Genomic DNA, 57,671 nt, shown 5'->3' with positions numbered 1-57,671 from the left:
AAGTAGTAGTTACTGCGTTTGATTAAGCTCATACGTCCATTATATTACATAAGGTTCGTGTTAAGCAGATTCAATTTCGTTTATTTCTGCTGCGGGATGTAATTGATCCAGTGCTCCAGCTTGACTGCCAGGGTAAGACCTGCGGCTTCAGCCAGCTGTATTGAAGGCGTATTATTATCCTGCACCTGATATCTCGGTATGTAACCGCGCGCCAAGGTATGATGCAGCGCCGTCTTGACTACACGCGCAGCCAGCCCCTGCCTGCGGCCGGGTTCCGCTGTATGTACTGCCCCGATCTCCCAGATCTGCTCCTCGTTGCGGAAAACGATACAGGTACTAAGCGGAGTTGTATCCTTGTAAATAGCTACCGAGAAAGCGCCGTCCTCAAAATACTGCCGGATCTCCTCCGGTGTATAGCCGTTCTCCATCCACAGCGGCAGCAGGCGCTCATCCATCTGTCCGCTGAACACTGCAGCTTCGTCCGGTAGGTAGTGATGTCCGGGCAGACTGCTGTAGGAATAGAAGCTGCGGACATGTGTAAGCGGAAAATGCGGAGAGACAGCCCGTCTCGTATCCTCCTGGAGCTTGAACACCAGGCTGGTATCAGCAGGAATCCGGCTTATGAGCCCAGGAAGCATCTCGGGACTGCTGTAGTCCATAAGCACAATGTAATCTGCTTCAGGGTATGCCAGCCGGTCATAATAATAGGCGTCTGCCGGCAATAGCAGCAGAATTCCCCAGTGCTCTGCCTGCTCGGCCAGATAACAGTCCATTACCTGCGGATAGGCAGTCAACATCTTTAGCGGGGTTACATTTTTTAACGGATTACGGCGCAGGTAACGCATAATCGCATTGAAGCGGTTCACTTTTCAATCACCTCCGTTTAGCGTCAAGCGCTGCTTCCCTATATTTCACATAGTTTACTATAAAACAGCCCGGCTGGCTTTATTTATATCTGCGGATTTGCTTAAGCGTTAACACTGCTGCAGTTCCGAACAGGCTCAGCAGAACTCCTGCAGCTGCCATTACCTGAGATACACCAAATACGTCCGCCCCTGCCGAGAAAGCTGCAAGTCCGAGCGGAGGTGCGACACTCATAAGCGAGCCGAGGACGCCGAACATCCGGCCCTGCAGCTCTTCCGGCACCTCGAGCCTGAGGATGATATTGATTAGCAGCGTACTGAAGGAGAAGGTGAAGCCGATCAGCAGAATAACCGGAAGTGCCGCATTCATAGAGGTAGTGAGGGAGAGGAGCAGGTAGAGCGGTCCGAGCAGCAGCAGACTTGCCGACACAATGATTCCCCGGTGCTTTAGCCTTTTAGCCGCCAGAATAATCATCCCAGACCCCAGCATGTAGCCAAGCGGTATGCTGCTCTCCAGCAGTCCGAACTGAAAGGGCGCTGCCTTCCAGACCTGAACCGCCATCACCTGGGTAAGCATCAGGCAGGACAGAAAGAACATGGTGAGCACCGGCAGCAGAATGATAACTGACCGGGCAAAGGCATGGCTCCAGATGTAGCGGAAGCCGCCGGCCACATCCTGCTTGAAGGAACGATCCGTAAGCACAGCACCCGTATTTCCTGCAAAAGCGCCGGCAGCCGCAACCAGCAGCAACGCCAGCATGAACGTCATCCCTTCCACAAATACCGCCCAGGCTCCCCCGAAGGCTGTGACGAAAATGCCGCCCAGAGCGTAGCCTAGTGTACGGGAAATATTCTCGGACAGGGTCATCCAGCCGGCTGCCTGCTGTATATTATCTTTTCCGACGACAGGGAGCAGCGAAGCCTGGAACGCCGGAGCCTGGAACTGGCCGGCAGCGGTCACGATTCCAGTCAGGCAGATGATAAGAATGTAGGACGGGGAATGCAGAGTGAGCGTGAAGGCAATGGCCAGCACAGTAAGGCTCTGGACGAGATAGGAGCACAGAATCAGCGTCCTGCGGTTCATCCGGTCAGCCAGCGTACCTGTCACACTGCCCAGCAGCGAGCAGAGGAGGAGATTGCTGATCGTAAGGATGCTCATCATCCTCGCGCTGCCTGTTTCCTGCAGTACCCACAGGCTTAGCGCCAGCGCATGAAAGGCGTTACCCAGAACCGACAAGGTGCTTGCAGAGAAAAGCAAAAGAAAGGTCCTGTTCTTGTGCAGAACCGGATATTTACCGGACGCTTCAGGTAACGCCTGGCCGGAACCGGCAGCAGATGGAATCATGGCATAGCCCCCTAATTGAACTTGGCATAAGAAGCAGTCCAGATTTTGCCTGACTGCTTAACTTAAACGTTTAAGTTATTATAAAGAAATCAGGGAGCAACATCAACTAAAAATTGGTTGCCCGCAGCAATTGCCGGATCATCCGGAGCGGAATTCAGCTTCACCATCAGTTCAAAGGCAGTCTGGGCCCGGTCATTCTGAAACCGGATAATGCGTGTGTCCGGCTGTACAATTTCCGGAAATCCGCATGTACATAGCGCTGTAACCGAGGCGGCGAGCCCGGTGCGTTCAACCGCTTTTGCCAAAAACTCATTAATGACAATAACCTGCTTGCCGCGGCTGCGCAGCAAAAAAGCCTCCAGCTCTTCCGAAGCCCCGTCTTTGCCTTCCATAACAAACAGATCTTCCGCGGCAAGTCCGGAGCTGCCCATAATCCAGCCGGCAAGCGCCGCGTTGTGAAAGCTCTCCATGATCAGGCAGGAGGAAGTCGGCGCAGCAGAAACAGCCGCCTTGAGCGCCTGGGGGAAGTTATAATTAACCTGATTAAACATCCGGTCATCAATCAGACTGCTGATCAGAATCAGGGGCACACCGTCCGTGAAGTTTGCAGAAATCCGGTAAAACATTTCATCCGGGACATCCACAACGAAGACGGCATCGAGCTTGCGTTCCCGGATGACATCCATCGCCGGGTTCAGCGGATCAAGACTGATCACCAGCGTATGATAGCCGGCAGCGGTAAGCCTGGACTCCAGACTGTCTGTCAGGGACATATAGCTTTGGCGCTTCCAGTAGGGAAGGCCGGGAGATTTGTTGATGAGGATGCCGACCATTCCGGTCCGCTGAACCACAAGCGAGCGTGCAGCCAGATTGGGAACATAATTCAGCTCTTTGGCAATGGCAAGAATGCTCTGGCGGGTAGGGTCGGGGATCGTCTGGTTTTTCACATTATTCAGCACATAGCTGACTGTAGCGACAGATACATTAGCCAGCCGGGCGATATCCTTCATCGTTGCTTTCTTCATCCTGCATTCTCCTTTATGTATGACAGTCTTAGAACAAAAGACTATCACCCTGCGCCTTGAAAAGTCAACGTATGCAGGTGCTTTCATGCCGGTTATGAGTCCGCAAAAAAAGCCGCCCAAGTCATGTCGTGACATTGGGCAGCCTGCGGAACAGGTATACTAGGTTTCGTTTTTGGTTACTCCGTTTAAGCTCGGCACATAATCGGACTGTTTGTCCGGATCAGTCATCTGCGGAATCTCCGTGATAGAAGCGTGATTCTGCTGGTTGTCTTTGCTGTCGGCCTTATTATTGGCACGGCTGTATTTGGCATCGGCATTGTTTTTAGGCATGAATGTCACCTCCGTTTGCTAAGGAATAGTATGGGTCGGCGGCTGGTATTTTATCCTGGATTCACCAGAAGCCGGCTCCTGAAGGTTCATCCGGCAGCCTGGCAGTATATTCGCTGATTCCCGGTGGGCTGCTGCAGCCGAAGGTGCTCCATGGATTCAGCTGCGGTGAACCAAAGCATACATGCAGCTCACGGGCTGCATTATCACAGATCGTGGACCACAGCGTTCCAAAGCCCTCACTGTAGTGATGGCAGCTGATGCCTTTCGGATAAGACCTTGCGGTTAGTTGCTTCATGACGGAAAGTGTCTCGTGCGGGTCAGCAGCTTTGTTGAGAGCGGTCTGCATAATCTGCGCTCTGGTGCGGGAGTTTGGCATAATCTGCAGGTTGTGAGGCTGCATGGCTTCAAGATTATAATGATTGGCAGATACGGTCTGCCGGCGGAAGGCTGCTTCTGACGGGTCCAGAAATTCAAATGCTTTATGTGCTCCGGCCACCTCGGCCAGTGCAATACAGCCGTGCCTGTCGGAAATGAGGAAATTCCGGAAGTCGGAGACGGGCATGCTGTGCAGCAGAGAAACAGCTTCCTTGGCTGTGGCACAGCTGTCGAGCACCGTACGTACGACCCCCGGAAATGCAAAACCTGCTTCTGACAGGGCTGGTCTTATCCGGCCGGAGGTTGTTGTTATACATAATCCTTCTTCATTCATTCCGTCATACCGGCCAAATAATTGAAGCGCAAAGCCGATATGCGCAGGTTTTCCCGTAACTCTGGTTGTACAGAGCAGTAATTGATTATAGGGAGCCTCTTCCCAGCCAAAATCATAGTTACGCATATGGTAAGTGCGGCTGTCTGTTCCTGTCCCGGCGCTGACGGCCGCCTGGCTGCAATATCCGGTAGGCTGGATATAGGAATAGTAGAACACAATGTTCGCAGCCGGGACGCCAGCTTCATCAGCAAAGCCCAGAATCTCCTGATTTAGGCCCGGACAATACTGTTCGAATTGCTCCATCGCTATTTCTGCAGCATCTGGCAGCAGCGGATCGGCTTCCATAAAAGGGGAGGACAGAAAGTCCATAAGCTCCCGGTTATGTCTGAAATAAGCCCCGAGAGCGCGCCCGACCTCATAGTGAGACCCTTCGGTAACAATGTGCCGGTATACAGCTGTTTTAATTGACATGTCTGGCTCCTTTTGATTCTTAATTCTCTGCGCAGAGTAGACCCATTATAGAATGGGCTTCGCTCCGGCCGCAAAGCGCGCCTGAGGCAGAATCGGGACTTGTTAAGCTAGGGCAGCAGCAGGCGCTCTGCGGATTACTTTATTCAGCCTATATTTCCATTTTTCTTGTCAAACGGCTGTTTTTAAGGTAAATTATGGGTATGGATTTGGGATTAAATCGGCGGGGCATCTTATGATGCTCCGCTTTTTTGTTACCCGCAGCAGCGGATGTCCATACCGGGGCCGCCAGACAGCATACATTATAGGGAGTTATCCTCATCCTAGCACGCAGTCCGCTGAATAAGCTGCATATCTGAGCTTACGTAATATCCCTATAGAGGAGGAGCTGCCCGGTGACCGCTACAAAGCATATCCTTGCGCCAGATACGTCCTATGCAACCCCATATTATGTGATTAACAGCCATCGGCCGGGTCCTGTGTTCATGGTGGTATCGGGCATCCACGGCAATGAACCGGCGAGCATTCGTGCGGCGCAGACGCTGGCAGGCAAATTCCGGCGCGGCGAACTGCTGCTTGCCCGCGGCAGACTGATCCTTGTTCCGCTCGTGAATCAGCGCGCATTCCGCCGGAAGAGCCGGGGGGTGCCGGATTTGAACCGGAGTTTCCCTCATTTCTCATCTTCCCGGGCCTCTCATCCGCTGTCTGCTGCGCTGTTCCGTCTTGCCCGGCAGCACCGGCCGTCCTGGTATCTTGATCTGCATGAGGCTAACGGACTGTCCCAGCTCAACCGCAAGCGCGTAGGCCAGACGCTGCTGGTCAGCAAGGGCACGAGAGCAGCAGCTGCAGCCCGCCAGATCGTTAATGCGATGAACCGCAATGTAGGGGTAGCCGCTTACCGCTTCAATATCAAGCACCGGGAGCGGTCCGGTACGTCAAGGATGGCTGTGCAGCTGCTGGGTGCCCGGGCTGTTACGGTAGAAACCTGCTGGAGCCTTGATTTTGCTCTGAGGGTGAAGTATCAGCAGCAGATCGTATCGCTTTTTTTAGAAAAGGCAGGGTTGATGGGATAGAGGCTGCTGAGACCCTTCCATCCTGTGGAATGCTCAATGTCATAGGAGACCCGTCCCGGAATATGATATTTTTAGGCAAATTTCATGCCGAGGGGGAAGAGGGATGATTACTCAGGATAATCTAGAAACGTACTATGTCCGGATAGGCAGGCTGAAGCAGCGTTATCTGCCCGAAAGGTTTGAACAAGACCTGCCGGTGTTTCGTTCCCGCAGCGAGGCTGCAGAGTGGTTCAGCTCGCTGTTCAATGAAAATTTCGTTTTTGTAGAAGTTATGGAAGCCGCGGGTACAGAGCAGTATTATCAGTATGATATTATACATGACCGGGAAATCTGGGAGCGGAGACAGCGGGATATCCGTGAAAAGGGGACCGCCAGCGGGCCGGGAATGCTGCTGTGCGCCCAGCGGGTTGACATCCATGAGGACGGCTCAGTGCATCTGGCAGTGTAAAACAAAGGCCGTCCGGAACGAAATACATTCCGGACGGCCTTTAATCAACAGTAGTTAAACCTTGAATCTGGCGGATAATTCCTGCAGCTCTTCAGCCATATCAGATAGCGATTTGACTGCTCCTTCCACATCCTTCATGGTGGCCAGCTGCTGCTCTGAGGCAGCGGCGACGCTCTGGGTTTTGTTGAAGGAGGTGTCAGCTATTTCTTCGGTAACCGCCAGCGAAGCGCTGACCTCCTCGGAGCTGGCCGAGATCTGCTGGGCAGCGGCAGAGACATCCTCCAGCTGCAGATTCACTTCCTGAATGAAGCTGACAATCTGATCAAACGTATCCTTTGCTTCCTGCATGCCGGTAAGCCCGAGGCTGATCTCGCCGCTCTCTTTATCCATCATCTCAACGGCTTCCATTGTCAGATTTTGAACCTCGGAGAGGATCGAGGCGATCTGGCCGGAGGACTGGTTGGACTGCTCGGCAAGCTTACGCACTTCTTCAGCAACAACTGCGAAGCCCCGCCCGTGCTCCCCGGCCCGTGCTGCTTCGATGGAAGCATTAAGTGCCAGGAGATTAGTCTGCTGTGCAATCCCTCTGATCAGCCCAACGATGGTTCCGATCTCCTGTGAATGATTATCCAGCTTGCGGATTACGGCGGCAGATGCCTGGGAGGTAGTGAGAATCATATCCAGCTGCCCGCTGACAGTAGAGATTTTGGCACTTCCGTGAACAGCCTGCTCCGTTGTGTAGCTGGTAACACCGGAAATGTCGGTAACGGACTCCGCGACCTTCTGAATCCCGGTGGACACCTCATCCATTGCCCGGCTGCATTCACGCGAGCCGCTGAGCTGGGTGGCTGAGCCGTCAGCTACAGCTTGTATCTCTTCGGCGATATGGCTGCTGGCTTCAGCGGTCTGCACGGAGCTGGCCAGCAGCTCCTCAGAGCTTGCCGACAGCATCTGGGAATGCTCGCCGATCTTGGAGATTATCGCCCGCAGGCTGGCAATCATTTCGTTAAAGCCTGTTGTCAGCACGCCAATCTCATCCTTGGAGGCGTAGCTCCCGTTAACGGAGAGATCGCCGTTGCGGGCTTCGTGCATAAGCGACTTCAGGTTATCCAATGGCTTGGTAATCATACGGGAGATGAAGATGCTTATTGCGCCGCACACGAGCAGGGAAGCTACAAGCAGCAGGAACAGCTCAATCCGGCTGGCAGCGGCCTCCTGTTTGTTATTTTCATTTAGTCCGGAGGCTGATTCCTGATTCAGCTTCAGGATGGAATTAAGGAGGTTCATGATTTCAGTACGGACCGGAGTCAGCTGGTTCTCATATATAGTGTAAGCCTCCGCCGCCTGATTGGCTTCAAGGCTGCCGAGCATCAGATCACGAGCTTCGTTGCTGCCAGGTATCAGGCTCTTAAAGGATTCATACAGCTGCTTCACATCATCCGTCATCCCGATGGCTTCAATCTGCTTCTGGGCAGCGATGTTGCCTGTAATGATTCCGGCGATGGAATCATTGATTTCTGTCTGCTTCGCTGCAGAACGGTTAGTCGGGATCATCAGCTGCAGCTGCAGGTTGTCGATCTGGGCGTTGCCGATGATAATCTGGTTAATCAGCTCGCTCGGAACCATGTACTGCTGGTACATCTGCTTGGCATTTGCATTGATTTTGTTCAGATAATTGTATCCTGTTAGCCCGATAAGCAGCATGAACACAATAGATAACCCGACTAGCCCCATTATTTTTACCGATACCTTCTGATTGACCAAAAACCTCATCACTACAACAACTCTCTCTCTTTTTTCTAAATGTAATGAACTATTAAAATCTACGTAATTTATATCGTAAAAAACCTCCCTAATCTAAAGAGGAGGGATCACATTTAAAGCCGTTTTTTCTTGAATCCGCTTTCATTATGAAGTTTCTGCATAAAGACAAGTCCGGAGATTTATTGCAAAAGAGCGTGGAAATGCATACCTTTCCCGTAGAATTGCCTCTTATTGCCAGACTGGCAGGGTCCCTATAATGAGGGTGTATACCACCATTCTTTGCTGAGGAGGATTATCATGCGTAACAAGTATGTCATCTGGTCACTTGTAGCAGCGATGCTGGTCTCGACCCTGTATCTGGCCGCCGGCTCGTTCGGAATCGCGGCTGCTGCAGGAGGACAGAATCTGACACCGGGCAAAACGGTCACCGCAAGCGGCCAATCTCAGACGTACGCTCCGGACAATGTAAAAGACAGCAATCAAGGCACCTACTGGGAGAGCACGAACAGCTCATTTCCGCAATGGCTTCAGGTTGATCTCGGAGCAAGTACAAGCATTGATCAGATCGTTCTGAAGCTGCCGCCGGCCTGGGAGACGCGTACCCAGACGCTGTCGATTCAGGGGAGTACGGACGGAGCGTCCTTTAACACCCTTGCGGGCAGCGCTGATTATGTATTCAATCCTGCATCCGGGAACACAGTAACCGTTAACTTTAGCGCTGCCAGCACACGTTATGTACGGCTCAGCGTAACAGCCAATACGGGCTGGCCTGCAGCACAGTTCTCTGAGGTTGAGATTTACGGTTCAGCCGGGCCGACACCGACTCCTGTACCGACTCCCGTACCGACTCCCGTACCGACTCTTGTGCCGACAGCAACACCGGCGGTAACGCCAACGACAGTGCCGACAGCTACGCCGGCCCCAACCGCAACCCCTTCACCAACCGCAGCACCAACCTCACCTCCGGGCAGCAATATCGCCGCCGGGAAATCCATTACAGCCTCTTCATCTACCCAAAGCTATGCTGCAGCCAACGCAAACGACAATAATACCGCAACCTATTGGGAAGGCGGCGGTAACCCGAGCAATCTGATCCTGGACCTGGGGGCCAACCACAGCATAACCTCGATCGTCCTGAAGCTGAATCCGGCCACGGAATGGGGAACCCGGTCACAGACCATTCAGGTTCTCGGACATAATCAGACAACAGAAATCTTCAGCAATCTGGTATCTGCCCAGAGCTATACGTTTAACCCGGCTACAGGCAATACCGTTACTATTCCGGTCACAGCGACGGTCAAGCGGCTGCAGCTTAATATTACAGCCAACAGCGGAGCACCGGCCGGGCAGATTGCCGAATTCCAGGTGTTCGGTGTGCCGGCTGCCAATCCGGATCTGACCGTTTCCGCCATGTCCTGGACACCCGCAGCTCCGGATGAGGCAAGTGCGGTTACACTGAATGCCGTGGTGAAAAATGCCGGAACGGCTGCTTCCGCAGCGGCGGCCGTAAACTTCTACCTGGGCAATGAGCTGGCCGGATCAGCGTCAGCCGGTACACTCGCCGCCGGGGCTTCAGCTACAGTATCACTTAATGCCGGAATCAAGCCTGCGGGCAGCTATGCTGTAAGCGCCAAGGTCGATGAGAGCAACCTGATCATTGAGCAGAATGAGGCGAACAACAGCTACAGCCATCCGTCTCTACTTGCGGTCAGCCCGATTTCAAGCTCGGATCTTACCGGGACTGTCTCCTGGATTCCGGCCACACCAGTTGCGGGCAGCAGCGTCGGCTTTACCGCAAGTATTAAGAATCAGGGCAGCATTGCTTCGGCAGGCGGAGCCCATGCGGTTACGGTAGTCCTCAAAAACGCTGCCGGGGCCACTGTGCAGTCATTTAACGGCTCTTACAACGGAGTGATTGCTGCCGGACAGACCGTTCAAATCTCCATCCCCGGGACCTGGACTGCTGTGAACGGCAATTATAATGTGACGGTTACTGTAGCTGCTGACGGCAATGAAGCGGCTTCCAAGCAGACGAATAACAGCAGTACTGCGGGGCTTGTTGTCTATGCGCTGCGTGGAGCAAGTATGCCCTACAGCAAATATGATACTGAGGATGCCGTTAGGGGCGGGGCAGCGGCGCTGAGAACGACACCGACCTTTGACCAGGCGCTGACCGCCTCGGAGGCTTCGGGCCAGAAGTATATTGCCCTTCCGTCGAACGGCTCCTATGCCGAATGGACCGTCAGATCCGGCCAGGGCGGGGCAGGAGTAACCATGCGCTTCACGATGCCGGATTCCTCAGACGGTATGGGTCTGAACGGCTCGCTGGATGTGTATGTCAACGGCAGCAAAGCCAAGACAGTCGCGTTAACCTCTTACTATAACTGGCAGTACTTCTCGGGTGATATGCCTTCTGATTCACCGGGGGGCGGACGTCCGCTGTTCCGTTTTGATGAAGTGCACTGGAAGCTGGATACGCCGCTTCAGGCAGGGGACAAGATCCGCATCCAGAAGAATAACGGCGATGCCTACGAATACGGTGTGGACTTCCTGGAGATTGAGCCGGTTCCTGCCGTCATCGCCCGTCCGGTGAATGCGGTATCCGTTACCGACCACGGAGCTATAGCCAACGACGGTAAGGATGATCTCCCTGCTTTTAAGGCCGCAGTCACTGCAGCTGTTGCCGCTAACAAAACACTATATATTCCCGAGGGAACGTTCCATTTAGGCGGAATGTGGGAAATCGGCTCGGTCAGCAGCAAAATCAACAACATTACCGTCACCGGCGCCGGCATTTGGCATACGAATATCCAGTTCACCAATCCGAATGCGGCAGGCGGGGGCATCTCGCTGCGTGTCACCGGGAAGCTGGATTTCAGCAATGTCTATATGAACTCCAATCTGCGCTCGCGTTACGGACAGAATGCCATTTATAAAGGCTTCATGGACAATTTCGGGACTAATTCCATCATCCGCGATGTGTGGGTGGAGCATTTTGAATGCGGGATGTGGGTAGGGGATTATGCGCACACACCGGCTATTTATGCCACGGGACTGGTAGTAGAAAATAGCCGGATCCGAAACAATCTCGCCGACGGGGTCAATTTCGCGCAGGGCACCAGTCATTCAACCGTACGCAACAGCAGCATCCGCAATAACGGGGACGACGGGCTTGCCGTATGGACCAGCAATACAAATGGAGCCCCGGCCGGCGTGAATAATACGTTCTCGTACAACACGATTGAGAATAACTGGCGGGCTGCCGCGATAGCCTTCTTCGGAGGAAGCGGGCATAAAGCGGATCATAACTACATCATTGATACGGTTGGCGGCTCCGGTATCCGGATGAATACGGTGTTCCCGGGCTATCATTTCCAGAATAATACAGGCATTGTGTTCTCGGATACAACGATCATTAACAGCGGCACCAGCCAGGATCTTTACAACGGTGAAAGGGGGGCCATCGACCTGGAAGCCTCCAATGATGCGATCAGGAATGTAACCTTTACCAATATTGACATCATCAACACCCAGCGTGATGCGATCCAGTTCGGCTATGGCGGCGGGTTCCAGAACATCGTATTTAACAGCATTAATATTAACGGTACAGGACTCGACGGGATTACAGCCTCACGCTTCTCCGGACCGCATAAAGGTGCTGCCATCTATACGTATACCGGCAACGGATCAGCGACCTTCAACAATCTTACAACAAATAATATTGCCAATCCGGATTTGAACTACATCCAGTCCGGCTTTAATCTGACCATCAATAATTGACGGTTGCGGCCGGACAGCAGGGAGGAGGGGGCCATCAGGCCCTCTCTTTTTTGGCAAAAAAACAGGAAACCGGTTTCTGCAGGCCTAATCAGCAGTATGAGTGAGCATTACTCAGGTATTCTCATGGATTTTAGCTCAAAAGATCCATTGACCGCGCTCCGTCCCGGATACTATAATCAGAATCAGGAAAAATTCATTGGAGCAAAGGCGGCAGAAGCCGCTTTATTTCACACTAATCTTGCAAGCGCATACAATGAAGCTTTTCCGTCAGTCCGCGGGGGTGATGGATGGTTTAGTGCAGGTAGCTATAGCCGATTGCCGGGTAATCTCGTATTCTTATTTTTGCAAACGTTTGCGCGGTTAGCTTTGTTTTCAACCATTTGAGCAGGAGGTAGTCTATTTGGTAAAACATAAAACGAGGCGTTTTCTTTCCTGGTTAGTCATTTTTGCGCTCTGCTTCAGCTTGTTCGGTGTATCAGGCGGAGCATCCGCCAGCAATACCAACTATACCGTTACTTACACCAACAGTACCGCAACAGCTGTTACCCTGCACTGGACGGCCAACAACTGGTCAAGTATTACAGACACTGCAATGACAAGAAACGGAACGACCTTCACGGCTAACCTATCAGTTGCTGAAGGAGCTACCCTGACGTACTGCTATCACATCACCGCACCAACCGACAGCTGGGACAATAACGGCGGCAAAAACTGGACCGTAACCATCCCCTCTGCCGGCAGATATGAAGCGGAGAATGCAGCATTAACTGGCGGGGCAAAAGTAAACACCAATCATACCGGCTACTCGGGAGCGGGCTTTGTGGACGGGTATACGGCCAGCGGGGCAGCTACAGCTTTTACAGTGCAGGCTTCTGCCGCAGGCACCTACAACACGACCCTGCGTTATGCGAACGCGACAGGCAGCAGCAAGACGGTATCTGTCTATGTGAACGGGACCCGAATTAAGCAATCCACATTCCCGAGTCTGAGCAGCTGGGATACCTGGGCCGACCAGACAGAGTCCCTTAATCTGCAGGCGGGCAGCAACACCATCACCTACAAATACGATTCAGCGGACAGCGGAAATATTAATATCGATTATGTAACGGTGCTGCCGGGAACAACACCAACACCAACACCAACGGCAACTCCGGTGCCTACAGCCCAGCCTACAGCCCAGCCTACAGCAACTCCATCTGCTACTCCTTCACCAACTCCAGTGGTTACACCATCACCAACGCCTGTACCCACAGCAACTCCCACACCTACGAATACACCAACAGCAACTCCTACACCTGCAGTAACCCCTACACCTAGCCCTACAGTCAGCCCGACACCTGCAGCAGGCATTACAGTCCATGTGAAAAAGCCGTCCGGCTGGAATTCGGCAATGCGCATCCATTACTGGAACCTGAGTCCAGCATCGGTACCTGTCAGCGGAGCCTGGCCCGGCATTCTGATGAAATCCGACGGGAACGACTGGTACAGCTATACCATTCCCGGTGCAGCAAGCACCAGCCTGATTTTTAACGACAGCAACGGCAAACAGACAGGCGATTTAACCCGCAATGTAAAAGAAAGCTGGTATTATACAGACAACGTCTGGTATACCGCGAATCCGGAGGCGCTGAAGACACCGGTCATCACGGTCTCACCGGCTCCAAAAACATACGATGCTGCACAAACGGTTGCACTTACCAGCAGCAATACCGGCGACAAAATCTACTATACAACCAACGGCTCCACACCGACGGCAGCCTCGTCCTTATATACAGCTCCTATTCAGGTTTCGTCCTCAATGACGATCAAAGCGTTTGGTGTTAATGCGGACGGCGTGGCCGGCACTGTGGTCTCTTTTGCCTATGTGATTGATCTGAATGCCGATCTTCAGCCGCCGGTCATTACGCCGAACCTGCCGGTAGGACAGAACGCTGCCGCGGTCAATGTCTCTTTTAACATCAAAGACAACAAAGCTGGAACGGTAACCGCCTACTATACGGAGGACGGCACAGAGCCTACGACCGGCTCCAAAGTGTATCTTACAGGTAACGTGTTTGCCGGGCTGACCGGCCCGCAGATCCTGATCGCCAAGACGACAACCCTGAAATTCCTCGTTATTGACGCCGCCGGCAACCGGACGGTCCAAAGCTTCGTCTACAGCATCGGCAGCAAGGGGGATTTCCGCGAGGATTCGATTTACTTTGTGATCACTTCACGTTTCTATGACGGCGATACCAGCAACAACGCCCACTCCTGGGACGATGCCAAGGCCGGCAACCCGGATTCCGATCCGGCCTGGAGAGGGGATTTCAAGGGGCTGATCCAAAAGCTTGACTACATCAAAGCGCTCGGCTTCAGTGCCATTTGGATTACACCTGTCGTGCAGAACGCCAGCGGCTATGATTATCACGGCTATCACGCGATTAATTTTGCCAAAATCGATCCGCGGTACGAGTCCGCAGGCGCGTCCTACCAGGAGCTGATCAACGCCGCACATGCCAAGGGCATTAAGGTCATTCAGGATATCGTCGTCAATCATACCGGCAACTTCGGCGAGGAGAACCTGTTCCCGATGTTCAAGAAGGATGAGACCAAGCCGGACACGATTGCGAATCTGCTCAAAATAACCAACAAGCTGCCGGCCAACTACGATTCCATGACCCCGGACCAGCAATATCAGGCCAGACTGGCCCTGATGAAGACTGCTGAGACCAACAACAATATCTATCACACTGAAAAAAGCCTCTCCTGGGAGTCGTACACCGTCCAGACCGGACAAATCGCCGGGGATTGTGTGGACCTCAATACGGAGAATCCTGTGGTCAACCAGTATCTGATCGACAGCTACAACCAGTATATCGATATGGGCGTTGACGCTTTCCGGGTGGATACGGTGAAGCATGTCAGCCGGTATATTTTTAACAAATACTTTGTTCCGGCGTGGAAGGAAAGAGGGGGCTCCAACTTCTTTATCTTCGGCGAGGTCGCTACCCGTTACAGAGATGTCTGGAACAGCGGCATCCCGGCAATCTCCACACCGTTCTACACCTGGAAATCGGCAAAGGCCTACCCTGGTGATGGTCAAAATGACTACGCTTCCAACAAGCTGTCCGTTGAACAGGAATGGGCGGATAACGCTACAACGGCGGGCCAGCCGACGTCGAACAATGCTTTTCTGATCGGCAACACTTATCATGCTCCGGACTATTCGATGAAATCAGGGATGGATGTAATCGACTTCCCGATGCACTGGGCGTTCAAAACAGCGCAGGAAGCGTTCAGCATGCGCAGCGGCGACCAGTTCTATAATGATGCTACCTGGAACGTGACCTATATCGATTCACATGACTATGCCCCTGACCAGGCACCGGAAAATCAGCGGTTTGCGGGAACACAGGACACCTGGGCTGAGAATCTCGCGCTGATGTTCACCTTCCGCGGCATCCCGGCTATCTACTATGGCTCTGAGATCGAGTTCCAGAAGGGGAAAGTAATCGACGTCGGCCCGAATGCGCCGCTCAGTACGACAGGACGCGCGTATTTCGGCGATCACATTGAAGGCAGCGTCACCGTACAGGATTTTGGAAGATATACGAACGCTACAGGTACACTCGCTGAATCTCTGGATCATCCGCTGGCTAAGCACATCCGTCAGCTTAATCTGATCAGAAGAGCTGTGCCTGCCCTGCAAAAGGGACAATACTCCACAGAGAATGTCAGCGGCAATCTGGCATTCAAAAGAAGATACACTGACGCGTCCAAAGGCATCGACAGCTTCGCGCTCGTGACGATTTCCGGCAATGCCACCTTTACAGGTATTCCGAACGGGACTTATGTTGATGCAGTAACAGGGGACAGCAAAAATGTAACGAACGGAACCATTACGCTGAACTGCTCCGGCAAAGGCAATGCAAGAGTCTACGTGCTGAACGGAAGCGGCGGAATCGGTGTGAGCGGAACGTATCTGAAATAGACACCTGGTATGTAGAACATATTACGCAAATTCGCATAAATTATGGGGCAGCCGAATACGGCTGTCTTTTTTCAAATATACAAAGGCGCATGTGGTAAAATAGATAAGCAATTATCAAGCACGAAAAGAGTGAAATTATGCGGATTGGTTTTTTTGACTCCGGAATCGGCGGAATTACGGTGCTGCACCAGGCCTTGAAGCTTCTGCCGAATGAAGATTACCTGTTCTATGCAGATACGCAAAATGTCCCCTACGGAGAGAAAACAAAGGAAGAAGTGAAACAATATATATTTGAGGCTGTGCAGTTCATTGCCGGCCAGCAGGTAAAAGCACTCGTCATTGCTTGCAACACGGCAACCAGCGTGGCAATTGAGGAGCTGCGTGAGCGGTATGCTTTTCCGATCCTCGGGATTGAACCGGCTGTGAAGCCGGCTGTGCAGAAATGGGAGGTTCACCGCAAAAAGGTGCTCGTCCTGGCCACTAATCTGACGCTAAAAGAAGAAAAGTTCAACAACCTGGTCAAGCGGCTGGACCATCAGGATATTGTCAACTGTCTGGCGCTGCCGGGTCTGGTAGAGTTTGCCGAGCGCCATCAGTTTAATGAAGAGCTGGTCGGCAGCTATCTGCGGCAGGAGTTGTCACAGTTTGATCTATGCCAGTATGGTACGGTTGTGCTCGGCTGCACCCATTTTCCTTATTTCACTGATGTGCTCCGGGACTTGTTCCCGGAAGGCACCGATCTGATCTCGGGCAGCCTGGGCACGGCGAAGAACCTGAAGCGGATACTGGACAAAAATGAACTGCTGGAGAGCGGCAGCGGGGATATTGTCTTTTATCAGTCGGGGGTAAGGGTAGAGGATACAGGTACCTTGGAGCGCTACGGGCAGCTGCTGGCAATGATGGATGAGCGGTAGACATGTTTGCTGTGATTGAGCAAAGGCCGCTTTCCTGCTATACTTTGGGCATGTGAACGGAATAGGGGGTTAACCCGATGGCATTGAATAACTGCTCATTAGCTAGGCTGTCCTCATGCAAAGCCTGATCAGGGGCGATACTTTGCGTGGGGTGCGATAAAAGACAATAATTCAGTCGCCCAAACTAGATTTTATCGTTTCTAATAGTAGGCTTTGCACCGGTATGAGAGTAACTATCATATCTAAGGGGCGAAAACCTATGAATACACCATTTATTAGAAACCATCAATTTAACGTGATTAAGAAGCAGGCGGATTTCCTGCAGAACACGCTGCGGACGGTTGCAGACCGGAGAGTGCTGGAGACGGTGAGGTACACTGCGGCTGACACGGTGGTTAATGCTTTTACTGAACTGACTGCGGACCAGCGGGAGCTGCTTGAGCAGATTTCGGCCTTTGAGTCAGGTTATGACTTTCAGCGCTTTCTTGACAGTATGGAGCCGCTCATGGTCCCTTATCCGGACGTTACGCTGAAGCAGATCCAGAAGCTTTTTCCCAAGACCAAGAAGCTGAAGGTACCTGATCTGAGTACAATTGATTTCCGGTACATCACCTATCTGAGCTGGGTAGACATCGCTGCCAACAAGCTGTTCATTGTCTATCCGTATGAAGGCCAGTTCATTGGAATTGAAGGAAGGCTTCTACCCGTGAACAAGAAGGGATACTGCCTGTTCTGCAACCGGCATCAGGAGCTTGCCTTTCTCTCGGTGTCAACCAAGCCTGTGCATGCCTCGCAGGACAACATCGCCTCTGTGGGGCAGTATGTCTGCATGGACAATCTTGCCTGTAATCATAGCATTACGAGCACAGAAGCATTGGAGCGGTTCGTGCGGTCTGTGCGCAAGCCATAATCAGATTAAGAGACGGCTGCCCTTAGCGGGCAACCGTCTTTTTTGCATTTGTGTGACCATAGCGGTGCAGGATAAGGGTAATGATGTCTGGAAAGCTGATTTCCCATGAAGGATCGATTAAAGGAGCGATAATCCATGATCGTAACATTAACTGTGAACCCTAGCGTAGATGCCAGTACCGGAATTGATAACGTTGTAGCGGAGCATAAAATGAAGTGCAGGCAAGCGACCTATAAACCGGGCGGTGGCGGTGTAAATGTTGCAAGAGCGGTGCGACGTCTAGGCGGCGAATCTCTGGCGGTTTATGCTTCAGGCGGCCTGCACGGGCAGCTGATCGGCAGCATGCTGGATGAAGAAGGCGTGTCTTGGCAGACCGTACCGATCACAGGACAGACCCGCGAGAATCTGATTGTGCTGGAGGAATCGACAGGGAAGCAGTTCCGTTTTGATATGCCCGGTCCGTCCTTTATTGAAAAGGACTGGGAAGCCTGCCTGCAGGCACTTAAGGAGCTCGAAGCCGTACCGGACATGATTGTGGCCAGCGGGAGTCTTCCGCCGGGATGCCCGAAGGATTTTTACGGGAAGGTCGCGGAGATTGCTAAAGCCCGGAAGGTCCGGATCGTCGTTGACACGTCGGGTGAAGCGCTCCAGAAGGCCGCTGACGCCGGTGTCTATCTGCTGAAGCCCAATCTGCGGGAGCTCGAGGACCTTAGCGGAAGATCCATCAGTAACCACCAGGAGGCCGAAGCCGCCGCGCTAAGCCTGATCGATGAAGGGCGTACGGAGGTCGTGGTGATTTCCCTGGGAAGTGAAGGGGCTCTGCTGGTGACAAAAGAGGGCTCAGAGCATATCCAGTCACCAAAGGTAAAGGTAGCCAGCGTTGTCGGTGCCGGGGACAGCCTCGTGGGCGGGCTGGTGTACAGCTTATCCCAGGGGCATCCGCTCAGGGAAGCGGTCAGATATGGCGTGGCTGCAGGTGCTGCGGCAGTGATGAATCCGGAGCGCGAGCTCTGCAGACGGGAAGATACGGAACGATTGTACAGGGAAATGAAATAACAAATAACACGTGTGGTAATGCGTTGAGAGGAGTCCGGAATCCGGGCTTCTCTTTTTTTGGTGAGGAAGCATACATCCGCCGGCTGCTAATACAGCAATCTTGCAAAAGTACAGTAACATTTCAGTGTGCGGCGTGCTATCTTTGGGCTGTTGGATCTCAATATTCAGTTAAGAGGAGGAGGTTGCCGGATTGTTGTGAATACGTTTACATTGGGCGGGGTTGTGCAGGATCTGCCAGCATGGTTTGCTAACATTTAAATGAGGGAGGCGGAAGTTTTGAACAGACTGAAAAAATGGAAGCTGGCGGCCGTTATAATGGCCATGCTGACTCTGGTACCGGCGGGAGCGGGTAGTGCGGCACCGGTGCTGGAGGCAGTTCCTTTTCCGATGGATTCGAGCAATGTGGCCGGATGGTGGTCACCGCTTGCTACGTACGGGCTGGGGTTTGAGTATGCTTACATAGCTTATAATGCTCCGGGATCTATTCCGGGAAAACATACGGTTGCTATTGCACGACGGGACAATGACGGGAATTGGAGCAAGCTTCCGCTTATGGACGGGAATGTACCTGCAGAATATCTTGACGATCTTGGTCATAATCAGCCATCGGTGGCCAGAGACGGAAGCGGCAGGTTTCATGTGTTTGCTTCCATGCACAGTAATCCCTGGCGGTATTACCGCTCAGATACGGTGGGCGGCATTCCCCAGAATCACTCGGATGAACTGCCTCAGGGCATGACAGTAACCTATCCGGTGGTGACTACGGCTCCAAACGGGGATTTGTATTTAATGGTGCGTGCAGATAAAGATCCGGCCGGCAAAAGAGATGCAGTGCTTTTCCGCTGGAACAATGCCGATTCGGTGTGGACTCAGGTCAAAGTGATTGCTACCCACCTGAACCGGTCTGTCTATCCGGATGATCTGGTGTTTGATTCCAATGGGGATCTGCACATTCTGTTTGAATGGGCGCATTTTGCCGCCAGTCCGCTGCGTCATCAGCTGTCCTATTTAAAATACAGCCCGGCTGCGAACGAATTTACCAAAGCGGATGGAACAGTGGTAACAACGCCGGTGACTCTGACTACAGCAGACATTGTGCAGCCTTTGGCTCCTGGTGAAGCCTATGTACAGAGCGGGAGCGATCCGGGCGGACCAGGCGTTCAAAGCGCAAAAATGACTATCGATTCTGCCAATCGGCCAGTGATCGCTTACCGTTACCGTGAAGCAGGCAGTACAAGCTTTGCGGTCAAAATGGCTACTTACGATGCTTCAGGCTGGAACCTGCAGACCGTTTTTGACGCAGCACCGACTAATGCAGCTATAGATGTAACTTGGGCAAGTAATGCGGCAAGAATCTATTATGTAAAAAGCAGCGGAACGGACCGCGCCTTCATGGCAGTTCATACAGGCGGCAGCTGGGCTGAAACCTCGCTTGCTCCGGGCATCCCGATTGAGCGGCTTGCAGTGGACCGCAGCCCCAAGGGCATTGATATCCTGTATCTGGTGGATGTGACGAATCTGAAGCTTTATTATGGGCGGAATAACTAAGGCCGTGCAACGGATGGAAATGGATGATGCAATATAACTGTACGGATGAGCAGGGTGAGGCTAGTGAATTAACGGTGCTCATATGATGAAGGGCAGCTGATGCATTTAAGCACTGGCTGCCTTTACATTTTATATAGATCAGAACGGGATAGGGTATATTAGGAAAAACATATTTATCCATACGAAATGGAAGATTTTCCGGGTGCTATAATTTAATATAGTCATATTTATCCATGTTGATGAGGGCTTAGTACAAAGCTTAGGCTGCAGTCTTGGAGATTCACAAATCTGCCAACAGCCGTGTAAAGTGCAGGCAGGGATTGGATTCCGAAGTCTAGAATATAGTCGTAATCCCATAAGTTGGATATACTGATCATGGTAGAACCGTAATTAGCTTTTTTATAAAAGGAGTGCTGCTGATCATGAATTTTGAATTTGACAGTGAAATTAAGATGCTGGAAGGTAAAATGAAATGGAAAGTGATTTATTTCCCATACTCCGTTCAGGAATTATTCAACACCAGCGGTAAGATACCCGTACAAATCTCAGTGGATGGTCACAAGTTCGAGCATACCTTGCTGCCGTCAAAAAACGGGCATTATTTAGTTTACAATGAATTTATCCGCAGAGAAGTGCGTAAAGAGTTGGGCGACCAGCTTCATGTTGTTTTAACCAAATGTGAGGAAAAGCGTGAAGTAACCGTACCGGATAACATATTACAGACCCTGGAGGATCACCAGCTTCTGGACCAGTTCCTGGGTCAGCCTGATTATATCAAGCGGGAGCAGCTTAATCACATCGAATTGGCCAAAAAGGATGAGACGAAAAACAACCGGATTCTGGCTCTAATGAAGAAGCTTAAGGAGAAATGATAAAACAATCAAGAATAATATAATATAAGGATAATATATGGTAAAAATGTGCAAATTGATATTGAAGGGTTAGTTGAAATTGTGCGAATCAGCGGTTAGTTAAACCGGTAAGCCGGAACTGGATTAGAATTGAATTTCAATATAAGTAAAAGCATTAGTAGCAACATAAAACACCAAAAAATAAACAACAACAATCAAACAACTAAAGAAAATAAAATCAAAACTAAATCAGAAATAAAAAACAATACTCAGAAAAAAAATAATACAAAGAAGAAAGACATAGAGCACTTAAATTACATAATATTCACATTACTGAAACATTCGGATTCAGCCATAAAATAGCCTAAATCAGCCTGGTCCGGATTGTTTACTTACTACTTCTTCACAAAACCCGTATTTTGTACATATGTAGTTGGGTTAGATTTGGGGCTCTTCAACCAGCTTATATCTTTGTCATTACGACTGATGATTGACACAAAGTCCCCTGGTTGCAAACGCAAAAACTCCTCCCAAGTTATCTACCTATTTTACGACTGGGAACAACACTCTTAATGGTCTTTAATTTGACCCATATTATGGCCAAGTGCCTACATTGTCTACAAAAAAACAACTCATTAGGAGTTGTTTTAATAATCATGCTTCTTTAAATAAGAACTTATGTAAATTATCAATTCATATTTTGGACATTCAATGTATATCAGTGCCAGTACGTAGGATTTCTTTTTATGTTATCGCCTTATTCTATCTCCCCCTGCTAATTCGCTAACGATCTGCCCAATCGGTTTTGTCAGTAAAGAATACAGGATAGCCGCATTCTCCTTATTGCTCAGTATTTCTTTGGATTTGAAATCGACAGAGCCGTCGGCCTCTTTCTTTATGTCTGGTCCATGCCATCCCAGCGCCACAGCCATTCTTACGGCTGGTAATGCCCATTCGTCCGTTTGTCCAGCCAACTGCACATCCTGGAAGAGCTCATCCGGATATAATTGTCTTATCAATCTCCACTGGATTACCGCTGCCTCCTGACGTGATATGACCCGATCCGGTTGAAACTTGCCGTCAGCGGTTCCTGTGATCATACCCAGCTCAATGGCTGCCTGAATATATGCGGCATTAGGATGTCCTTCTATATCAGCAAATGCCATCTTAACAGTCTTACTTCCGCTTAATCCGCTACACTCCAGCGTAAGCCTTACATATTCTGAACGGGTTATCCCTGCATCAGGCTTGAAGCTAAGAGATGGATCATTCGGATAATAGCCTAAGGATTGCAGCATCATAATTGGTTCTGCATACGGATGAGCTTTGGTCACATCCAAATAGCCTGCTGTGTCCAGTCCCTTTTGCTCATATGCCAAAGGATTTAGGTTAGCCTCTTTTAGATAAGTGACTTTTCCGGTATCATCCCGCTCAAATCCAGTAAAATATCCGGTCAATTCATCTACAAAAAGATTGTCGTCTATCTGCTTTAATTCACGCATACCCAGATATGCATCATTGATAGTAAGCGTATTTTCTTTTACAGTAACGGTAGAAACAAAATTTTTCAAACGCAGATCAGTATAATAACCAGTGAATGGCTCGAGATCTGCGCCATTCTGAGGTTCAAAGGGATTAAACGCTGCAGGTGTGGCATATTGCGGAAAGAAGGTCTGGATAAATGCAGGATAGAACATGTTCCGCAACCCGCTGGTCTGATTGTAAGCAATAAACACACCTGTTTTCTGTTCAGGCATTAAGAACATATATGAGCTGAAACCCATTAAGTCCCCTGCCTTGGTTAGTATTTCAGGACTGCTGCCTGCACCAGGAAATTGAAACGGCGCTTCGAATCCATATGTAGTATCAGGAATATTCGGATGGATAGCTGAACGGTATTCCTGCATAGCCTCGACGGAGCTTTCGGCCAAGATACGAGCATTTCCGGTCCCGCCGTTAAGAAAAGCATTCATAAACATACCGATATCATTGGCAGTAGATAACATTCCACCATGCGGCATTACGGTTGGTTGTACTGTATACAAGTCTAAAGGGTCTCCTGCAGCATTATAGGCTGTTGCAAGGTCTTTCTTCAATGGTCCTTCCAACATAAACCCGCTTTTATTCATGTTCAGCGGATTAAAAATATGTTTATTCATATAATCCTCAAAGCGCTCCCCGCTGACCTTCTCTACTACCAGACCCAATAGTAAAGATGCGAAATTGTCATACATGTATGATGTGCCGGGTTCACGGACTACAGAAGGCATATGCTGATGCACATAATCCTCTATGGTCATTTTGTTCTCAAAATCGTAGCTAATCATTTCCAGACGGGAATCACTGGTCAGGAACCCCGAGGTATGAGTGAGCAGATGCTCTACCGTTACCGGCGTATTAAATGGATTCTCGAAGTTCATTGGACCTGTATAGATTTGAAAATCTGCATTCAGATCGACTTTCCCCTGCTCGACTAACTGCATTACAGCTACTGCAGTAAAAGTTTTGGTTACTGAAGCCATCCGGAAGACCGTTTGGACAGGATCTGCCTCTGTTTCGAGTGATTTGTCTGCATAGCCGAAGCCTTCTTTCGCGACTATCTTTCCATCCTTGACGATAGAGACAACGGCACCCGAGAGCTGCGCCTGTACCTCTTCGCTGTTGAAAAATTGTTGCAGAAATGCCTCTGCATTCTCTGCCGTTAGTTGTTTAGCCTGCCCGGAAGCAGAAACAGAAGAAAGCGCAGATGCCTGCACAGCAGGATTGATAATAGTCAGGGTTAAAACAGCGGCAAGACAGGTTAATATGCATATCCTGGTGAGCCTGCGAAAAGATAATAAATTCAATAGAATCACTCCTTTTTATATAAGGAATTATTTACACTGTCTGCTTACTTCCCGGTAATACGCCATATGCTGTACCAGCCAAATGATACCCAAAACGATAATAGGTAACGGAGCAAAGCCGAATATCACAGAATAGAGTACAAAAATTAAGATTCCAGCTAATAGCATTTTACTGGTAGCTTTATATGCGGAGTAAGCAGAACGGTAGACGATCCAGCGCTCGCCTTCATCCATATTGGCAAACAGCTCACGTTCAGCTTCTTTCTGACTGCCGGTGTTAAAATTTAACATTCGGTTTGGATAAACCTTGTTAAAAACTTTAACAGTACGCTTCTGCAGGTACACAGCAATAAACAGCATGACCCAACTGCAGACCAGGTTAACCAACATGTAAGTAGTATTATTGTCGTTCAACTGGCCTCCATCTAAAGCAAGGGCTATAGCAAGAAACAGCCAGATAATACTAACAATAGTGTTATAAGTGCTTATTTTGAGAAGGGTACTCAGCAGCTTCTCTTTCGGAGTCATTGGCAAGTCTATATCCTCATGTTCACCATTCATGGTATGTAAGCGAGAGAGACCTTTCACATTCCAAACCAATAGCACAAGGACAATGAACGCCAGTAAACCAAACAAGAGATCATATTCATACAAAAAGGAAATAGTGAAGTCGACATCCTGAGGAACTTTAATTAGATCTAGTGCCAACAAAGAGCCAATAACAGCCCCAAGCATCGCCCAAAGCATAATTCTCGTCACTCTCTGTACATTCAATTGTTTATTAGTTTTATCCATTACTGACACGCTCCTCTTATTACTCATCCTGAATTGAAAAAACATCTTCAACCAGTACTCCAAACACTGCAGCTATCTTCAGACCCAGCAGCACCGAAGGAGAATAGTCCCCTCGTTCAATTAGCGCAATAGTCTGCCGTGAAGCACCTACTCGTTTAGCAAGCTCTTCTTGTGATAACCGGTCCCTCGCCCTCAATTCACGGACTCGGTTTCCTAATTTACCCAATTCGTTCACCTCCTGGTTTGAATTGTACATAATTCGTTGCGAAATGTAAATGATAATATACAAAATGAATAGGATAATATACAAACATACAAAAAATATCCGAAAATTATGCAACTTTTATTCCAAAATGAGCCCTATTTTTCGTATTAAGGATTCCTTGCCCGGGGGTATATGTACATAGCTCAGGTACTCGACTGGAGGCAGGCTCGTTTCACTTCAGAACAATCGTGATAAAGCGACCGCGTTATGACCCCTGCGTAAAGACACAAAAAAATAAACCATTCTGATATCGGGTTTATTGGTATACTCGCGTCCACAGAGAACTTTATTTAAAGGCTATCACTTTATAGGTGTTGTTATAGCCTTAGTTGCTGTGCTCTCATCTGTCTATTTCTTTGCATCAAATAATTAATCTGCAATGAAAATTAGGTGAATTATAAAATATAATAAATAGGGCAGCCATTGCATAATTGTAATTGGGCTTAATAATTTCACGAATTTCAAAACAAAACAAGCACCTGGCGATGCCAAGTGCTTGTTTGCTTTGTCAGTTTATAACCAGCTCTTACCTGTGAGGAAACACCATCTTCTCGGCGTTGCCTACTTCAAATTGTACGGCTTCGTCGTAGCCGAGGCCCTTGGCCTTCTCGATCATTTCTGCCTTGAGCTGATTGTAATGCTCCTCGTTCTTGGAGAAAATCATCTTCCAGGAGTATTCCTTGATAATCTTGCCGATGCCGTCAATCTTCTGCTGCAGCTGCGCTGGTACGGTTACCGGAGTTTCGGTAGTAAAGAACGGCTTTGAAACTTCGATCATATTGTTTTTAACAAAATAGTCCTTCGCTGTCATGACGCCCGTCGCTTCGCGCCAGCTCTTCGTGACTGGATCAGGATCGTGATTCAGCGTGGAAGGCCAGAGATTATAGTCATAGGTCTCTCCGGTATCGGGATTGATGTTCGTCAGCTTCAGTGTCGTATTGTTGATCTGGTTCGTGCCGTCCTTGAACGTACCGCCGCCGAGTTCTGCCGGTACCGGCTCGGCATTGGCCGGCAGCGCCTTCCAGCCGAAGTCTGTTACGAACGGCTTACCGCTTTCGTCAATATCCCAGGCCAAGCCTTTCGGGCCGTAGTTGGATTCCATTACGCCTTCCGGAGAGTACAGCCAGCTCAGGAATTCCATGATCCGCTCAGGTTCTTTGGCTTTCGAGCCGATGGCCCACACGCGGTTGCCGCCATAAGGACTCTGACCGTAAGAGGTGACCTTTTCTTCTGCAAACGGCACCAGCGCAAAGCCTTTGCCCTCTGCCGTACGCTCAGGCGTGTTATACACGTTATCCACCCAAGGGAAATGCGAGAAGAATACTTGGCCGTCCTTGATCTTGTTGGATACATCGGAGAACTTCTGCGTCAGGGAGTCCGGGTCAAGCAGTCCCATCTGGTTGGCGTCGAAATAGAATTTCAGGCCCTGCAGATAATAGCCGTCTTCATCAAGCACGCCCTGCCATTCATCTTTATTCTGATGGGTCAGGATCATTCCCGCCGGGTTCAGGCCGTCGCCTTCATTGTACCCGTGGAACTGGGCAATGACTTTAGCCAGTGTCATATAACTGCCGTCCCAGTCGGACCAGAGTGAGATGCCGTAAGTCGGACGGCCGTTCTCGCTCTTCGGCTCGAGCTCCTGCATCTGCTTCAGCAGCGGCAAATAATCGTTCAGCGTCTTGATTTCAGGACTGCCAAGCTTCTGGTACAAATCCCAGCGCAGGTTCGGCCCGTAGTTCATCGTCGCTCCTTCGGATGGTCCTTCACCGGTCCCTACATCGAAGCCCACGCCATAGACAGAGGTGCCGCCACCGAACTGCTTTTTATTGGCTTCGATCGCTTCTGGCGCATTGTCCAGTAAGCCTTGCCCGTATTGCTTCAGCATATCATCCTTGGTCCAGTCCAGCAGCAGGCCGGCTTTGATCGCATCCTGATAATCCTTGCCGTTGGTGCCGAATACAACAAGGTCCCCAAGATCGCCTGAGGCCATCATTGTGGCAATTTTCTGCTGTCCGCCTGCCAGATTGGAGGCAATAATGTTCAGCTTGATATTGAACTTATCCTTGACCAGCTTGGCGAACCAGCCCGGCTGCTCACCGGCATAGTTGGCCAGCATCGAGAAGACATCGATCGTGATCTCTTCCCTGCCTGCCGTCCCGGACCCGCTGCCCTCCCCCGGTGCTGCGGATGAAGATGTATTTTTACCATTGTTAGATGAACTATTGTTGTTCCCATTGCCGCACGCAGAAGTAAATACAAGCGTTGCGCACATAACGCTGAGAAGTGCCGTTCCAAGCCATTTCTTTTTCATATTGCTGACTTCCTCCCCTTGTGTATACTGTTGGTCTTAAGCTTCCTCAGATTTCCGGGTAATTCCGCCTCACCCCCTTTAAGAACAACTCAGCCGATCTTAGCCTTTAACAGCGCCGATCATAATCCCCTTCACGAAGAACCGCTGGAAGAATGGATAGACTAGCAGAATTGGCAGGACGACGACCATGGATACTGTGGTACGGATTGAGGTCGGCGTTGCCATGTTGGCCAGGTCGATATTTACGGCCCCGGTGGTTTGCTTCATCAGCTGAGCGATCGAGGTGGCCTCGTTCATGTACCGGTACAGGATGAACTGAAGCGTGAACAGCTTCTGGTCCGTTACGAGAAACAACGTATCCGTAAAGCTGTTCCACTGGCTCACTGATGAGAAGATCGCGATGGTGGCCAGTATCGGTGTGATGAGCGGAAAGATAATGCTTGTGAATATCTTAAAATGACCAGCTCCGTCAATCTGAGCGGATTCTTGCAGGGCAACCGGTGTGGACTCAACAAAGGTTTTGACCAGAATGATGAAGAATGGCTGTACTATAGCCGGAAGAATGTAAGCCAGGAAGTTGTTGGTCAGGCCCAGGTGCAGCATAGTCAGATACCAAGGAATCAGCCCGGCGTTGAAGTACATCGTAATGACGAGGAACCGGTACCAGAACCTGCGGCCCCACATCTGCTTGGTGAACAGATAGCCGAGAAAAGCGGAAGCGGCAACGGTCAGCAGCGTACCGAGCAGCGTCCGGCCGAGCGACACCAGCGCCGCCTGCCCCAGACCGGGTATTTTGAACACATCGATATAGTTGGTCAGATGCAGCCCCTTCGGATAGAACATGACCAGTCCCCTGCTGCTGAGGTCGTTGTTGCTAATCGTATTGATGAACAGATAATAGAAAGGAAATACGCATATGAGCGTGATGAGGGCAAAGACGGCATAGTTAAAGAAGTGGAACCATGAGAATTTCTCTTTGACGGACATAGGGTCTCAACTCTCCTTTTTCAGGTCTGCTGGTTAAAAGATGCTGTCGCCGCGGATGACTTTGGACAGGGTGTTGGCAATAAACAGCAGGAACAGGCTGACCAGGGATTTCAGCATACTGACAGCGGTTGCAAAGCCGAAGTTGGAATTGGTCATCCCGATGTTGTAGACATACAGGTCTAGAACCTCGATATGATTCGTGTTCATTGCATTCTGGAAGACGTAGAATTGCTCCATTCCGTTATTGATAAAGTTACCGATTGAGAGCAGCAGCAGAACGAAGAAGGTCGGCATCAGGCCGGGAACAGTCACATGCCACATTAACCGGAAACGGCCCGCGCCGTCGACTCTTGCCGCCTCATAAATTTCCTGGTCAATGCCTGTAATCGCCGCAATATACATGATTGCGCCCCACCCTAAGCCCTTCCATACACTCCATAGCGTCATTGCCATCCAGGTATGGTCGTCGGAAGCAAGAATGTTGAGCGGGCGGGATATCCAGCCCATGTCGAGCAGGAAATTGTTCAGAAACCCGTTGTCGACCGAGAACAGCATGAAGGCGAAGGAATAGACCAAGACCCAGCTGATAAAGTTAGGCAGAGTGGTCAGAGTCTGTACTACCTTCTTGAACCGCGTGCTCCGCAGTTCGACCAGAAAGATCGCGAAGATCACCGGCAATACTGATGTAGCAATATTCAAACCGCTGATGGCAAAAGTATTGCGCAGCACCCGGATAATCTCCTGCCGCTGTACTTCATTTGAGAACATGGACGTGAACCAGTCCCAGCCCATGAACTCGGAAACGGCAAGCGGAATACCCGGCCGGTAGTCGTAGAAGGCATAAATCCAGCCGTACAGCGGGAGATAGGAGAACAGGAACGCAAGCACCAGAAATGGCAGCGCCATCAGGAACAGCTGGAGCTTATCCTTGCTGTGAGCCCTCTTTGGCAGCTTGGGGGTAACCGGACTTTGACTTGCAGGTTGAATGTCCATCGCTTGAGCCTCCATACTTAATTTATACTATAAGGGATATATTTACATATAATGCGCGCATGAAGTTATCCTCTGACCTCTGGAGGGGACGTAGCTCAGATTCAAGATCCGGCACCAGCTGTACCGGCGCCGGCCGTCAGTCTTTTATTGAACCAGCTGCTGCACTTCACGGGTAATCTGTTCCCCGCCGAGCCTGCTCCACTCCTGGACGAATTGATCAAAGGCATCCGGCGGGGCACCGCCCAGAATAATTTTCAGGAAGGCTTCCTCCTCCATCCGCTGAAGCTTGAGCCACTTCGTTTCCATCGTTTGGGTCTGTGTATATGTGGCGCTGTAGACCCCGTTGATCGCGTTATCGACTAGTGGGCCTCCACCGACGAGTAAGGCGTAAGCCCTTACCCACATGGCCCGGTCTGCTTCAGGGTTCCAGTACTGGATATCGTATTTGTCATAAGGCCCCAGTTTGACCGGACTGATGCTCTTGAGGTCGGCTTGCAGCATTTTGTATTCAGGCTGGTTGAGGAAATCCTCCGCCCGCTTCGTCCCCGCCAGCACCTGCCGCAGTGCTTTAACCTCAAACTCCGTCTCATCAGCCGGAGCATAGGTCATCCGCAGCGGATATTCGGTGGGTCCCCGTTCTGTCGTAAACGCCCCCTCGCTCTCTCCAAGAACGAGATTGTTGAGGATTAGCATTGCTGCCTCAGGATACTCGTAACCCTTACGGACGACCAGGAACTGATTGGTTGAGGTGCTCATGTGCGGCCGGAATTGCCCGCTGCTGTCCAGCGGAAGCGCATAGGCCTGCCAATTGGCAGATGGATCATTCTTGACAGCATCGCCGATAGCAGTGTAAGGCGCCCACCATGGTGCAAAGAACATTCCGGTCTTCCCTTTGGCAATGGGGTCACCCGGATCCTCACGCACTCCAGTTTCCGGGTCAATCACTCCGGCCAGGTACATCTCTCTCAATTTCTCCAACGCTTCTTTCGTCTCCGGCTGGACCGAACCATAGACCACCTTACCTTCCTTCTCCAGCCAGTACCCCGGATAAGCATTGTAAGCAGAGAAGATACCGTCAAACCCATACAGATTGTTGGTCGACTGCAGGAAAGTGGCATACAGTCTACCTGTCGACCCCGGGCCGGCCAGACCGATCGTATCCGCCTTTTGATTACCATCCGGGTCCTGCTCTACAAAGGCGCGGGCGATCTGTTCCAGCTCCTCCATCGTCTGCGGCCGCTGCAGATTCAGCTTGTCCAGCCAATCCTTGCGGAGCCACAGCAGATGAATGCCATCCGCGCGCAGCTGCACATTGGGGAGGGCCAGAATTTTGCCGCCAAACGTCACGCTCTTCAGGGCTTCCCCGTCGGTGCTGTCTACAATCCGTTTGATGACCGGTGAAGCATAGGTATGGTAAACGTCTGTCAAATCGGCCAGCTGGTCTGCCTCCACCATCTCCCTAAGCTCTACGGCCCCGACAATCATCGCATCCGGGAGATCGCCGCTGGCAATGGCCAGGCTAACCTTCTGGTTATAATTGGCTGGTGAAGCCTTAAACGCATAATCGACTACTATATTCAGGTTGCTGCGGATATTGCGGGTGTACTGATTGTCGACAAGTGTTTCACCCTCAAGCATCGCTCTTGTCGATTCGATCGTCGTACCGATTCTGATCGTGACCGGTTCTTCATATTTTCCAGAGGAACCGGGTAGCAGCCTGGAACGGGACTGCCCCACGCCAGGGCCTGAATTCTCCGCTCCGCGGCATCCGCCTGCAAACAGCAGCAACGACATAAAAGCAGCCAAAGCAGCGATCCCCTGTCTTCCCTTCATCTGACCTTCCCTTCTCTCAGTAATCGCACCTTGTGATCTGAGTATACATGATTGAAACCGCCTACATGGTAGACAGCGGTCTCGGCTTTGGGTAGAAGAATGGCGGAAGTTGGCGGCAATTCAGGACATTACTCCCCCTGTAAATCGGACATTTGTTTCCCGGAGTGAAACGCTTGCCGGTACTCGGTGGGCAGCATGCCTGTTCTTCCGTGAAAGACGCGGCTGAAATATTTCTGATCCGTGTATCCCGTATGCTCGGAGATCCATTGCACGTTCTTCTGGGTATATTGCAGGTAATCCTTGGCCTTATCTACCCGGACGGAGCGTAAATACTCGTTAAAGGTCATACCAATGATATCCTTGAAGCACTGGCTAAAATAGCTCCGGCTCATATTCACCTGCCCGGCTATTGCCGAAGCCGTGACCGGGCCGGAGAATTCCTCGTGTATGGCCTGTACCGCCCGGGCAATGCATTCTTTGACCTCTCCGGAATATTGCGGCTTGCCGATAGCGGAAGAGAGAGAGACTCTGGCTTGGTCCAGCCATTCTTCCACTTCATACCAGGCGCTGAAGGCCTCCGGCAGCTCCAATTGCTGCCTGGTCACAGAAGTATAGATGGGATTCCAGCCCTGCAGCATAGAATTCAGGAAAGTGGTTAGCCTGTGCGGCGGCAGGGCTGCCTTCTTGAGACTCTCCAGAAACGCTGCATACTCAGCGTTCTTATGCACCCAGCCCAGCGACAGCCCGATTTGCTTTAACTCCGCTGGAAGAACTTCGCTGGCCGTTTCGGAACGGGGTGGGGTACCCGGTGCTGCAGCCGGCGACTTCAGCTCGTGACGGGCTTCATAGAACCAGTTATAATTCTGACGGTCATCCTCCAGCATCGGAATCACGCCGCTCTTTGTTTTTTCCTCCATAATTCTCCCGATTATTCTGTCCATCACCTCATCATAGCTGTCCGTCTCCAGCTCCACCTTGGCGATATAATCAATGGCCCCGAGCCGCAGGCAATCCTGGATATATTCAAAATCCTGATGAAGCGTAAGAACGACAATTGCAATATGTGGATACTGTTTCCGCACGATGCGCATCAGCTCCATCCCGGACATGACAGGCATCGCCAGATCGGTAAGGAGTAAATCAACACGGTGCCCGGCCAGAAACTCCAAAGCCTTCTCACCGTTCTTGGCTTCCCCTACAACGCTCATTTGATATTCGCTCCAGGGCAGCATAGACATCAGCCCTTTGCGTACCAGATTGTCATCATCCACGATCAAGACGTTTATCATTCGGCAGAACCTCCATGCTTGGTAATTTCAGATACACCGTTGTGCCTTTCCCGAGTACACTGTCTATTTCCAGGCTGGCCGAAGGGCCGTACTGGTTCTCGATCATCCGCTTCACATAGCTCATCCCGATGCCCATACCCGCCTTCTGCTGTTCAACCTGTGTCTCCTGCAGCAGTCTGCCGATCTCCTCCTCCGAGATGCCGGTGCCGTTGTCATGCACAGATATAATGACTTGCCCGTCTGCCTTTACCACATCCACCTCTATATATCCTTCATCATCCAGCCCATGGTACAGGGAATTCTCAAGAATCGGCTGCAAAATAAACCGGGGAATCACCAGGTCCAGCACATCATCGTTAACCTGAATCCGCACATCAAAGGCGAAATCATAACGCACCTGCTGCAGCGTCAAATACTGCCGGATGGAATCAATCTCCTCTCGGATCGTTGAGACTGGTCCCCGTTTGCCCAGATTGTAATAGAGCAGCTTATTGAGCGAGACTACAAGCTTATCAATATCCTTTTGTCCGTTCATTACAGCCAGCCAGTGGACCGTATCCAGTGTATTCATCAGAAAATGCGGGTTAATCTGATAAAGCAGCTTCTCCACCTCAAGATCCGCTCTGCGTTTCTCTTTAAGGCCCACTTCTTCGATCAGGCCGTTGATCTGCTCCTTCATGTTTTGCAGCTGCTTCAGCAGAAAATCAAACTCAGGCACCCGCAGGCGCGGAGCGTCGGCAAGCGCCGTATTGCGCTGTGTGATGGACTTGATCTGCAGGTTGAACTGCTGCAGCGGAACGTAGACCATTTTCCATAAGAACCAAGAGATAAGCAGGCTGCTTCCCAGAAATAACAAGAACAAATAAACCATCTGAACGACCCAGCGGTTCTTCGCATTGTTGTATTCCTTCTGCGGAATCAGCGAGACGACGCTCCACCCCTGATTGCTTGTGCTCTCAAACCAATAATAGCCGCTTTGCAGCCCAGATCCCCCGCTATCCGGGCCGTCGTCGAAATGACCGTCCGTAGCAAAGGTATCAGGCACATCGCTGTAAGCAATCCGTTTATCATTATCCAGAATCAGATAGAAGGAGGAATCCTCAAGATTGTTCTCAAAAATGGACGGAGTCATCTTAAATCCTGATTCCACGTAAACGTACATCTCATCGGCAGCTCCCGGAAGTTCTACCTTGCGCAGCGCCGAAATGACATACTCGTCATTGTAGCGCTCATTGCTGATATGAGGGCCAAAATAGGAAATCCGGAAATACTCAGCCAGCAGCGGCAGACCGTCAACCTCATAATCCTCTTTCACTATGGTACTGTTGAACAGGTACTCGCCTTTAGACCCGGAATAGTACATCATGAGGCCGATCGTGGGATTGGTGAAGGAGATCAAATTAAGCTCCGTATTAATCTCTTCTGTCAGTACCGCCTTCTCGTACGGCTGGTCCGAGGAGAGGAGCGAGTCGACCTTCTTGCCGATGCTGCCCTGAAACGCAAGCTGCTGTGAGACATGGTTCAGGTTGCTGATCGTCCGTTCCAGTGATAATTCCACCTGCTTCAGATTGCTGCGCACACTGCTATCCAGGTTGCTAGTAAGGATTGAGGACATCGTGCGATAAGACAGAAGTGCCGCGCATAGGAAGGGAATCAATGTCCCCGTCGCAAAAATAAACATAATCCGCTTCTTCATTGTCGCTTGCTGCATGTAATGTATAATGAGCCTCAGCGCTCCCAAGAACCCGCCCCCTTTCTGCTTAATGCTCTTGTCTATTATCGCATCGATGCCCCGGCAAGAGAGTGTTATCATGCAAGCGCTTTTATAAAATGAAGTTGAATTCTTGTTTTCATAAATTCAAGTTCCGCAGATAATGGATGGTTACTGGCTCCCTTGAGCATGCTCTCATCATAAATATGAAGAATAGAAAAGATAGCTTGCATATCTAAACCGATCGGTATATACTAACACAAACGGTATAGAAAGTGAGGAAATTTAAATGACTAACTTAACTCCCCCATTCACTCGTGAAACGGCAATTCAAAAAACCCGTATGGCAGAAGACAGCTGGAATAGCCGGGATCCCCAGCGCGTCTCACTTGTATATACTGAGGATTGTTATTGGAGAAACCGGAGTGATTTTATAACAGGCCGTCAAGAAATTGTCTCTTTACTGACTAGAAAATGGGCCAAGGAGCTGGACTACCGGCTTATCAAGGAACTATGGTCATTTACGGATAACCGTATTGCTGTAAGATTCGCATATGAATGGCATGATGACAGCGGCAATTGGTTCAGATCGTATGGGAACGAGAATTGGGAATTTGCTGATGACGGCTTGATGAAACGCAGATTTGCTTCGATTAATGACATGCCGATTAAAGAAGAGGAACGTAAATTTCATTGGCCACTCGGCACGCGTCCCGCTGATCATCCAAGCCTAAGCGAGTTGAACCTATGACTCGTACTGTTTTTGAAAAATCTGATGTAACGGCTCTCGTCACTGAGGTATTTCGTGAATTAGGCTATGAGGGTGCGTCCATGAGTAAAATAACAGCCCGGACCCGTCTATCTAAAGGAAGCTTGTATCATTTCTTCCCCGGAGGAAAAGATCAGATGGCTGCTGAAATTCTGGCTCATATTGATCAGTGGTTTATCAGTAATATTTTTGAACCGCTCGAAAAGCATGAACCCAAGACAGCCATCGATCATATGTGGCAAGAGGTCGATACTTATTTTCAGTCGGGACAGCGTATATGTCTTATTGGTGCATTTGCTTTAGATGAAACAAGAGACCGGTTCGCTGCTGTTATTCGGCAGTATTTTATAAGATGGATTGACGCATTAAGTGCGGCATTAGTTCGAACAGGCGTCTCCCAAGAATCCGCTGACCAAATTTCAGAGGAAACCATTGCTGGTATTCAGGGGGGATTAATTCTGAGCAGAGCACTTCATGATGAATCCTTTTTTGAACGTACGTTGGCAAACCTTGCACAGCGAATCTCGAAAATAATAGAAGCTTAAGCAGTGGTGCTATCTGACAGAAGAATATTGTCTTTTCTACGTTCGTCAGTGACTTTATAAGGAGGTTCAAAATCATGAGTAATTTTGTCGTGGATCAATTGGGATTTGTTCGCCGTCAGACCGTTGATTATGTGCGGAGCATAAGTGATGCTGACGCGGAAATCATTCCGGCAGGATTAAAAAACAATATAATATGGAATCTAGGCCACATGTATGTTGTATTTGAGAAGTTTGCTTTCCAGCTTACCGGGGAAGAAACGAATGATCCTGCTAATTTTAGCAAGCTGTTTAGTCCGGGAACCAAACCTTCTGACTGGGATATAGAGCCGCCAACAAAGTCTCAAATCATTAACTTGTTAACCGAACAAATGGAAAGGGTTGAATCGGTGCTTTCAAGCAATTTGAAAGAGGAAATCAATCCTCATTACAAGTCGTCTACAGGGAATACCTATTCAACGGTAGAACAGTTACTGGGTTTTCTAATTTACCATGAAGCCATGCACTTTGCGACGATTAAGAATATCAAGAGCATAATTAACAATAGTTGATGCTTTTCTGAAAGCCTTTATTGGCTAGCCCATTCAAATATGCAATAATAATGGCATTGAGTCCTCATAGTTAAACCAGGAGGTGCAACAGCATTTGATAAGGGCATTGCTAATTGACGATGAGAGACTGGCTATTGTAAAGCTGGAATTTATGCTTAAAGAAATAACGTCGGTAAATGTTGTAGGGAGCTTTACTGATCCGGTGCATGCCGTAGAGGCTGCCCCGCAGTTAAAGCCTGATGTCATTTTTTTGGACATTGAAATGCCTGAGCTTAACGGTATGATGGTAGCGGAGCTGCTTCAGCGCCATTGTCCCAAGGCTATGATTGTTTTTTTGACCGCCTACAATACCTATGCTGTAGAAGCCTTTGAGCTTAATGCATTAGATTATGTACTGAAGCCCGTCAACCGGAGCAGGTTACAGATGACACTGCAACGCCTTGAGGAACGTCTTGCCTCCCTCTCCTTATTGAATCCTGTTGAAAATACAGTAGTTTACTGTTTTCAATCCCTCCGCTTTGAACGCGGTGGCCATGTGCTTCCCAATTTCCGGTGGCGCACTGCGAAGGCTCAGGAGCTGTTTGCTTATTTGTTGCATAACCGTAACCGTTTTGTTCACAGAGATGCCCTTATTGAACTGTTATGGCCTGACACTCCTGCCAAAAAAGCTTCTACGCTTTTTTACACTACCATTTATCAGATAAGGCAGTGCCTCAAGCAAGGTGAAATTGATCTGCAGATAAGTAATGTAAGTGCCGGTGAAGGATATATGCTTGAGGCCGGGGACTTGCATGTGGACGTTGATGACTGGGAAAGCGGAATTCAGCGCCTGTCCTACATTCATTCCAGCAATATTCTGGAGCATCACCGGTTATTCGAGCTTTACATAGGAGACTATTTGGGGGATTATGACTATTTATGGGCTGAGAGCGAGCGGCAGCGTCTTCGGACCATTTGGCTTCATCATGCCATAAGCATCGCTGAATTTTACATTGCCTGCAACAAACCGGCGGAAGCAGTAACGGTCTATCAGCGTATTGTGGCTATGCAGCCGTATTTCGAGCAGGCGCATTTCGGGCTTATGAAAGTCTATGAGAGTATTGGCGACCGGGCAAGTGTGGAGAGCCAGTATAACCAGCTGTCAGACCTCCTTTGGAAGGAACTCGGAATTGAGCCTCCGGGAGAAATAACAAAATGGTTCAGGGACTGGAAGCATAATAATTCCAGGCCTGTCCCCCATGCCAAAAAGACCGCGGCTTCATTATAATGAAGCCGCGGTCTTTTTTTATGTCATGTTATCTTTTGGATTCTTTATAAATTCTGGAAAGCATGATGCCCAAGAGGATCAATCCTATTCCTGTAACATAGATCAGGAATGGAGACTCTTCTCCTGTTTGAGGAAGCTTATTCGGCATGCTGTCCTGTTTGGTTGGTGCGTTCTGAGCAGGTTCATCTACAGCACCTTTCGGCACCTCATCTACCAGGACTTCAATTTCAATTTCCTGATCCTCCCCCTTGTCACTAATGATAATAGTGAACTTGTCTTTGCCGGTAAAGTCTGGATCAGGTGTATATCTCCATTTGCCGTCAGGTGTAATTACGACAGTTCCATGCCCGGGCTCAGAACCGATGCTTGGAATTCCACCGAGCGGGATCTCCCCTTCTACCGGAATTTCCTCCAGTGTATTGGCTGGCGTAGGTTTAGGAATAGGCGGATTGCTTACTGCGGGTGCCGTTGTTGGTGCCGATGTTGGTACAGTTCCAGGAGTAACGGAAGGTGTTGCCTCCGGACTGGCTGACGGACTAGCTGACGGACTAGCTGACGGACCCGGTGTAACCACTGTTCCTGGTACAACTGGAGTAATTGGAGTCGGCGTTGGTATGAACGGTACAAATGGCGTCGATGTTGGTTCTGCTGTCGCCGTCGGAGCAGGCGTTGGCGTCGCCGTTGGCACAGGTGTCGGTGTTGCTGTTGGTACAGGCGTTGCCGTCGCTGTCGGCACAGGTGTCGGTGTTGCTATTGGCACAGGTGTCGGTGTTGCTATTGGCACAGGTGTCGGTGTTGCTGTTGGTACAGGCGTTGCCGTCGCTGTCGGCACAGGTGTCGGTGTTGCTGTTGGCACAGGTGTCGGTGTTGCCGTCGGTACAGGAGTTGGCGTTGCCGTTGGCACAGGTGTTGGCGTTGCCGTTGGCACAGGTGTTGGCGTTGCCGTTGGCACAGGTGTTGGCGTTGCCGTTGGCACAGGTGTTGGCGTTGCCGTTGGCACAGGTGTTGGCGTTGCTGAAGTTTTGTTTGTAATCTGCAGCTCTATTCCGGCAGCTGAATTAATAGTTACCGGATGAGGATTCTGATCTAACAGATATCCCGCCGGCGCCGTTTTTTCAATTACCATGTATTTGCCGCTAAGTAATTTTGTAAATATAAGCTTACCGTCTGCATCTGTTATGCCTTCGTTAATCCATATTTGCTCATCTCCGGCAACGCGGAACAAGTCAAAAGCAGCTCCATTGAGTCTTTTCGAGTGATTATCCGCATCGATTTTTTCAATGCTGAGTGATCCTCTTACACCGCTTCCGGTGCCTGATCCGCTGGAAAGCTTAACTATGATTTCAGCGGTGCTGTCTTTGGTAACTTCCTTCACATTTTTACCTTCAAGGTCAATCCGGTTACTAACCTTTTCATTGTTTTGTGCAGTGATAACGGACTGATATTGAAGAATGTAGGCTTCCGAAATTTCTTTCAGGAATTTGATCTGGAAGCTTTCCCTGCCCTCACTGTCTTTCAAGAAGGTCAGTGTATAATCGGTTCCTCGGACTAATTCCTCACTGGACGGTGTTACTGTGCCGTTGCCGGCAACATTTGTCTTAAAGAGGTGGAAGGAATTGGTGAGCAGGATTTGATTATCACTAGGGATATCGGTAATTACAGCGTCCTTCACAAGGGACTGGTTACGGTTGATTTGGATGGTCCAGTCCATCTTATTCCCGTTTTGTGCGCCTGATTTGGCAATGTACTCGCCTCCGTTAGGGATGCTTACAGAAGCATTTAAGTCAGCGGATTCCCTGACCGAGCCATCATACAGCACAGCCGTATTATCGATTTGCTTCAAATCAATTACCTGATCGGCAAAAGACGTCTTAAAAGTAACGTAGAATGCATAATTAATCTCCTGATTAAAGCTTATCTCCAGCTTTGAACCGTTTAACGCTACCTTGTATGCAGCTTCGTTGATGTTCACGTCCGCTTCCGGGTTTCCGTTTGCCCCGTAGGTCCATTTGAACACCTTTACTGAATCCAGATCTACTACCTGGCCGGTGCTGATCGTATCTATCAGCTTGGCGTTTTTCAGGGTCTTCATATTATAATTGGCCCCGACATTCCAGGTGATTTTTTTGGCAGATGCATCATATGAGCCGTTCTTGACCCCGTTATTCTTTACTTCATCTCTGGGATTGAATGTAGCAGATGCTGTTTTGGTGCGCGGGGAAGTCTCCCCTGTCTCTGTCCACTCCAGAGCGGCTGTGTTTATAAATCTGTCTTTACCCGATACCAGCCAATCGTAATTAAACTGTGTGGTGTAGGTAATTACATATGGTTCTGTGACCGGAGCTTTAAATTGAACCGTGAAGCCGTCATTGGCGGCTGCAGGGTCATGGCCGTTGTAATCCACCTCATACTGGGCTGGGGTTCCTCCTCCCGATGGCTTTATGGAAAGGGTTCCCGGAACCAGCTTGAGCCCTGCATTAACAAAGCTGTCTGTTATTTTCAGATTATTCATGGTTTTAGCATCTTTGTTAATTGTAATCGTCCACTTCACCGTTTTATTCAGATAATCCACATTGCTGTAGCCCTTGGTTAAAATTTGCTGTGTAATATCTTTATAGGCAGAATCCGTATGTTCATTGAAGCTTACTTCATTAGTGATCCTGCTATTCTCAAATACACGTCCCGATGCTTTCGTTTTGTATTCAATACGGTATGCCGACTGAATGTCATCCTTAAATTTAAGTTCAAATTGAAACTTATTATCTGCTGTTGAGCTGACAACGGTATATTTACTTTCCGGGAGCGGCTGGCTGTCTTTTATCCCTTTCCCGTCATCCCCAATCGTCACCGGATATACCTTGAGTGTGTCCGGAAGGAGTTCCTGGTTAAGGCCAACCGTATCCTTAAGCACGGCTTCGTTTGCCTTGACAAACTTCTGGTTGTAGTTAAACTCGATGGCCCAGGAAATAGTCTGGGTTGCAGAATCATAATCTATTACTTCTTTATTAAGCGGCTTGCCCCGGCCAACGGATACGGTAGCCTTGGACTCTTTGGATAACCCGTCGTCTCCGCTAAAAATCGCCGTGTTCTCATAGCTTGCTGCATCTTCACCGCTGGCCGTAATATCAGTAATAAATTCTACGCGATAGGCCTGGGTAATCGGATTCTGCTTGAATTTTAATTCAAGCTGTGACTTTGTGGAACCGGAAGCATCATAGCTGTTAGCTGCTACAGCAGCTCCTGGTGTAACGGTTCCGTCCAGATTCACTCCGAGCTCGCGGACGACGATGGAGCTTGTATCCAGTTCCAAACCAGGTGGTATCGCATCAGAGACAGAAGCACCGCTTACACGATCCAGAGATTTATTTACATCAATCGTCCAGCCGATTTGTGTGGGATTGTAGAACTGTGGCAAGGGATTGCCTTTCTTCTCCACAGTTGAACTGACGTTCGGTTTGAACTGAAGCTCAATAACCTGCGTGCCTCCGCGTACCGGGAACTCTACAAGCTGCTTCGTAGATCCGCTGATTTTTTTGGAGCTAAGCAGAGAACGGACAGTAAACGTTCCTCTTACCTGATCATATTGCTCTATAAATTCATTAAACGTAAAGCTCACATGATTATTGTCCTTATTGACATGATAAGTGCCGACCTCTTCCCCTTCAAACAGAAGCGCTCCATCTAAGTCGTTGTAGAGCTCAAAGGGCCGGGGTAAATCAAATTCAAAGGTAGAGCCTGCCTTATATCCATGTCCGTCACCCAAAGACCAGGTATAGTTTAACTCGGAATAGGAATCGAGCTGATACACATTTCCGGAGACAGTCTCTGAATACTGATCATCTGTGTACACGGACAGGGTTACGCTGGTAATCAGATTTTCCTTAATGCTGGCGGGCTCTGCGTAAGCGCGCTCGTTGACGGCTCCAAAGCTGGCAGTCCACTGGGTGACTATCAGAATTAGAACAAGCCAGAGATTAATCTTTTTCATTTTCATTGATGAAAACTTCCTCCTTTTTTGTGATTATTCGGGTTTACGGCGTTGCCCATCAATAAGCAACTTCTAACAGAACTGCGTTGACAGCAGTATAAGTTACTGTAAACTTGACATATGAACAATATCTGAACAGCCTTGGATAAACCCGTTTAGACAAAAAAAGATTCTATTATTTAGAAGTGAGAGTGACATGCCAAAAATAAAATCTACATTCCCATATTATTTAAAAGCTGCTGCGATATTTGTTTTATTTTTGACACTGCTGCTGTGCTGCCGCTGGGGCTGGTCACTGATCAACAGCACACCCAATGCTCCGCTGGTTGAACAAGGAATTCTGGACTTGCGCAGCTGGGATATACAGCAGTCTCATTCCATACCTTTAGAGGGCGAATGGGAATTCTATCCCGGGCAGCTGCTTTCATATTCCGGCTATACCGGCCCGGCTCCCGGCTATATTATGGTTCCTGGCGACTGGGGCAGCAGTCTGATGGCTGACAATAATACACCTTCCTTCGGATACGGGACATACAGGCTGCGAATACTTGTGGACCCGCAGGCGGAATCGGATTACGGGTTTTGGATTCAGCGTATTCAATCGTCCTCAGAGATCGAAATTAACGGAAAGCTTGCAGCAGTCTTTGGAACAATTGCGGCTGAAGCAGAGCTTTTTAGGCCCTCAACCCGCTCCTATACAGCTAGCTATAATGGCGGTAGTGCTGGTCAAATTGAGCTTCTTGTGAGGGCGGCCAATTACAGTCACCCGCTATCAGGCGGAATTGTAAAAAATATCCGTTTCGGTTCGCATGAAGCGGTTGAGAAGGAACGCTCTTTGTCGATCGGGCTCCAGCTGGTTACTTCCATGATTTTGCTGCTGCATATTCTCTATGCGGGCACTCTGTATTTTTTCAAGCGAAATGAAAAAGCACTGCCTGTATTTATATTGCTTTTGGCGGCGGTCTCATTGTCCATTGTGTCCGGTCATGACTCCTTATTGCTGCAATGGCTGCCGCTTGATGATAATTGGGCTCTAAAAGTTAAAGCTCTGGCCTATTTGTTCATCCCCTTTTTAATGCTTCTGCTGATCCGCCAGCTTACGGAGCTGAAGGACCGGCCCAAAGCATTTCTGATCCTTACTTACGGGGTTAGCCTGACTGCCCTGATGTTACTATTGGCACCTCCAGTTCTCATGTACCACGGCCTCACAGCCGGATTCTTTATAGTGCTTTATCTGGTTCCCTTTTTATGGCTTTTTGGGATTACCGCAAGCCTGGTTATGCGCGGATATAAACATTCGTTCGTTCTTCTTTTTACCGCCGCCGCTGTTTTCTCGGGCTTAATCTGGGGATGGATTCACATTAGCAGAAAGGATTCCGGAATCTATTATCCGTTTGATTTGATAATGGCGCTTATTGGCTTTACTTCCTTCTGGTTCAAAAAGTACTTTCAAAATGCCAAGGACAACGCCGACTTATACCGTAAACTTAGCGAATCCGATAAACGGAAGGATGAATTCCTGGCAAACACAGCGCATGAGCTGCGCACACCTCTACACGGAATAATAAATTTGGCTCAATCCGTATTTAACAGTGAAAGCCGCAGTGAACAGCAGCAGCTTCAAAAGAATATGGAACAGCTGATTTTGACCAGCAGGCGTATGTCCTTCATTGTAAATAGTCTGTTAGACCTTTCGCGTATCCGGGATCACAGGCTTGTCCTGCATCAGAGGCCGCTGTCCATTCATACTGCAGTGGCCGGGGTAGCTGATATGATGCAATTTTTAATGAAGGATAAGCCCATTTCTTTATCGATAACCGTTCCAGAGGGCCTTCCATTTGTTCTGGCAGACGAAAAGCGGATGGTACAGATATTGTTTAATCTTTTGCGGGGCGCTGTCACCTTCACTGAGAAGGGGACAATCTCCATAACGGCAAGGAATACAGAGCAGCATATTCTAGTTGAGATCCGCTTTACCGGTCAGACAATTGCTGCTGCAGAGCTGGATAGAATGGATTCGGTTTATGAAATAGACGGCGAGGACGGCGCAGGAACAGGTCTTGGGTTAACCATTAGCCGCCACTTGGTGGAGATGCACGGAGGGATATTTCAGATAAGCTTCATTCCGGGGGAAGGAAGCATCTTCAGCTTTACAATACCTGCGGCCGGAAGCTTTCCGGACATGCCCGTTGACCTGAATGATCCGGATATTCAAGACACGGCATACAGTCCTGTTACAGTCCAGGAAAATACCGGCGGCAGCAGCCCCCAAAATCATGAGCGTCTGCTCCATGAACGCAAGCTCAACATTATCGCAGTGGACGATGACCCTGTTAATTTAAAGGTCCTCGGCAGCATTCTGCCTTCTGGCCAATTTCATGTAACGATGGCCGGCAGCGGATTGGAAGCATTGGAGCTGCTAACGAACTCCCCCGTCGATTGGGACCTGCTGGTAGCAGATGTTATGATGCCGCATATGACAGGGTACGAATTAACACGCAGGGTACGGGAACGGTATTCACATTCAGAGCTTCCTATTCTGCTATTGACGGCCCGGGATCAGATTGAGGACGTATATGCCGGCTTCTCCGCCGGAGCTAACGATTATGTAGCTAAGCCTGCTAACGCAATAGAATTACAGTACCGGGTATGGGCACTGGCAACACTTAAACGTTCTGTACATGAACGGCTTAGAATAGAAGCAGCTTATTTGCAGGCCCGGATCCGCCCGGAATTTATCATCAGCACACTTAACGCCATTACAGCGCTAAGTGTCACCGATATTGAGCAAATGCGTGATCTGAGCGAGGCCTTTACTACTTATCTGCGGATAAGCTTCAATACGGTTAACTCTGACCAGTGGGTAAGCCTTCAGGATGAGCTTGAGTTAATCCGTGCCTATCTCCATGTGGAGAATGCGCTGCTGCCTGAGCCGATTGCCATAACATGGGAGGTGGAGGCAGAGATAGGACGCAGTGTTCCTCCTCTCATCCTCCAGCCTTTTGTTGAAAATGCTGTGAATCACGGATTTTCCGGACGCCGCGGCCAGAAGCTGCTTATACGAATTGTGGATCAGCCGGTTTCAACTTTGTTCCAAGTAAAGGATAACGGGACCGGCATGGAAGAGGTACAGATCCGTGAGTTATTGGACCCCTCCCGCCCTTCCGGCGTTGCAGCGGGTCTATCCAACACCAACCGGCGGCTGCTTCAGCGTTATGGACGGGGATTGACAATCACCAGCGTTGCCGGTGAAGGCACGTCAGTATCCTTTGAAATTCCACACTGATGAGGCTCTTATCAATAGATGATTCTTATATGGACAGCAATATGAAGGGAAATTAAACGAGGTTATAGAAGGGCTTTTAAATGATGAATAGAGAATCCGCCAAATACTATATGCGTTATGTTGTTCTAATCCTTATCTTTCTGCTGCTTTTAATCAGTCTTCAACGGTTGTGGCAGACAAGATTTATTTCACCGGAGCAATCCAGAGCCGAGCAAGGCGTAATTGATTTTCGGGGCTGGGACTTTAATAACTCTCATTCACTCCTGCTGGACGGAGAATGGGAGTTCTTTCCTAATAAATGGCTGACCCTTAACGATATACAGAACGGTACAGATATTAATCCCGGTCAAACGATTCAGGTTCCCGGTAATTGGGAGCAGGAAATCGGTTCATCGTTCGGTTATGGCACCTACATGCTGCGCATTCTGATTGACCAGCCGCTGGAGCAGCCCTACAGCTTCTGGTTCCATCAGATTCAAGCCGCCTCAGAGGTTGAAATCAACGGAAAAACCCTCTATACCATGGGACAACCCTCTGCTATAAAAGAGCATTACAAACCGGAGTCGGTTCCTTTTACAGTAAGCTATGATGCATTAAATGAGCATGAGCTTATTGTGGTGATACGTGCTGCCAATATGGATCATGGATCGAAATCGGGGATCTCCTACTCGATTCGTTTTGGTGCTGAAGACTCTATTGACAGAGAACGCAGATATTCAATAGGCCTTCAATTCGGCACTATTGTTATTTTTATGCTGCATGCGGTCTATTCCGCAATATTATTCGTGATGTCCCGGCAGAAAACACTGCTGGTGTTTATGTTTCTGCTCCTTTGCACGGCCTTGTCCGTTGCAGCAGACAATGATGTAATCTTGTCAAGCTGGGTGCCTATCAATTATACATGGGGCATTAAAATCAAGCTGTTGTCTTACTTATGGCTAGTCTTTGCCAGTCTGCTGCTAACCTACAGATTTAATAATGGGTCAAAGCCTGCAGGCAAGCCTTTAAGGCTGTATCTGTTGGTACTGTCTGTATATAGCCTTTACATACTGGCTTTTCCAATTAAAGATGTGCTGCTGTACGCTCATTGGATTTTCGGGGTGTTATATAATCTTCCGGCTGTCTGGATGTTTGTTTTATACGCAAAAATGATATACCAGAGAAAAAAGGATACCGGTTTTCTCTTGTTTTCCGCGAGCGCGATTATATCAGGAGTCATATGGGGCGCTCTGGTTAACAACGGTGAAAAAAATCTTCCTTTTTACCCGGGTGACATTCTTGCGTCCATTATAGGGTTTACAGCCTATTGGCTGAAGCAATTTTTCCGTAAATCAAATGAGAACCTGGAGCTTACGCTGCAGCTGATGGAAGACAACCGGCAAAAGGACCAGTTTCTGGTTCAGACCTCACAAGTACTGAAACAGCCGCTGGATCATATACTGCAGATCGCCCGCTCCCAAACTGTTCTGGTTGAACACTCAACAGACTCTTCTGCCAAAGCGAATATCGGACTGCTGGTCCTGATAGGAAACCGGATGTCTCTTCTGCTTGATGACCTGCTTGACGCGCCATTACTTGCAGAGCAGGACATTCAGCTTCAATATAAGAAGCTGGATCTCCGAAAAACCGTTTTGGATGTCATAGACATGCTTCGCTACCTGGTTGAAGGAAAACCGCTGAATATTAGAGTGCATATTTCTGAAGCCGTTCCGTATGTCTATGCCGACGAGAAAAGGCTATTTCAAATTATGTATAACTTAATGCATAATGCCATTAAATACACCGAACAGGGAGACATTACTGTAGAAGCCTTTTCTGCGGGCGGGATGGTTAAGGTTAGTATTACCGATACGGGGATTGGAATGGATAAGGCAACCCTTGCACGCATCTTTCAACCTTATGAACAGGGCTCTCAGAGTACAGAAGGCGGGATAGGCTTAGGCCTAAGCATCAGCAGACGATTGGTTCAGCTGCATCAAAGCGACTTAGCCGTCCATTCAAAATTAAACGAAGGCTCGACCTTTTATTTCACTCTGCCTACAGTTTCTAATACGGGTTATAAACCAGGAAAAACAGCAGCCTACAATGCGCCCGAAGCCATATTACCCATTGACCGCAGAGGGCCGAGCGAGGACAAGAAACAGACCGTTAAGAAGGACACAAATGCACCTTTGCTTCATGATCATGACGGCAGCAGTCCCCGCATACTGATTATCACTGATGATCCCGTTAACCAGAAGGTTGTAGCCAATATTCTCGCTGAAGAGAATTACAGAATGACTGCGGTCTCCAGCGTCCATGAAGCCCTTGCTCTGCTCCGCTCCCTTTCCTGGGATTTGTTAATAGCGGATGTAAAAATGTCTCCGATACCCGGTGATAACCTCACCAGTCTGGTCAGACAACATTTCAATGTCACGGAGCTGCCTATTCTGCTCCTGATTTCCAATATGGCTTTGGACGGGGCGTATAAGCAATTCTTACAGGGAGCCAATGACTATGTAATCAAGCCTATTGAAGGTCTGGAGCTAAAGTACAGAGTACAGACTTTAATTGCGTTAAAACAATCTATTGATCAAAGCCTGCACATGGAAACCGCCTATTTGCAGGCTCAAATTAAACCGCATTTCTTATTTAATGCCATTAACTCCATTATGGCGCTAAGCGAGTTTGATATGGAGCAAATGCGCAAGGTTGCTGGTGCGTTTTCAGATTATTTAAGGTATAGTGTTGATTTTATCAATTCCAGTCAGCTGGTTGATCTGCAAAGTGAACTCTCACTGGTGAAGGCTTACCTTTTTATTGAGAAGGTGCGCTTTGAGGACAGATTAACCGTTATTTGGGATATTGCCCCGGAGCTTCAGTTCATGCTGCCTCCTCTGTCCGTTCAGCCTCTGGTCGAGAATGCCGTAAGGCACGGATTACTGAGCCGTGCAAGGGGCGGAGAACTGGTTATACGCATCTCTCAGGAAGAGACCGCCGCATGTATAGAGATCATTGATAACGGGAAGGGAATGACTGAAGCGGAAATTGAAACCATTCTTAGCCACCCCCAAGACGGCAATGGAGGTATTGGTCTAAGGAATACCAACCGCCGGTTGTTCCAGCGGTATGGTCATGGACTTCGCATTCAGAGTGAACCGGGTGAAGGCACAAAGGTCTCCTTTTCAATCCCCCTTAACGCTTGACGTTCAGTAGGCTGTCCGTCTGTCAAACCGGCTTCCACCATGCCGGAGTCAGTTGAACGAATTCAGCACGGGTGATAGCATGATGTTCAATTATAACAGGGAGAGCTTGCTCCAAGGCATTTTCCGGATTTATTCTTTTTGCACGAGGTATTCTTTCAATTCCAACAAATCATTTGGAATTTTCCAATTACAATAGGCTATACGCTGCTTAGTATCTTCCTCATTATAACGGTATACCTCTACACCCATAAGCAAAGTCAAATATATGTTATACATATACAATCGAATTCTGTCATTACGGGTGAACGTGAAAGGCTTGCCGGATACCAGGCTGTAATTTTCCATAAAGGTTTGGCTTTTCAGTACATCGCCGCATATGGTTGCACTAGAGATAAATTCGGCATAGGGATCACCAAAAAACGCACGCTCATGGTCAATAATGGCGTCAATATAATAGTTCCCATCTTTTTCCGCCAGCATAATATTTTTACTCCACATGTCAAAGTTCACAAGAGCAGGCACTGTGATTTCATTAAGAATCACCCACAGAGGTTCAAATGCACTTAGGATGGCATCATAGGGAAGGTCCAGGCCCTGCTCTCGCCCATCCTGTATCATTGTATTCATCATCCCTTTAAATGCCGAGCTCCAATCCGGAAATTGAAACTTCTTATCTTCTTTTATATAGCCGAAAAAATCGCCTTTCACATTGTGTATCGCGGCCGTATACCCCGCAAGTTCAGCGATTAGTTTCTCCTTGTTTCCGGGCGTTATTTGTTCGTCCAGTTTCATCCAATTGCTTCCCTGAAGCTTCTCCATAAAGCAATAATCGAAATCTACTAAGGATTTACTGAAATCTTGGGTGATAATCCTGGGAACGGGAACAATGGTATCTTCTAAAAGGCTATATACAAGTACTTCTGCGCGCATGATATCCTGCTCATATGACAGTACGTATTTAGACGATTGCACCCCTGTTTTCAGTACTAATTCTTTGTACCCGTGTACACCTTGCCCGGCAAAAGATAAAACATATATGGCATTAAACCAGCCTTCTGTCAATTCTGTAATATTATCGATCACAATATCCTTCCCGAAATGTTCCTGGACAATCATCTCGATCGTTTGCCGTGACAGAATACTTTTTGTATTACTGATCATGTTAAATTCTCTCCTTTGTATTTGCATTCTGCCGCTTCAGGATTAGCTGTAAAAAAAAGATTGCCATTAAGAACGTGATTCCATCTGAAACTAAATAGGTAAACCATATGCCCCGTAATTCAAATATCCAAGACAAGATATACAATGCCGGCACTGAAATCAGCACTATACTCATCATTGGAAGTGCGAAAGCAAACAAAGCTTTTCCGGTAGATTGAAAATAGGCAGCCGTAATGGTTAGAGCTCCCATGAAAGGAAACGACAAAGCGATGGACTGCAAAGCTCGTATGCCGATTGAAACAATTTGTTCTTCACGAATAAAAATATAGATCAATTCTCTCGGTATAAGGATGCAAATTAGCATAATGACCAGACCGTATAGTATGGTGGCTAAAATGGACAGACGTATGGCCTCCTGGACCCTTTTGTTTAATCCGGCGGCGTAATTGAAACCAATAATAGGCTGTAAGCCCTGTACAATCCCGCTAACGGGCATAACTAAAAAAGATCTCAGCCGGCTAACGATACCAAAAGCACTTATTGCCTCTGGACCACCTAACGCTCCAAGTCTGTGATTAATCGCAATTAAAAAAATACTGTTACCTATTTGAGACAGCAGTGCGGGAGAGCCGATACTAAGAATCTCTCCCATGAGTGCCGGCTTTACCCGAAAATGGCGCCGGTTTACCGGAAAAGCATGCTTTTTGGATAGAAAATAGTAATACATACATAAACCCATGGACACCATTTGCGAGATTACAGTAGCCAGCGCAGCGCCCTCGACCCCCATATGAAAGTAGAAGATAAACAGGGGATCCAGAAGCAGGTTCACGAGTGCAGAAACCGTCCATTGATAAATCGAAAATCGAATATTGCCTTCTGCCCGAATGAGTGAGGAAAAACCGGTCGCTGTTACAGCTCCGATCAGTATGATTTCTGTATATCCTTTTGCATAAGGCATCAAGACATCATCCACTGCCAGAAGCTCTAACAATGGATTAAGCAACAACAAGCCCAGAACGGAGGACACGGACGAAATCATCCAGAAGAACAGTAAAGTATTACCAACCGTTGAGGCTGCCTTCTCTGGATCATTTTTGCCTAATGCTCTGGATACAATGGAAGCCCCGCCTGCCCCCACAGTACTTGCAAAGGAACCGATTATTAACATAATGGGAGCAGATAGTGCAACCGCACCTGCCGCATAAGCACCAACGCCTACTGCAACAAAATAGGTATTGATAAGCGCCTGAAAACTGTATAACATAACAGACATCGTGGTTTGGGAACAAAAGCTAAGCAGTAACCTTGATATGGGGTCCTTTGTTAATTTTTTTGTCTGGCTTGCATCCATGCATAACTCCCTTTCTACTTGTGCACCAAATAAATAATCCTCCTTTTTGAAATTCTCACATTCTGATGTAAGTTCAATTTTATTGATGTTTTATAACGATTTATATATAATTATTGATTAAAAATATCACTTTATTAACGCAATGTTAACGTAGTGTTAAGGGAATGCGGTGAAGCTGATGAAAAATCTTATTATTCCTGTCGATATGGATCTAAACAGCACAATTAAGCTGAATCCGATGTATCCTTTTTTACTTTCCCGGGATGATTTAAGTGAATATGTGGGCGGCTTTGTAAACTGGCATAAGCAATCGGCTATAGAGATTTCTATTGTTTTAGAGGGGAGTATTAACGTGACCGTCCTCGAACGGGAAGAAACAATGGAAGTCGGGGATGGATTCTTAATCCTGCCTGAACGGCTACACACATTAAAGCCGCACAAAGATGCTAAAGTTGTAAAATATTTTACTTTTATCTTTGAACCGTCCTTATTAACCGGATTCAAGGGCAGCTTCTTTGAACATGCCTATTATTTGCCGGCCTTAAGCAAGCAAGAAACCTTTTTCAAATTCAACATTCAAGATAAATGGACACATCCTATCTTTGAGCAAATGAAGTGGGCTTATGACCACGAATCGGAGGGCAGCCCCGCCTTTCAATTAAAGGTACAGCGGATTATACAAGATGTTTGGATCCTTTTATGGAACAATCTATTGTCAAAGGAAGAAGACGGCAGCCGTAAGCATCACAATTCTCGAATTCTAAAAATGATTGAATACCTGCATACGAATTATTCATCGAAGTTCTCTTTAAGTGATATGGCCACACATTGCAATGTAAGCCGAGGAGAATGCTGCCGCTACTTCAAAAAAATGATGCACATGACAATATCCGAGTATGTTATGGAATTCCGGGTTTCCAAAGCAGTTGAACTTCTAAAGTCCACGGATCTCGCTATCTCTGAAATCTCTGAATCAGTGGGGTTCAGTAGCCAGAGTTATTTTATTGAATCTTTCAAAAAAAAGATGAGGCTCAGTCCGCTTGCCTACAGGAAGTTTTTAAAAGAGAACCCCAAGGAGAATAGTTTGAGCCGCTAATTTACATCCCTGTTGTTCCCTTCTTTTCATTTTCTGCTGAATACCTGTTAAAAAAGAAACGAATAATCAGATTGTCGACCCGTAGATTTTAGAAAACAGCATTCGATATGACTGAATAAAGGGCCTGTCTCCATGTTATGAGACAGGCCCTTTATTCTCTTGGATAAGGCTTTCGAAGGCTATTTGTAGCGCCGGTAATTCCAGGGCGATACGGTCCATTCCTGCTGCCTTTTGTATTGATTTTATTTAACTGTTACTTTTAAAAGGGTGCTTTCCGTCATTCCTGCGTCATTACTTAGCTCAACGCGGTACTCATAGACACCTGCCAGTTTGCCCGTTATTGCAGTGTTTGCTGTTTGGGCATTCGGTGTTTTGTCCGTCAGTGTCTGTGTATCAATGAGAACACCGTTTTCGTACAGTTTGTAGGTGGTAGCGTTGGTTCCCCACCACATATTCATTGTGATGGTATAGTCACCGTTCATATCCCAATTGTCGCTGGATAGTACCGGCTTGCCTGGTGAGGCATCCTTTACCGTCACAGTAAGCTTCTGGCTGGTTTTGGTGCCATAGGCATTGATCAGTTCAGCAGTATACGTATAGCTACCGTTGGATTTGCCTGTGACTAGAGTTGAAGCCTTCTGCGCTGCAGGCGAGTTGTCGGTTAGCTTCTTCTCGTCAATCAGCTTTCCGTTCTCATACAGCTTGTAGACCGATCCATTATTGCCATACCACATATTCAAAGTAATGGTATAACTTCCATCCAGAAGGCCGGTATCATGGCCATTGTCACTTGATAGGACAGGGGCTCCCGGAATGTCGGTTGCCTTCACTTCTGCCGGTTCGTTTACAACCCGGATAAGCGGTGCCGGCGGCTCCGTCATTCCCGTTCCCAGATAGAAGCTGGTATGCGGCGGCTGGTTGTACCCGACATTTTGCCAGGCAATGCTCAGACGATACACAGGATCATGCATTAAGGTGCGCAGTCGGGTCTCCGTCAAATCGGTTGTAGTATGGATTTGCAACTCGGAGCTGTCCGCTGATGTCAGGATCAATTCTTCCCGCCAATCCCCAAACAGATCGGCCTGCAAAGAAGGATTGCCCTTGGTATAATTGTTAGTCCGCGTATTCTCCGGCGCATATATCGTAACGGATTGTTCATTTTCGTAATCCCATTTATCGATCTTTGGATAGCCGTAAGGATCTACACCAGGTACAAAGGAATGATCAAATAACTCGCGGAGCAAGTCCCCATCCCACCATATGGCGAAGTTGATAGAAGGGTTCTTCACTGAAATGTGTTCACCTTCTACACTGAAGACCCCGCTGCTCCCTGAAGTTCCATCCCATGAGGCGGAAGCCCAGAGCTCAGTACCGTCATATCTCGGATCAATATCTGCAGCAAGACCACGGCCTACATCGACACCCGGAGTTTCAATTTGCCATAAAACTTCACCGGTTCTGGCATCATGAATTTCATAGCCGGTGCCCCATTCATGAGGCTGGTACACCTCCAGACCTGGACGGTTGGGATTTAAATCGGATACATGTAAGGCATCTCCATGACCCAAGCCGGTTGTGTATAAACCGGTTCCATCGTTATCGATTACACTGGGACCGTAAATAATCTCGTCAAGTCCGTCATCATCGACATCCGCTACAGCCAGGTTATGGTTGCCTTGGCCCTGATATTGCTGTTTTCCTTCATTACTGTCGAATACCCAACGGCTTACAAGCTTACCATCGATGAAGTCGTAAGCAGCCAATACCATACGTGTATAATATCCGCGCGTCATTACAATACTTGGCTTCTCGCCATCCAGATAAGCGACGGCAGCCAGCAATCGGTCAACCCGGTTACCGTAACCATCGCCCCAATCGGCAACCTTGCCTCTTGGCGGCAGGTAATCGGTTGTATCTAGCGCTCTTCCTGTTTCTCCATTAAAGATAGTGAGAAATTCAGGTCCGTCCAGAATATAGCCCCCCGTATTCCGCCAATCTGCATTGGCATCACCAATCACGTTGCCTTCACCGTCAATGGTCCCGTCTGCAGTTTTGAATACAATCTCCGCTTTGCCGTCACCGTCAAAATCGTATACCAGGAAAGGTGAGTAATGTGCCCCTGCACGAATATTGATTCCTGCATCAATTCGCCACATTCTTGTTCCATCCAGCTTATAGGCATCGAAGTACGTATTGGATGTATAACCGGCATGTGCATTATCGCGGCCAATTCCATCCCATTTCACAACAATTTCATATTCACCGTCCCCGTCGAGATCTCCCACACTGGAATCATTCGCGTAATAGGAGTATTTCTCGCCGGCTGGTGTTACTCCGTCTGCGGGCTTATCGAGCTTTACACTTAAATACTGCTGATCCCAAACCTCTGCTACTTCGGATTGCTTGGGACTGCTTCCACCGTTCACTTTGATCTGATACTTGGAACTCCCCGTTCCTTGTGCATCCAGATAGTTGGTAGAGCCGGTAATTGGCGTATTGTTTATTTTCACGCCATCCCGGTATAGATCAAAGCTCACACTGTCCGGATCTGTCCCGAGCATTCTCCAGCCTACGTAGACACCATCCGCCTGTTTTACCGCCACAAGCCCGCGATTCAGATATTCTGCCTGACGATACAATACAGTTACATCCGGTGTTTTGAGTGCTTCTGACAATTCGGAGCCGCCCCCGGCACTAAATGCCTTAACTTTGTAATAATAAGGTATTGTTGTCAAAACGGTTGTATCTGTATAGCTTGTTACATGGCTTCTGCCGATTGGAACAAATTCACCATCCGGAGATTTGGAACGATAGATATAATAAGCGGTTGCACCGGCACTTTCATTCCAGCTCAAAGTAATGTCGTTTTTATTGACTGCATCCGTCTTTAACGCAACAGGCGCTGACGGAACCGGCACACCTGGTGTCACAAAGGAAACCGCGAGATCATTGGTAGGTCCAGTCTCCAGGCCGGTTGCGTTAACAAGCGTTACCCGGTAACTGTACTCCAGTCCCAAATCCACACCCGTGTCTACGTATTCAGTTAATGAGGTAGTGTCTGCCAGCATATACCCGCTGGCTATCCCTCCAAGCCGGTAGACTCTGTAGAGCTCGGCTTCGTCATTTCCTGACCAGGATAGTGTAACGGAAAGTTGCTCAGGCCCGGAGTTTTTCTCAACCATTGTCAGATCCGCCGGTGACAAAACAACCGGCGTAATGATAACCCCGTTTATAACCCCGGTAAAGCCAAAGGTCATTTGTCCGTCTGAAACAGAAACCTTCTCGATTAGCCTCTCGATAACTGCATCTCTTGCACCTCCGACGCCGCCGTAGTTATAGCCTTCAATACTGACTCCTCCGCCTTGTCTTCCGGCAAGGTCGCCGGAATAAACGGATACGTTGTACAAACCGTTCGGCATGTCAACATTGAATTGCCAGGTGCCGCTCAACCAATCTCTGGTCATGTCGCGCAGCGGTTCAGCGGCCCCAACAGCAGCCGGACCCCGGTCTCTCCCCCACAAGCCTGTAGCATCTACTGCTCCGTAACCAACCTCCGGAGTGTAGAGCGAAGCGGGAGTTATTCCGATGTATCCATCCATAACCGGTGTTCCCTCAAGGCCAAGGTCAAATTTCATAGTTTGCTTTGTCGGTTTTTCTTTCGGAAGAATGCTGACATTCACTTCTTTGGATACGCTTTGCCCGCGGATAGTCAGGTTAGCTGTAAGTTTCCCTGTTACGGGCTCACTGTCTGCAGGCGGTTGAATAGCTGTTGCGGTAAGTCCGTCTTCTGTAATCGTTATTTCAGGCATGTTTGATACCCATGTAACCGTTCCGTTATAGCTTGGCAGTTTGGATTGAAGCTTATTAAGCTGCACATCCGTTATGGCTGCCGCCGAGCTTTGAAGGAGTTGATTAAAATAAGACCCGTGAAGCTCAAGGTCAGCAGCTGATATAGCTTGGACCTCCTCACTGCTCAAAGCACGGTCATACACACGGAAGCTCGATATGGCTCCCTCAAATAAAGGATCATTGAAAGGCGCCCGGCCAATGGTGTTTCTCGACTGATTCGATATCTGTTCCAGCGATATTCCGCTGTCCAGCGATTCCCCAGCCTTAACGCCATCAATATAATAGGCAATGGAGTTTGCATCTGCATCAATGACAGAGGTTATGCTGTACCAGCGGTCAGGTTCAAGTCTTACTGTCGATGAGGCTGTTTTTTCTGTCCCGCTATATTTAATAGAGGTTCGCGGAGCCATAGTGTTTGCAAACCAATAGGCTTCAGTACCTGTATTGCCAATGCTCCACAAAAAGTGGTTTTTGGTCAGTATAGCTGAACTCGGTTTAACTTCAATCGATATTGTTGCCGAGCGCTTACCGTTCAGAATATCATTGGGCAGAGATACCCATGTCCCTGAAGGGTTATTGACAGAAGTTCCCACTCCCGAAAAGAGAAGCGCATTATCTTCCCAGACGGCTGCCGCTTCGTTCTGGACTATTGCACTGTATACGGCGTCTTCAACTGTTGCCTTATTCACTACTGTCTTTCCGTCCGATGGTCTCTCAGCGAATGAGTAGTCGGCAATCAAGCCGTCTTGAGGAACGTTAGGCGTATCCGCAGCATAAATGGGTCTGCCGGCTCCTGTGAAGAAACCGCCGGCAAGGATTGTGGCCGATAAGAAAACAGAGAACGCCTTCTTCCCAAGCTTGCCTGCCTGCTTGTATTTTCTTCGTTCTGACATTTCCTAAAACCTCCTCGAATTTGCTTGATAACGCTTACGAAAATAAAAAAAAGTGTAAGTCTACCCGTTCACAAAAACTTCCCCATTGGTGAGGAAGCTCCCGGCCAGGGGAGCTCCTTCTCATGCTGTCATTCAGACTCAGGAGATCAGCAAATTATTTAATGTTTCCAGCATCAAATGCGGCAGCCTTCTCATCTAGAATCTCCTGGTAACCGGACTTCAGATATTTCTCCTTGGTCTCTGCATACAGTTTGTCAAACTGATCTTCAGGCGCCATAACAACCTTCAGATAGGACTCCTGGAACAGGTTGTTCAAATCTGCTTTGTATTCATTGACGGATTCAATAGGTACAGTGAACAGCGGATCGTAAAGGGTCACTTCTCTCTGCTTGACTTTCGCCATATTGGCGAACATGGCCTCAACAATATCTTCTTCACCGGGAGGAGTCCAGAATTTCTTTAGAGCCTTGATGGTCTGCTCTTCAGAACCATAGGTAGGAGCTTCTGTTACTAGACACCAGTAATCTTTGTTATTATTTTTGGAAAGAGCGCTTTCCCCGGTAAAGCTTTCGTTTTTCACTGGAATTCCGTCAGCATCCAGCGTATAGTTCTCACCTTCTAGGCCATTCTGGAGAAAGAACAGATTATCAGGTTGACTCATCCACTCCAGATACATCCAAAGTGCGCTACGCTCTTCGGCGGTCGTATCGGCGTTCACTCCATAGATCATGGCGAACGGGAAAGGAGCGACTCTGGGCTGCTCCACTCCGCCAGGAATACCTTCCATCCCGGAGAGATAGGCAAATTCGGCTTCCGGGTTATTCTTCCTGGTTGCTTCAAAGACATCCATATTGCTCGTCATATAATCTCCGAACGTTCCTGTTCGGCCGGCAACGAATTCAGCCTTGATCGCGTTGCCGTCTTTGCGGAGATAGAACTCCGGATCAATCAGACCGTTATGATACTGATAGCTATGATTTCTTAGCCACTTTTCAGTGGCCGGAGAAGAATATTCACCTACTGTGATGTCTGTATAGATTGCATATTCTTTGGGATCCATCGGATATTCGCGGAAAGCGCCGGCATAATTGTAGATGTTGGCTGTCAGCCCTGCACTGGCCGTACCCAATCCGGCTTCCTTCCATTTCATGAGCATTTCATTAAATTTCTCAAGAGAGGTAAGGTCCTCCACCTTCATGCCGACTTTCTCGACCCAGTCCTGCCGGATGAAACCGGCAAAGTTTCCATAGTCCGGACGAGAGGCAAATAAAAATATATCCTTGCCATCCACTTCACCATACTTTTCTATAACATCCTTCATGTTGTTGTAATAAGTCGGAGCATAATGGGCAACTTCATTCAAATCGAGAGGCTGCATTACATTTTCACCATAGTATGCCATCGCTTGAGGCATATCGTAGTGATAGATGATAGCAGGTGCATTACCTGCGGCAAGAAGCTGCTGATAATCCTTAACCTCTCCGCCTCTGGAAATCGGCATGAAATTTACTTTAACATTGTATTTATCACCGAATTCCTTTTGAATCCATTGTGTATAGTAGTTATCCGTAACATTCCAGTTTTCGAAAGCACGTTCATAAACCGGGAGGTCAAGGGTTACGGTATTTTTGAATCCGGCTGAG

At 48.7% G+C, this 57,671-nt stretch carries 36 protein-coding genes (1 of these 36 cut by a window edge); 16 read left to right on the top strand and 20 right to left on the bottom strand.

Going from position 1 to position 57,671, the window contains the following annotated elements; translation table 11 throughout:
* Positions 1–80: 80 nt before the first annotated feature.
* From R70723_RS16810 to R70723_RS16795, 5 genes are all read right to left on the bottom strand, one after another.
* Positions 81–866, bottom strand: a complete 786-nt coding sequence (locus tag R70723_RS16810) for a GNAT family N-acetyltransferase (RefSeq protein ID WP_039873582.1) — start codon at positions 864–866, stop codon at positions 81–83.
* Positions 867–945: 79 nt separating this feature from the next.
* Positions 946–2,208, bottom strand: coding sequence for an MFS transporter (locus R70723_RS16805; RefSeq protein ID WP_039873581.1), 1,263 nt, complete (start codon positions 2,206–2,208; stop codon positions 946–948).
* A gap of 89 nt (positions 2,209–2,297) precedes the next feature.
* A complete protein-coding gene (locus R70723_RS16800; RefSeq protein ID WP_052421357.1) occupies positions 2,298–3,233 on the bottom strand; it encodes a LacI family DNA-binding transcriptional regulator in 936 nt (311 codons plus the stop codon).
* A gap of 159 nt (positions 3,234–3,392) precedes the next feature.
* Positions 3,393–3,563: a hypothetical protein gene (locus tag R70723_RS33760; RefSeq protein WP_179087999.1), complete on the bottom strand. Its 171-nt coding sequence runs from the start codon at positions 3,561–3,563 to the stop codon at positions 3,393–3,395.
* Positions 3,564–3,624: 61 nt separating this feature from the next.
* Positions 3,625–4,743, bottom strand: a complete 1,119-nt coding sequence (locus R70723_RS16795; protein ID WP_039873580.1) for a C45 family autoproteolytic acyltransferase/hydrolase — start codon at positions 4,741–4,743, stop codon at positions 3,625–3,627.
* A 392-nt stretch (positions 4,744–5,135) separates the two neighbouring features.
* On the opposite strand from R70723_RS16795, the gene R70723_RS16790 reads away from it, so the two are divergent.
* A complete protein-coding gene (locus R70723_RS16790) occupies positions 5,136–5,813 on the top strand; it encodes a succinylglutamate desuccinylase/aspartoacylase family protein (RefSeq protein WP_039873579.1) in 678 nt (225 codons plus the stop codon).
* A gap of 103 nt (positions 5,814–5,916) precedes the next feature.
* Positions 5,917–6,261, top strand: a complete 345-nt coding sequence (locus R70723_RS16785; protein WP_039873578.1) for a hypothetical protein — start codon at positions 5,917–5,919, stop codon at positions 6,259–6,261.
* 54 nt (positions 6,262–6,315) lie between these two features.
* On the opposite strand, the gene R70723_RS16780 is transcribed toward R70723_RS16785, so the two are convergent.
* The gene (locus R70723_RS16780; RefSeq protein ID WP_081957408.1) at positions 6,316–8,034 is read right to left on the bottom strand and encodes a methyl-accepting chemotaxis protein; all 1,719 of its coding nucleotides are present in this window, start codon (positions 8,032–8,034) and stop codon (positions 6,316–6,318) included.
* A 288-nt stretch (positions 8,035–8,322) separates the two neighbouring features.
* Between R70723_RS16780 and R70723_RS16775 the strand changes: the two genes are divergently transcribed.
* The 7 genes from R70723_RS16775 to R70723_RS16745 all read left to right on the top strand — a co-directional run bounded on the left by R70723_RS16775 (position 8,323) and on the right by R70723_RS16745 (position 21,078).
* Complete coding sequence (locus R70723_RS16775) at positions 8,323–11,805, top strand: discoidin domain-containing protein (protein WP_039873575.1); 3,483 nt, start codon at positions 8,323–8,325, stop codon at positions 11,803–11,805.
* 400 nt (positions 11,806–12,205) lie between these two features.
* Positions 12,206–15,778 (top strand): alpha-amylase family glycosyl hydrolase, encoded by a 3,573-nt coding sequence (locus R70723_RS16770; protein ID WP_039873573.1) that lies wholly within the window; start codon positions 12,206–12,208, stop codon positions 15,776–15,778.
* A gap of 137 nt (positions 15,779–15,915) precedes the next feature.
* On the top strand, positions 15,916–16,692 hold the full coding sequence (murI, locus tag R70723_RS16765) for a glutamate racemase (RefSeq protein WP_039873572.1): 777 nt from the start codon (positions 15,916–15,918) through the stop codon (positions 16,690–16,692).
* 259 nt (positions 16,693–16,951) lie between these two features.
* On the top strand, positions 16,952–17,602 hold the full coding sequence (locus R70723_RS16760) for a FusB/FusC family EF-G-binding protein (RefSeq protein WP_039873570.1): 651 nt from the start codon (positions 16,952–16,954) through the stop codon (positions 17,600–17,602).
* A gap of 135 nt (positions 17,603–17,737) precedes the next feature.
* Positions 17,738–18,658 carry a 1-phosphofructokinase family hexose kinase gene (locus R70723_RS16755; protein ID WP_039873568.1) on the top strand — a complete coding sequence of 307 codons (921 nt, stop codon included), beginning with the start codon at positions 17,738–17,740 and terminating at the stop codon, positions 18,656–18,658.
* Between the two features lie 276 nt (positions 18,659–18,934).
* Positions 18,935–20,206 (top strand): BNR-4 repeat-containing protein, encoded by a 1,272-nt coding sequence (locus R70723_RS16750; RefSeq protein ID WP_197071783.1) that lies wholly within the window; start codon positions 18,935–18,937, stop codon positions 20,204–20,206.
* Between the two features lie 422 nt (positions 20,207–20,628).
* Positions 20,629–21,078: a YdeI/OmpD-associated family protein gene (locus tag R70723_RS16745; protein ID WP_039873566.1), complete on the top strand. Its 450-nt coding sequence runs from the start codon at positions 20,629–20,631 to the stop codon at positions 21,076–21,078.
* Positions 21,079–21,806: 728 nt separating this feature from the next.
* Here the strand turns inward: R70723_RS16745 and R70723_RS16740 are convergent.
* From R70723_RS16740 to R70723_RS16700, 9 genes are all read right to left on the bottom strand, one after another.
* Positions 21,807–23,903, bottom strand: a complete 2,097-nt coding sequence (locus R70723_RS16740; protein ID WP_052421356.1) for a serine hydrolase domain-containing protein — start codon at positions 23,901–23,903, stop codon at positions 21,807–21,809.
* Between the two features lie 27 nt (positions 23,904–23,930).
* Positions 23,931–24,698 carry a DUF3169 family protein gene (locus R70723_RS16735; RefSeq protein ID WP_039873565.1) on the bottom strand — a complete coding sequence of 256 codons (768 nt, stop codon included), beginning with the start codon at positions 24,696–24,698 and terminating at the stop codon, positions 23,931–23,933.
* 19 nt (positions 24,699–24,717) lie between these two features.
* Positions 24,718–24,924 (bottom strand): helix-turn-helix transcriptional regulator, encoded by a 207-nt coding sequence (locus tag R70723_RS16730; protein ID WP_039873563.1) that lies wholly within the window; start codon positions 24,922–24,924, stop codon positions 24,718–24,720.
* A gap of 565 nt (positions 24,925–25,489) precedes the next feature.
* Complete coding sequence (locus R70723_RS16725) at positions 25,490–27,274, bottom strand: extracellular solute-binding protein (RefSeq protein ID WP_039873561.1); 1,785 nt, start codon at positions 27,272–27,274, stop codon at positions 25,490–25,492.
* Between the two features lie 99 nt (positions 27,275–27,373).
* Complete coding sequence (locus tag R70723_RS16720; RefSeq protein ID WP_039873559.1) at positions 27,374–28,261, bottom strand: carbohydrate ABC transporter permease; 888 nt, start codon at positions 28,259–28,261, stop codon at positions 27,374–27,376.
* A 33-nt stretch (positions 28,262–28,294) separates the two neighbouring features.
* Positions 28,295–29,254 (bottom strand): ABC transporter permease, encoded by a 960-nt coding sequence (locus R70723_RS16715; protein ID WP_047171148.1) that lies wholly within the window; start codon positions 29,252–29,254, stop codon positions 28,295–28,297.
* Positions 29,255–29,398: 144 nt separating this feature from the next.
* A complete protein-coding gene (locus R70723_RS16710) occupies positions 29,399–31,087 on the bottom strand; it encodes an extracellular solute-binding protein (protein ID WP_039873558.1) in 1,689 nt (562 codons plus the stop codon).
* Between the two features lie 128 nt (positions 31,088–31,215).
* Positions 31,216–32,376 carry a response regulator transcription factor gene (locus R70723_RS32135; RefSeq protein WP_052421355.1) on the bottom strand — a complete coding sequence of 387 codons (1,161 nt, stop codon included), beginning with the start codon at positions 32,374–32,376 and terminating at the stop codon, positions 31,216–31,218.
* Positions 32,351–34,117, bottom strand: coding sequence for a sensor histidine kinase (locus tag R70723_RS16700; protein WP_305954249.1), 1,767 nt, complete (start codon positions 34,115–34,117; stop codon positions 32,351–32,353). Before R70723_RS16700 ends, R70723_RS32135 begins: the two co-directional genes overlap by 26 nt.
* A 259-nt stretch (positions 34,118–34,376) precedes the next feature.
* Here R70723_RS16700 and R70723_RS16695 point away from each other — a divergent pair, with 259 nt between their 5' ends.
* The 4 genes from R70723_RS16695 to R70723_RS16680 all read left to right on the top strand — a co-directional run bounded on the left by R70723_RS16695 (position 34,377) and on the right by R70723_RS16680 (position 37,216).
* Complete coding sequence (locus tag R70723_RS16695) at positions 34,377–34,838, top strand: nuclear transport factor 2 family protein (protein WP_039873557.1); 462 nt, start codon at positions 34,377–34,379, stop codon at positions 34,836–34,838.
* Positions 34,835–35,401 carry a TetR/AcrR family transcriptional regulator gene (locus R70723_RS16690; protein ID WP_039873555.1) on the top strand — a complete coding sequence of 189 codons (567 nt, stop codon included), beginning with the start codon at positions 34,835–34,837 and terminating at the stop codon, positions 35,399–35,401. Before R70723_RS16695 ends, R70723_RS16690 begins: the two co-directional genes overlap by 4 nt.
* Before the next feature lie 74 nt (positions 35,402–35,475).
* The gene (locus R70723_RS16685) at positions 35,476–35,949 is read left to right on the top strand and encodes a DinB family protein (RefSeq protein ID WP_039873553.1); all 474 of its coding nucleotides are present in this window, start codon (positions 35,476–35,478) and stop codon (positions 35,947–35,949) included.
* A 94-nt stretch (positions 35,950–36,043) separates the two neighbouring features.
* Entirely contained in the window at positions 36,044–37,216 is a 1,173-nt protein-coding gene (locus R70723_RS16680; protein ID WP_052421354.1) for a response regulator, read from the top strand.
* A gap of 28 nt (positions 37,217–37,244) precedes the next feature.
* Here the strand turns inward: R70723_RS16680 and R70723_RS16675 are convergent, their stop codons facing one another.
* Positions 37,245–41,210, bottom strand: a complete 3,966-nt coding sequence (locus R70723_RS16675; RefSeq protein WP_052421353.1) for a collagen binding domain-containing protein — start codon at positions 41,208–41,210, stop codon at positions 37,245–37,247.
* A gap of 190 nt (positions 41,211–41,400) precedes the next feature.
* Between R70723_RS16675 and R70723_RS16670 the strand changes: the two genes are divergently transcribed.
* Positions 41,401–44,490: a hybrid sensor histidine kinase/response regulator gene (locus R70723_RS16670; protein ID WP_039873550.1), complete on the top strand. Its 3,090-nt coding sequence runs from the start codon at positions 41,401–41,403 to the stop codon at positions 44,488–44,490.
* 617 nt (positions 44,491–45,107) lie between these two features.
* Positions 45,108–47,675, top strand: a complete 2,568-nt coding sequence (locus tag R70723_RS16665; protein WP_179088000.1) for a hybrid sensor histidine kinase/response regulator — start codon at positions 45,108–45,110, stop codon at positions 47,673–47,675.
* A 129-nt stretch (positions 47,676–47,804) separates the two neighbouring features.
* On the opposite strand, the gene R70723_RS16660 is transcribed toward R70723_RS16665, so the two are convergent.
* Together R70723_RS16660 and R70723_RS16655 are read right to left on the bottom strand one after the other, a co-directional pair.
* The gene (locus tag R70723_RS16660) at positions 47,805–48,836 is read right to left on the bottom strand and encodes a phosphotransferase family protein (protein ID WP_039873547.1); all 1,032 of its coding nucleotides are present in this window, start codon (positions 48,834–48,836) and stop codon (positions 47,805–47,807) included.
* Between the two features lies 1 nt (position 48,837).
* Positions 48,838–50,190, bottom strand: a complete 1,353-nt coding sequence (locus R70723_RS16655) for an MATE family efflux transporter (RefSeq protein ID WP_047171147.1) — start codon at positions 50,188–50,190, stop codon at positions 48,838–48,840.
* Positions 50,191–50,368: 178 nt separating this feature from the next.
* On the opposite strand from R70723_RS16655, the gene R70723_RS32130 reads away from it, so the two are divergent.
* Entirely contained in the window at positions 50,369–51,286 is a 918-nt protein-coding gene (locus tag R70723_RS32130) for a helix-turn-helix domain-containing protein (RefSeq protein ID WP_052421352.1), read from the top strand.
* 242 nt (positions 51,287–51,528) lie between these two features.
* On the opposite strand, the gene R70723_RS34270 is transcribed toward R70723_RS32130, so the two are convergent.
* On the bottom strand, positions 51,529–56,028 hold the full coding sequence (locus R70723_RS34270; protein ID WP_052421351.1) for a rhamnogalacturonan lyase family protein: 4,500 nt from the start codon (positions 56,026–56,028) through the stop codon (positions 51,529–51,531).
* Positions 56,029–56,182: 154 nt separating this feature from the next.
* On the bottom strand, positions 56,183–57,671 hold the 3' portion of the coding sequence (locus R70723_RS16640; protein ID WP_039873545.1) for an extracellular solute-binding protein. It continues 167 nt past the right edge of the window; only the last 1,489 of its 1,656 coding nucleotides appear in the window; the start codon falls outside the window, past its right edge; the stop codon is at positions 56,183–56,185.

The organism is Paenibacillus sp. FSL R7-0273 (genome assembly GCF_000758625.1).
GTDB lineage: Bacteria > Bacillota > Bacilli > Paenibacillales > Paenibacillaceae > Paenibacillus_AQ.
The sequence above is the reverse complement of the archived record's forward strand: the minus strand, read 5'-3'. Positions and strand labels throughout refer to the sequence as shown.

Excerpts from the sequence above, each read along its gene's own strand:
- R70723_RS16805 (WP_039873581.1), bottom strand. The coding sequence starts at position 2,208 with ATGATTCCATCTGCTGCCGGTTCCGGCCAGGCGTTACCTGAAGCGTCC.
- R70723_RS16800 (WP_052421357.1), bottom strand. The coding sequence starts at position 3,233 with ATGAAGAAAGCAACGATGAAGGATATCGCCCGGCTGGCTAATGTATCT.
- R70723_RS33760 (WP_179087999.1), bottom strand. The coding sequence starts at position 3,563 with ATGCCTAAAAACAATGCCGATGCCAAATACAGCCGTGCCAATAATAAG.
- R70723_RS16795 (WP_039873580.1), bottom strand. The coding sequence starts at position 4,743 with ATGTCAATTAAAACAGCTGTATACCGGCACATTGTTACCGAAGGGTCT.
- R70723_RS16785 (WP_039873578.1), top strand. The coding sequence starts at position 5,917 with ATGATTACTCAGGATAATCTAGAAACGTACTATGTCCGGATAGGCAGG.
- R70723_RS16780 (WP_081957408.1), bottom strand. The coding sequence starts at position 8,034 with ATGAGGTTTTTGGTCAATCAGAAGGTATCGGTAAAAATAATGGGGCTA.
- R70723_RS16775 (WP_039873575.1), top strand. The coding sequence starts at position 8,323 with ATGCGTAACAAGTATGTCATCTGGTCACTTGTAGCAGCGATGCTGGTC.
- murI (WP_039873572.1), top strand. The coding sequence starts at position 15,916 with ATGCGGATTGGTTTTTTTGACTCCGGAATCGGCGGAATTACGGTGCTG.
- R70723_RS16760 (WP_039873570.1), top strand. The coding sequence starts at position 16,952 with ATGAATACACCATTTATTAGAAACCATCAATTTAACGTGATTAAGAAG.
- R70723_RS16755 (WP_039873568.1), top strand. The coding sequence starts at position 17,738 with ATGATCGTAACATTAACTGTGAACCCTAGCGTAGATGCCAGTACCGGA.
- R70723_RS16745 (WP_039873566.1), top strand. The coding sequence starts at position 20,629 with ATGAATTTTGAATTTGACAGTGAAATTAAGATGCTGGAAGGTAAAATG.
- R70723_RS16735 (WP_039873565.1), bottom strand. The coding sequence starts at position 24,698 with ATGGATAAAACTAATAAACAATTGAATGTACAGAGAGTGACGAGAATT.
- R70723_RS16725 (WP_039873561.1), bottom strand. The coding sequence starts at position 27,274 with ATGAAAAAGAAATGGCTTGGAACGGCACTTCTCAGCGTTATGTGCGCA.
- R70723_RS16720 (WP_039873559.1), bottom strand. The coding sequence starts at position 28,261 with ATGTCCGTCAAAGAGAAATTCTCATGGTTCCACTTCTTTAACTATGCC.
- R70723_RS16715 (WP_047171148.1), bottom strand. The coding sequence starts at position 29,254 with ATGGACATTCAACCTGCAAGTCAAAGTCCGGTTACCCCCAAGCTGCCA.
- R70723_RS16710 (WP_039873558.1), bottom strand. The coding sequence starts at position 31,087 with ATGAAGGGAAGACAGGGGATCGCTGCTTTGGCTGCTTTTATGTCGTTG.
- R70723_RS32135 (WP_052421355.1), bottom strand. The coding sequence starts at position 32,376 with ATGATAAACGTCTTGATCGTGGATGATGACAATCTGGTACGCAAAGGG.
- R70723_RS16695 (WP_039873557.1), top strand. The coding sequence starts at position 34,377 with ATGACTAACTTAACTCCCCCATTCACTCGTGAAACGGCAATTCAAAAA.
- R70723_RS16690 (WP_039873555.1), top strand. The coding sequence starts at position 34,835 with ATGACTCGTACTGTTTTTGAAAAATCTGATGTAACGGCTCTCGTCACT.
- R70723_RS16685 (WP_039873553.1), top strand. The coding sequence starts at position 35,476 with ATGAGTAATTTTGTCGTGGATCAATTGGGATTTGTTCGCCGTCAGACC.
- R70723_RS16675 (WP_052421353.1), bottom strand. The coding sequence starts at position 41,210 with ATGAAAATGAAAAAGATTAATCTCTGGCTTGTTCTAATTCTGATAGTC.
- R70723_RS16670 (WP_039873550.1), top strand. The coding sequence starts at position 41,401 with ATGCCAAAAATAAAATCTACATTCCCATATTATTTAAAAGCTGCTGCG.
- R70723_RS16660 (WP_039873547.1), bottom strand. The coding sequence starts at position 48,836 with ATGATCAGTAATACAAAAAGTATTCTGTCACGGCAAACGATCGAGATG.
- R70723_RS16655 (WP_047171147.1), bottom strand. The coding sequence starts at position 50,190 with ATGGATGCAAGCCAGACAAAAAAATTAACAAAGGACCCCATATCAAGG.
- R70723_RS32130 (WP_052421352.1), top strand. The coding sequence starts at position 50,369 with ATGAAAAATCTTATTATTCCTGTCGATATGGATCTAAACAGCACAATT.
- R70723_RS34270 (WP_052421351.1), bottom strand. The coding sequence starts at position 56,028 with ATGTCAGAACGAAGAAAATACAAGCAGGCAGGCAAGCTTGGGAAGAAG.